Here is a 57671-nt window from a genome sequence, read left to right as displayed (position 1 = left end):
TGGAAATCCATAACAAACCTTCCATAAACTTTTCAAGCTCATCTTCAGGCATCTCTCTCATTAAAAGCATCTTGTGTCGGACTTCTTCAAGGTCAGCACGAACTCCCCTGTAATGCTCCATTATCATATACTCGACACGTGCATCTTCCAGTATTCCAAATATGGTTGCTGCAAGTATCTGGTTCCGTAAAAGTGAGAGCAGGTCAACAAGATCAATATTTTCATCATCTCGTTTATAGCCGGAATTTGCAGGAGGATATTTTTCTATGATATTCTTTTTCAGTTCATTCAACTTTTCCGGTTCAACATCCAGTGAACTGTAGCGTGCATGTCCAACCTCATGCATCACACTGAGCTTGTAGATTTTGAAGTTCTCCTCTATGTTCTCGTAAACTCCCATCTTTGGTGCAAGATAGATTGTATTTCCTGCGATGATAGGATTCATTCCCTTAACTTCGATTTGCAGAGGCAGAGCTGCCATAGAACGTATTATGAAATTGCTGCCTGAAAGACCGAGGGCATAGTATCTCAGGATATTGGCAACTTTTTTAAGAGCTACAGCACCGGTGAATTCTTCCACAAGTTCCCTTGAGCTTTTTGATTCAAGTGAGAAATAGGCTTTTCCAGCAGGCTTCTTCCCGTCTGCGGTTTCCAGTCCATTAAGAGTCCACTCTTCTAGTTCTTCCATGTCCAGTTTTTCAAGAAGGCCGGGTGAATTTGCAAAGAAATCCAGTGCAAGGTTTCTGTCTTTTCTGTAAACTCTGGTTCCTATGTCCGCCCATTTTTCTGCATTTTCAGGTTTGTTTTTCTCTGAAAAGTTCCCGAGATTAGCAAAGAATGCACTGGTAAGAATTCCTTCTTTCTGAAGAAGCCTGTCAGCTATATTGAATATTTCCTCGTGTAGTTGAGGTGGTATTTTTGATAACGATGTAACTGATCTTTCGTAATATTCTCTGGCATCATCCGGGTTTTGTAATGCGATTCCTTCGCCAATTTCTGTCCAGGTGATGAACATATCTTTGCCAAGAACGTTGTAGGCAACTGAAGCATTTTCAAAATAGCTTTCAAGACATTCAGTTTGGATATCTGCCAGATTAATTCCTGAATCTACGATTGCTGATCTTGCCTCAGGAGTTGTATCTTCATACTTTCCAAGTTCAAAGACGGTGGAGACAAAAACACGGAGTGCCTCTTTGTTGTTTCTTAATTCCCTGCTTCCTTTGTTTATCCATTCCAATGCTTCGGAAAGTTCCAGTGTATCAATATGCTGTGAGTATGTTTTTAGAAAATAACCTGCACTTTTTTTGTCTTCATCTGCAAGACTACAGGTGGCATCAATTAGTTTACTCAGCTTTTCATCATCTGTTTTTTTCACAATTGTTCCGGCATTTCGGAATAATGCCATTGTGACAAGTTCGCCGCATTCCAATGTTTCTTTCATTGAAGTTAGAAGCTTCTTTCTTTTTTGAGCTGGAATCTCGGCTAATATCTTTTCAGTGATGTCAATTAGCTCTATACCTGTAAGCCAGTGTATGCTGCTGATTTTATCTACTATCTTGCAGTAGGTTGGAAAGTCGGCTTCATCAATTAGTGAATTGAGCTGTAGCAGATGTTCAAAATAAGCTTCTGCAACTTTTGTGTTGATATTTCCAAGCTCACTTCCATGGGATACCAGTTTCAGGAATCTTTCAGGTTTTGTGGTGACAACAACTTTTCCTGTATATTTGAAATAGGCTATAGCTATCCATTTGTTCTGGGCTGATAGCTCTATTCCTCTCAGGGTCCAGTTTTCGAGAAGTTCAAATCCGCCTTTTTTGATAATATCTATTGATGAATCAAAGAATCCTTCACAACATGAAATGCTAAGTTGAGATACTTTCTTTGCGAGCTCACGCCAATTGTTGAACTCATCTTTTCCAAGAGCTTTGTATACTCCGGGCGCTGCTCCAAGATAAGCAATAAGAACTCTTTGTCCTCGTTTCTGAGCACCTTTTCCTGCATGGATTATAATCTCCAGTGCATTGTCATCAAGATCATCAAATCCCGTTGCAAGCTCAGAAAGCAGTGAACTTTCCAGTGATGGAAAATGTGATGATATAAGTCCTGTAATTTTTTCAATACTCATAGATTCTCTTCTTTCAGAGTTGTCAGTTGGCGTGATGATTTACTCCAGTACCCATTTATCCTGGTATTTATCCCATAATTGCGGCGATAATCTCATCAATACTTTTCTGTAGGTCCGGATTATCAGTAATAGGCTGTGACATTGCTATTTTGCAGGCTTCTTTTGCCTCGATGCCTTCCTGTATGAGCTTACCTGCGTAGATGAGCAAACGAGTACTTACACCTTCTTCGAGTCCGTGGTGCTTGAAGTTCCTGATGCTCTGCCCTATTTCAACGAGTCTGGCTGCTGTTTGCTCGTCTACATGTGTCTCATGAGCAACTATCTGCTTTTCCAGTTCAGCAGGAGGATAATCGAATTCAATTGCAACAAAACGTTGTCTTGTACTCTGTTTCATGTCCTTGACAATGCTCTGGTAGCCGGGGTTGTATGAAACTGAGAGCATGAACTCATCCGGTGCTTTTACGATAACTCCAAGTTTGTCGATTGGGATTATGCGCCTGTCATCAGTGAGCGGGTGAATGACTACTATGGTATCCTTTCTGGCTTCGACAACTTCATCAAGGTAGCAGATTGCTCCGCTTTTTACGGCTTTTGTGAGTGGTCCGTCATTCCATTCAACGTTCTCACCTTTGATGAGGAATCTTCCCACAAGGTCGGTTGCTGTGAGGTCTTCGTGGCAGGCAATTGTTATCAGAGGACGCTGTAATTTCCATGCCATATATTCCATGAATCGTGTTTTTCCACAACCAGTCGGTCCTTTTAGATTTACCGGAAGTTTGTTCCTGTAAGCAGCTATAAAAATCTCCACTTCGTTGCCTACGGGTACGTAATACGGTTCTTCAGTAATCAGGTATTCATCAACCGGCAGTTCCTCGGATAAAGCGCATTTCATTGCCATAGCAATCCTCCTTTTGATAGTAATCTATCCTTTTCTGGTTTAAATGTGCTGTGCAGGAGTTTCTGTGAACTATAGTTTGAGTTTTGGCCAAAACACATTTCAAAGTAGAAGTTCAACCTTCAAGGTACAGAACTATTTAGACGGGATATGTGGTCATTATGGATATTAAAAAAAGCTCTTCAAGAGCTGTGGTTCTATTGCTATTATCTCTAGCATGTGTATCGCTGATGTTGCCTTCTCTGGCACAATCGAATATTGAGTCTGATTACCTGAACATAGATGTCAAAATACACGACGGTTATGCCATAACCACCATTGAGGAGAAACTTGACAACGTAAACAATGCATCTGTAACGGACAAGTTCCAGTTCCTGATTCCTGATGGTGCTTTCATGTCAGCGTTCTCCATGACTATAGATGGTGAGGAGTATCAGGCGGACATACTTGAGAATGAGGAGGCGCAGCAGAAATTTGAAGAAGCTGTATCAAGTGGAAGAACAGCAGGTCTGCTGGAAACAAGAGATACAGAGTTGTTTTCATATTCTCTTAACTTTGAGGCTAACCAGAGTATCATAGTAAAACTCACCTACGAACAGGCTCTTACAAGGACGATGGATGAGTACGAGTATCTTCAATATCTCAGAAGCAACCATGAAGTTGAAGACCTGAGTGTTACTGTTGATATCAGTTCATCAACAGATATCCTGAGCGTTGATACTCCGGGATTTGATGCAGATATTACTTATCCTACAACGGATAGCGCAAAGGTGGAATACACTTCAAAAGGCCTGCCCGGTTCAAACCTGAACATTGTATTCAGTACCGAGAATACCGATGCCGATGGTGAGATGTTGTTCTATGAAATGAACGGGACCGGTTATTTCATGCATGTTTTCTCTCCTACAGCCGATGAGCTGGGGACTTCTCCTCTCAATAAGGATATCATCTTTGTCATAGACAAATCAGGTTCAATGTCAGGTTTCAAGATAGAACAGGTGAAGGTTGCTTTCTCATCTATCATAGATGACCTTCCTGAAGATGATAATTTCAATGTAGTGTTCTTTGATGATGATGTAGATCCACAGAGTAGTGTGATCATGTCTGCAACAGAGACCAATAAGAACAACTCTGCATCGCAGGTGCTTGATACATACGCATCAGGAGGCACTAACATAAACGATGCACTGGTGGAAGCAATCGAAATGTTTGGTGTTGAAAGTGAGAATGTTCCGATAGTGGTCTTCCTGACAGATGGTGAACCTACCGAAGGCATTACTTCAACTGCGCTCATAAGGCGAAATGTGCTTGATGCAAATGATGTTGATGCAGCTATATTCACCATCGCGTTTGGAAGTGAGAATAATTATGATTTCAATTTCCTGCAGGCATTGAGTCTTGAGAACAAAGGTATTGCGGTCTATTTCGAGGAGAACTCCGAAGCATCGGAAGGTATCAGTGATTTCTACGATACGATTTCTACGCCACTTGTTACAGACCTGGTGTTCAGCTACGACGAAGGCACGAATGTAGTTCTTACAGGAAAGGATCACCTTTTCGTTGGCTCCGAGACTATTATCCTTGGTAATTACGATGAGGATGCAACAACTGTCATTGCAATGGCAGATGGTGACACCAGAAATGGAGAGTATGTTTCCGACCATGCTTTCTCTGTTCAAACCTCGGATGAAAATAGCTTCGTTCCACGTCTGTGGGCTTATAACACTATCAGAAACAAGCTTGATATGATGAAAGTTGAAGGTGAAACTGATGAACTTATCTCAGAGGTTACAGCCCTTTCACTTGAATATGGTTTTGTCACTCCTTACACCTCGTTCTTTGTAGAGATTCCACAGGCTGAAGAGCCAGAATATGATTCAGATTCTGTGGAATATGAAGTTGAAGAAGCGATGGAGGTTCCGACAGCATCATATGATGATGCAATGGTCGCGGAAACTGTAGAAGAGGAAGAAATCGTTGACTCAATGCCTGTTGAGGAATCTGTAGATGGCTATGCAGAAGAAGACTCTCCCGGATTTAGTCTGATGCTTGCATTGTCAATGTTTGGACTTGGAATGATTGCTTTCAGACATAGGAAAGAATAGTTATGTTTTAGATAATGGGAGCCTTAAGGCTTCCATTGGATTCTTTTTTGTTTTTTATTCCGATTTAATATGTACTAAGTTAGTTAATTATCAATATCTATCAATTTGATGGAAATTGATAGGTTTTGATAGATAATATTGCTCTAATGTACTGTTGATGCAGTTGCAGCAAATTTAAGAACAGTGTAAATCACTGCGCTTCAATTATTGCCCAGTTTCTAGGAATTACTGCCTTTGCTTCAAATGCCCCGTCAGCCTGGAACTCACCAAGTAGTGTGGCATCTGCTGTTATTTTAATATCTTTTGCAGTAATGGTTGTAATGTGTTTTCCATCTTCCGTGTAAATCTCAAATTTAGTTCCCATTCCCTTTCACTCCCATTCTTTGTTATTTAGTTATATGAACTCGTAGAGATTTTAATTTTGTGTTTCGACTTTGCTTTTATATTACAATGTTGTATGTGATTAATTGTTTGTGTTAACTGGATAGCTGGTTAAATCTGAAACAATCGGTTCTAATCCTAAGTTGATTTTGTTACTATTATCTACGGCTAGTGAATCTTTTTGTTTTTGACCTTGATTGAACAACCAATTGTTGATCCTTGACATCTATTTCAACATCTCCCTTTACTATTGTATGGAGTTGGGTTGGATAATCCTGAATTATGTATTTCTCAATGAAATCATCAATCATCTCATTAGTCAGGATATTGGGAGTAACAGGAAGACGAATATCCATTCCAGTACAATCGCTGAATTCTATATAATGAGGGAATCGGTCACAGTTCTTGCGGTAATGTATTCCCTTATATTGTTCAGCTAAAATTTGACGAGTATTAACAGGTTTGTTATTTTCAAGATCTGCCATTGTTGATCATATGTCCTTAAGATTTTAGTTCATATAAATTGGAGGAAAGTGGTGTGAAAGTATTTCATTTATCGAAGAAAGTGTTGAGGTACTTTATGAGTGGGTAAGTTGGAACGATAAGGGTAGTTATAATTGCTTTGAATCTGAAATAACTTAATTAAAAGAATCATTTATATAAATCAAAGCTTAATCAAAGCTGAAACCTTAAAAGAAGATAGTCCCGCCCGAATTCGAATCGGAGTCTTCGGCTCCAAAGGCCGAAAGGATTGACCGCTACCCTACGGGACTACAATGATTAGCTGAATAAATACATAATAATACTTATTTGTTATGCAGGCAAGGCATTTAAGTTCATCATTTGGCGATGATAAGAGTTAGCAAGTCCTTATCCTCAAGCACATGGTCAAGACCGGCTCTCTGTCCGGGGTGCTTTGCAGAAGTTCCCCATACCTGGGAATATCTGAACTTTCTCCTGAAATCACGGTGCAGGTGGTCACAGATATCACCCACGGTGACGCCATTCCTTACAATCAGAGGCTCTTCCATATCAGCAGGTCCCCCCTGAGGTTTCAGGTAGATACGGATGAAATCAAGGGCGTCATATATCAGGTCTTTCACAGCTTCAAGGTTCTGGCCTTCATTGGCGGAAATGTATGTGGCATCTGGATATTCTTCTTTGCATTTCTTCAGCACAAACTCATCAGCCATATCCACTTTATTCACAACGATTACCGCAGGAATATAAACCCTGTTACCCATAACAGCATCAATAAGCTGATCCACATCGATATGGTCCCTGATAAGTACGTGGGCGTTATGAATCTTATAATCGTTAAGTACGGCCTTGATCAGGTCGTCTGACATTTCCAGGTCAAGGGTGCTGCTAATAGTAATCCCGCCACGGTCCTGTCTTTTGATAACAACATCAGGTGCCTTCTGGTTAAGGCGAATACCTGCATCGTACAATTCCTGTGTAAGGACTTCATGGTGGTAGTTCTGGAAAACATCCAGTACAAAAACAACAAGGTCACAGTTCCTCACAACTGCGATTACTTCTCTTCCACGACCTCTGCCGCTGGCTGCACCTTTCACAAGTCCCGGTACATCAAGAATCTGGATGGTTGCATTATTGTACTCAAGCACACCGGGAATTACATCAAGTGTAGTAAACTCATAGGCACCAACCTCTGAATTTGCGCCGGTGAGCTGGTTAAGCAACGTGGATTTACCAACAGACGGGAAACCTACAAGTGTAACTGTGGCATCTCCTGATTTCCTAACGGAGTATCCTTCACCGCCACCCTTACTTGCGGCCTTCTTCACAACCTCATCACGCAGACGTGCAAGCTTTGCCTTCAGTCTGCCTATGTGGTGTGATGTAGCTTTGTTGTAAGAAGTCTTCTTGATCTCCTCTTCAACTTCCTGTATATCCTCGTGTAATCCCATTTGCAACCTACCATAACGTCAAAATAAAAAAGATTTTCCCGAATTTCAAGTGATGACTTAACGTTAAAAGGAGGATATTATACTACCGGTCATTTCATAAGTACTGATTCCTTCCGGAAGTTTCTTAGAGAACTCCTCAGAACGCAATACAGCAAGGAAATTCTGTATCTCCTCAATTTCCAGGAGGTCTTTTCTTATCACAAAATCAAACTCATCCTCCGCCAGTGGAATGAACTCAAGTCCTGCTTCCTCTGCCGCAGCTCTCAGACCAAATCCAACATCAACTTTGCCACTTTTCACAGCATCACATACTGACCTATGGGTCTTAGAACCGGAATTATATCCCTTAAGGCTCTTAATCATCTCACTTTTAGAGATTCCTTTCCCTTCAGCCAGAAGACCCATCTCCCTGTCAAGAAGTGCCCTTGTACCAGAACCTCTGTTCCTGTTGATAATCTGGAGATTGATTATATCTTCAAGTCCATAGATGTGATTGTCCGGTGTGAATATAAGCCCTTGCTCGCGTCTGTATCCTTTCACAAGTACAACATTGTCAAGGTTCATTCTCTTAAGAACAGATGAATTGTAGTTGCCATCTACATCAACCATGTTGACACATGCAATATCTGCAATACCGCCTGACATTGCTGTAAAACCTGCACTTGATCCCATGTTCAAAGTCCTGAACGTAAGTCCTGTCATCTCTTCAAGCAGGTCAATTCCGGGACACTGTCCGCCAACAAGCATCAGGTCAGGACTCCTGACGTTACCGAACATCGTAACTTCAACTTCTTCACCGGGCTCGATGTACTCAGTATGTGGCCTGATCTCAAATATTCCGTCTGCATCTGACAGTGTGGTGATAGCTCCTGATGTTTTATCCGCAGGATATACTTTTCCACGGACAACGCCCACAGGGAATAGTTCCTCTCTGCCACCGGAACGTATTCCGGTTCCCATAACTGCAGTTATTTTTGTCTTAAATGATGGCTTAACGCCAAGTGAATTGTAAATAATCGGTGCAACAAATTCGTTGAAAATACTGAGAGCAGATGTAGGGTTTCCCGGAAGCCCGATCGTCGGGACATTATTGATCATACCAATGACAACAGGTTTTCCTGGTTTGATGGCAATTCCGTGAGTAAGAGTTTCTCCCTTTCTCTCAATAATCATGTACATGATGTCGCCAGCGCCTGCGGAAGTACTTCCTGATGTGAGCACAATATCACATTCTGAAATAGCCCTGTCAAGAGCTTCTTCCATGAGTTTCTCTTCATCACGCACGATTCCGTATATTCGGGGAGTGCCACCACATTCCTCGATTGCAGCGGCAATAGCGTATGAATTAGCATCATATATCTTGCTGATTCCAAGTTTTTCTCCGGGTCTGATAAGTTCGCTGCCGGTTGAAATGATTCCTACTGCCAGCTTTTTTACAGGAACTTTATCCATTCCGATGGATGCCATAACGCCGATTTCACGGGAACCTATGCGAGTGTTTTTCCTCAGAATTCTCTCGCCTTTCATTATGTCAGTTCCTGCACGCATTATATTCTCATTTATGTGTACCGGCAGGTAGACAAAAAGTGAGTCTCCACTTTGTTTTGTGCTCTCAACCATTACAACAGCATCAACACCCTCGGGAATTGGTGCACCGGTTGAGATTTCGACAGCTTCGCCGTCATCAACAAAAAAGCTATCTTCGCATCCGGCAGGTATAGCTCCTATAACTTTAAGCTCGGTTGGAGCTGGTTCGCTTGCCTGATAAGTATCTTTTGCCCTGACAGCATAGCCGTCTTTTACAGAGCGGTTGAAAGCAGGCACATCGAGCCCTGAAAGTATGTCTTCTGCAATTATGTGTCCTGCGGCTTCCTCAATAGGTAAAACAGTAACTTGTGGTTGAACTTTTATGTTGTCAACCAGTTCTCTTGCATCCTCTACGGATGTCAGCTCTCTGAATTCTTTCCTTTCCATTCTGGTCTGATTACTCTTCGTCTATATACCCAATAAGCTTTTTGTTAAGTCTGAATACTCTTGTAGCTACGTACCAGAGTCCCATAAGATATACGATCCATGTTGCAATGGAGATCCATTTGAGGCTTCCTGTATCATCCAGTGCTTCAAAAGTGATGACAAGGGTAACAGGCATCAAAAGTAATATGGCCAACACTGAATCATTCAGATATTTCAGGTTCTTCAGAACGATTTTATCTATTCTTCCCTTTTCTTCCATTCTTATAACCTCATTAATAAGACTATTATCTCTCAGTCTTTAGTCCATTCGGAATATATATGTAATTATTATTATACTTATATATTACATGGCTTATGCCTAATTAATGTTTTGAAAATTCATAGATGACACGAGCATGCAAAGCTAAGCTCATAGTTGAAAGAGTCAGACATAAAGAAAAAAAGAGTATGAAGAACTATGTCTTCATTTAAGTGAATCTTATTTAGGGATTGATTGGTGTACCGGTTGTGGTTGTTACCTTTTCAAATGCAGCAACCATCTTCTTTGTGACAGGCCCTGGCTTTCCATCACCAATTGGGCGGCCATCAACCTTTACAAGAGGTGCGGCTTCTGCTGCGGTTCCTGTGACAAAAATCTCATCTGCGGTGTAGAGGTCAAACATTCCAAGGTTCTCAACATGGGTCTCGATTCCCATTTCTGCAAGAAGCTCAATAGCTGTTGCTCTGGTGATTCCCTTCAGGTTGTTGATTGTTGGTGGTGTGTAAACCTTACCGTTCTTGATAATGAATATATTGTCTCCTGAACCTTCAGAGAGGTAACCGTTCTGGTCAAAGAAGATTGCTTCATCTCCACCTTTCTCATTTGCTTCTATCTTTGCGAGGATATTGTTCAGGTAGTTGAGTGACTTGATGTTTGGTGACAGTGCATCACAGGAGTTTCTTCTGACTGATACGGTAACACCGGTAAGACCGACTTCATAGAGGTCCCCATACATTGCTCCCCATTCCTGTGAGATGATGTAGATATTTGGTCTTGAACAGTTTCTTGGGTCAAGACCAAGGTCACCGATACCTCTTGAAACGATAGGTCTGATGTATGCATCTGTCAGGTTGTTTTTCCTGAGTGTTTCCAGAATTGCTTCTTCCATCTCTTCTTTGGATATTGGGATTTCAAGAGCTATTGCCCTTGCGGAATCATAGAGCCTGTCAACATGCTCACGTAACTTGAAAACACGTCCGTTGTATGCTCTGATTCCCTCAAAGACACCATCTCCATACAAAAATCCGTGATCATAGACGGAGGTTGTGGCCTGTGATTTTGGGACAAAGTCACCGTTGTAATAAATCAATAATTCACTCATGTGTAAGCCTCAGTATAATAATAGTTGCTAGTGTTCAGGTTAAACTATTATTTATTTGTATTCACATTAACCCCTCAGATTAATTGTAAATGTAAACAAGTCGTGACAAAAGTGTTTTATACTAAAAAACCTATTTCCAATCCCAGTCAATGCTTAGCGGTCCCGTGGCTTAGCCAGGATATAGCATCGGGCTTCTAACCCGAGGGTCAGGGGTTCAAATCCCTTCGGGATCGCTACATATTTTTCAATAGTCCTATTTTGATAAGGCATTTTCTTTTTTATTTAATGCATATAACATACAATGTTGTAGTGGTCAATCAGCTTAATCACATTCTTATTGTGGCTTCATTGAAGCAACAATGATATTCAAATATCTGTGTTATTTTCAAGAGCAAGACGTCTCAATTCAGACCCTTGGACCCTGGAATAGAAATTGTCTAACAACACCAGTAAACCCTCTGTAATAGCTGTTATTTTAGGCAACTTAGTTACAAGTGGTAATTCAAGAGTGTAAAACTCCATAGGATTGAAGTCTTCATCTGGATATCTTGCACTGATTGCATGTGGATCCATTATTATTGATAAACCAAACAAGAGATGATTTATGTATAGGCTGTCTAGAATCAAATTGGCAAACTGATTCCAGGTTTCTTTATCGGTAGCTCCAAACACTCTTTTAAATTCTTCTTCCACAATTTCGGATATATTTTCAGGAATATCAACATCAACTTCTTCTGGGTTTTCAACGTAATACTGAACTCCCTTTTTTATAAATTCAGTTACTTCTTCAATAAATTGTAGCCATTCTTCATCCGTTTTAATGAAGTCTGTTCCTTCTGAAAGTGCATAAATATACTCTTCTTCAATTTCTGAAATATGGGCTAGAATATCAGTCAATTCATTATCTGAAAGCTCAACGTGATCTTGTGTATTTTTGATATAAGTAAGTGTCCAAATGTCTAAGTCTTTCGCGTCATTTTCAACTTCAATAATGTCCATACCCGTCGAATCAACATCAAGCATTTGTGCAAATGCTTCTGTTTTTTGTTTGTTCTTTCTCATCGATTTGAGATTTTCCATCCAGTTTAGATTCAACATTCTGTAGAATGTGACCCCTTTGTGTCCAATCTTATCTGCCGCCTTTTTGAGATTTGTAGTGCCTGTGAATATCGACATCGATTTCACCGCTTTTTCAACCGATTGTTGAAATAGAAAAATGGACTGTGGATAACATTTATTTTCAAATAATAATTGGGATGATTTTAGATCTTGTTTTGCAATATCGAGAAAAATCTGAGGAACTTCAGTGCTTGTCATTTGCCTGAATAGGCAGGCTATGAATATATAACGTTTTCTTTACAACGTTGATCCGTACTGCAGTTCGAACTCTCCACTATGGCTTTACATTAGTTATTTAAAGCCAGACAAAAACATCTATAAATGTGCTGTCGATTTCTTCCTACTGGCACACAGCCACCTCATCAACATGATTTTACCTTTTTTATGGATTGGAAAAGTATAATTTAATTTGAATTGTGTTTCATTTTTAGTATCTAGCATATCTTCTGGCTAACTCCGACAAAAGAATAAAACGATGATCAGTAGCTAATTGTGGACTTGCTTTCTTTATTTCATCTAGGCAAACTTTGAACTCTTTAGGAAGCCACTGAGTTTGATTATCAACAACTAAATTCAAGAAATAAAGGCACTCTTCTGGGAAATTGGTGCAGAGTTTCTTCTTGAACATAAGATCAAATAGATAATATGAATGATTCGGGAGTTTTATCTGGTCTTGCAATTCTTCAAGTGCCAAAGGAAATGCTTCTTCTGCAGCTACACATAATTCTGCAAAGATATCTGGTATATTTGATTCCTTGAAAGCCATATTTCTTGGCCAGATGTTGTGTAAATATGGAATTACACGATTAGTCCAATATTCTTTGCGTTTATCATGTGCCCCTTCAATTGCACGTATTAATGTTCGAGCTGCGTTTTCTAAGCCATTTATTGGTAAGGATCCAACGGCATCAGCTAACTCTTCATTTGTAAAAACATCACCGTGATCAAGTGCAACGAATGTTAAAAATGCAGCATATCGTTCTCCGCAGTTTCCAAGTTCCCCATAATGCATAGCTCCATCTAAAAATGATCTTGTAACATCCGCCATGAAAGGGCGATATAAACGCGGGGACCAAAGGAATCCTTCCCACGCCATGTTAGCTTCTGTTGACGAGTTCCAATCGAACAAAGGGATCAGATGCTCTTTTGCCCAATTCGAATCCACCCGGTATAGCGTTACCGCATGCGATGCCAGTAATACGCGACCATAGACATATTTGTCTATTTTTGTATTACATATACTAGTGAAAATCGGCTTGAGTTCTGCTGGAAGACCTTGGCCATCTTCCAGCTTACGTCTAAACCACCATTGTAACAGTGCTTCTGTCACGATACCCACTGGTCGATTGATAGCAGTATTCAAGGAATCATTAAACTCTATTTCATCGATATATTCCTGTTCAAGAATACGCTGACAAAGGTTTAAGAAAATCTTTTCCTGGCCATTGAAGGATTTAGCAATTACCTGTAGCCATCGACCAATTTCATTAGGCAGTGAACTTATTATTTCATCAGGTGCTTTGTTCAAAACTGGCCCAATGATACTCCATGAGGTATTGTTATTTTTATCTTCAGACCAACCCATAAGAGCCTGCTTCCAACGTTCAACCGGCCATGTGTTTTGTCTAGCCAACGCAAGCAGTGCATGTGATGTAGTATCGAAGTCTTCACGACAGCGTTGCTGCCAATCATCATCCCCCCGACGATCAACTGTTTTCTTTAGCCACATGATGAGCTCAGACATATCCTGGGGGGAATGGGAATATTCATGTAATTCATCACTGTCCATTATTCTAAATGTGAACTCATCTTTTTCATCTTCCTCCAGTTTCCAATCAGGGTATTTTTTATTCAATTCACTTAACCTAGCATTGGCTGTTTCACTCCACTTTCCACCAGCATCACCAAACTTAGTAAGGAGGAGCCATATATCTTTATCCACAATGCGAATCCACTCTTCTTCCTTAAGAGTACCTCTGAACATTTCTCGTAGGGGGCCAGCTAAAATTGCTTTTTCTAATTCAACAATCTCAGGAACATCTAATATTTGAGCTAAATAAACTACTAAACGTATTGCTTCACGTCGTGTCTCACTTGACCATAACCACCAACAATTATCCTCCAGTAACCAGTTAAGAGCTTTCTTTTGTGAAATTATATCACCATATGTAGCTGCAAACATAGCCAATCTTTTGAAAATCGGGTAAGGTTGTAACCACCAATTTTCTGCAGTATTTTTTGCTACGACAGTATTGTCTTGTACAGTTGCTATCCATGAATCTCTAACAAGAGTAATCAAAGCTGTCCAATCATAGAAATCACCATTTTGGGGATGGTCACTGATAGAAGGGCGGTGGATATAGGACAAGTCACTGTGCTCATTGGCACCTTCTAACTCTCGCATCAAATCCATAGCATCCCGCAAAAGCACTGTGGAATCTTGCAAGAGGCTGGGCAAACCTTCCTGAAAAGCCGGGATTTGGGATAAATCATTTAAAACCGAATGCACATAATTACTGTTTAATACAAGTTTCCAATTGACCAAGTCTTTAATTCTCAATGACTGTGATTGGACCTGTATATTCTCAAATAAATTTAAAGAAGATCTCAAAGCTACACACGGTGCTAAATGTTCACGCAATTGCATCCTTAAAGAAGGTGTTAACCCCTCTCTTTTGAGGGAACCAATCCAGTCATATAAACCAAAGCTTTGGGGATTTATGTGGGAGTGTAGTTTGATTTTTCCTGCTATAAAGAGTCTCCAAAGGGTCTTCATTGCTGGGCGTGGAATAGCATTAGGTGCGTTAGCAAGAATAAAATCAATTTTCTCCTTTTCATTATTTGCTACAAAGTGATCTAACTCCTCAAGTCGTCTGAGAATCAAGCCGATGAAACGTTCATGTAAACAATCACCTTGGTTGGCAAGCCAAATAATTAGGTTAGGATCGTTAAGGTGTCGTGTGAGCCAATGTAATAAGTGTAACATTACGCCATCTAGAGAGCTACTTTGGCTTCCATCATCAACAACACGCATCCACGGTGAGCATGTATGTGGAGATGGACGATGAAGGATACTAAATTGTATATCATTGATTTCATTGCACCCAGTTGCAACACCAAACCGCAATAAATCGTCGTATTCAAACTGCTTCTCTGATAGAGGACCCAACCATTCTAGCGGAGGAACAGGATTAAGATTAGCAAAATGTTTCGCGGCTAACTCATCTGTTAGTGCCCATAATACTCTCCCGACAACATAATCAGTTTTTGATGGAGCATTTGGCGGGTTGCTTACGTGCTGTGAGATAATCATTTCTTTACCTTGAACACCATCACGGTATGTAGCGGCCCATTCTCTTAAGGTATCGTGGAGTGCAGAATGATTGCCCTTATCCGCAACAGGTACCTCATAGAGCAGAGGAGTAACGCCTTTCATTTCCCATTCACTCTTCGTCTTTTCTCTTTCCTTTTTGCAATAATCTACAAAAGCAAAAGCTTCTGGTCGGCTTTCGCCAAGCAACTCATCCGCTGCAAGTGCATCCATCATGTAACGCATTACCGGATCGTTGAGGCTGTATCCTACAAAGCAAACTGTATACTGCCTAAATAACTCAGTAACAAAACGAGATGCCCATCGTTCGGCAAGATATGCCAAACCAAAATCTCCACTCGTAATCACAAGCCTATTAAGTGCAATTTCATCTATAGAATCAGGTAGCAATCCGTGAAGATACACAATTCCATCCCAGCGGCTCTTTTTAGGAATGGGTAAAAAAGGAGCAGAATAAGGCGGAATAGGTAAACTATCTTTTGAGATCACTTGTTGGAAAAGTCTGTCAAAATTGGTTGTAACCAGTCTAACTTTATTATCAGTTCGATTAGTAGCTAATTGAATCAGAGATTTGTGTGTCACCATAGCATCTTTATTAACCTGTGAGATGTCGAGGACACTAGCTAATGCTTTTCTGACTGCAAGACGTTTACCAGGATGGCGACGCTCCAATAAATCTAATGTTGTATCATACCGCTTGCTTTCATATGCTTGTTCTTCTACAGATGTCATTGTTAAATGAAGGTCAGCATATATTTGGCCAACTAGGTCCTCAAAGCCAGGAAGGTTTGCTGGATAGGAAATACCTGCACCACAAAAAAAGATAACTTTTCCTCCTTCATGAGCTTCTAAAAGCTTCTCTGGAATATCCGGGCCGTTGATAACGAAAGCAGGCATTATACATTCTCCATTGTTTTGGTTTTATTCAAACAACTCAATTGAATGTACTTACTGAATAAAATCTTTTTTAATTAACTTAATCACTCACATCAACCTATACCACCCTGTAACTCCTCCATATGCTTTTCTTGACACTCTTTTGAACAATAAGGCAGTTCTATCTGGCCGTATTTAATGTAATAGACCGAGAACAGCTCCCTCTTCTGTTTCCGAGTTGTGATTATTTGGTTATCGCAGTCTGGACGACTGCAAATCAATTGTACTAAGTCCGTCATGGCTCACAGCATTGTTGATGTAGGAGTCTGGCTTCATACCGATAACGTTGAATTTAGTAGCAGGGACATCGGCATCTTTTTGTTTCGGAGAAATGCATGAGAAGTTTGCCGTGTAAAGTAAAAGAGATAGTCTCCGCTCTTGGCATTCTGAACGGTATTCGCACTCAGAAGTGCATACTCTTAATTCATTATCTCGTCGGCAAACGAACACGTTCTTAGTATTGTTCTAAAATGATATACTGTTATTGGTTTCGCCCATGTTTCGAATCAATCCGATTGTTCGCTCTATATGTGCTCAATTTTCGATTCGAATACTTAAACAGTGTACCTTGCTAATGTCAGGGTAACCTACGTTTTTAAAATTATGCCGATGCATATTGAATAATGGCTTATAAACTGCATAATTATGTGACATTTTGCGACATTTTACGGCATTTTTGAATTCGAATCGATTCGGTTCTGATTCGAATATTTACGCATTTATGAACCTACAAACGCATAATCATAGAACTTCATCATCCCTGGTATGATCATATCGCTTCAGCATCTTTCTATTATGCTTTCGGATCACCCTTCTCACAGTGTAGACAGATACATCCATGTCATCGGCAATTTCACTGTAACACCGCCTATCAGCATCCTGTAGGATCCTATCTCGTTCACTTGGTGTTAGGTCCTGGATGTTTCTCATGTTTTCACTTCCTCATTAGGACACATTTCATCAAACAGGCCTACATACCGGTGGTATATTGAAGCGCATTTCTCCTGGGTTGTTCTATCCCTGTGATGCACTACAACGGTCCACCACGCAAGAGTGCAGGGTTCCGGAGCCCCATAGAATATGAGCCAGTGTTTCAGATCTGCATTAAGGCACTGGATAAACTCCGTGTCTTTATCCGGCAAATCCTGGCAGGTGTAAAAACCAAGTGGATCTTCTTGTGACACATCTATCTTGTAGAGGAGAAGAGCCTGTTCTTCCAAGCTATGTTCACCATGTAAAACGTGCTGTGCTTTGATCTCCATCATATCAGAGAGTGGAATCTCTTCTGACGACTGATAGAAGCATGCGGATGCCATAGAGAAAACACCAGAATGTTCCTTTTTGGACTCCATTCAACTCACCATCTTGAACTCTGTCTGTGATATTCGTACGAATTCCCCCGATGATTCCATCTTGTCCATGATCTCCCATGGATCCTCTATACCAGCTGCTCGAGAGTTTGCGACAAGTTCTTGCAGATTGTTTGAATGTTTAGAGATTTGTCTAAAGAGATTCATTTTTTCTCCAAGTGAAAAACTGATGTCTGAACCCCGACGAGAACCCGGACAAGAAGTATTCGATTGCAGGAGAGATTGTTCACATTCAATCCGTCTGGGTTCCTGGGTTATTTCTCTATTGTTTATATACGTGTAATTATTTTCACTATCTTTCTTATTTACATTTTGTACTACATTACAATTAGAGGATAAACCCAGACAGTTAGACGGAGATACATCTTGCTCTTGGTTTTTGCCGTCTGGGTTGTTTTCTTTAACCCAGACGGATTGGCCTTTGATTGTGCAGTTCTCCCAAACATACGGCCTGTCACCAGTTGGTTCCCTGCCTGGTACATATCCTAGTTTCTTGAAACGTTTGGCAAATATATTCTCAGCTGCTGGATCTATCCCGTTAGATTTGCACCATTCTACATACTCACTAAACATTGCCTTTTTTGGAGTGTGCTTCTCTGCGAATACCACCACCTCATCTGCAAATGCTGCAATCGGGTCAGAGTTGACCTTGTACATCTTCATGACTTCATCTGTCGTCATATCGTAGCTGTACTCGCCCCTGGCCAACAAAGCTCTCAAAGCCACCACACACCTATTGAACAGCCCCGAAAGCTCCTCTGGAGTCGTCAGTTTATCTATCAGACCCTTGTCGGCTTTCTTCCCTTCAAATGTGTATGGGAACTTCAGCAGGATCCATCTCCGGAAGTATGCAAAGTCATGTCCCGGGACAGGTGGAAGTTCATTTGCACTGAATACCAGCCTGGCCGTGTTCCTGAATTTGAACGGATGCTCATACTTTCTTTGTGCTCTAAGCTCCTTTTCGTTGCCTGTCAACATTTTGAAGGTTGAATTCTCATAGAGTGCTCCGGATGCTAGATCCGGAAAGATGTTGGCCAGCTTTCCGTAGAGTTCTGCAAGAGAGTAAGGATCCTTTTCAAGCATGTGCAGGGATTCAGCTGCCACATTGTGGGATCCCAGGAACTCACCGAACATGTTGAGCATCACTGACTTTCCGTTGGCACCTTTCCCCAGGAACATCACAGACTTCTCGATCCGTGTGTCTGGTATCATGCAGTAACCAAGGATCTCATAGATCACACTTTGGTACTTTTCCTCAAGAACCTCTGAGATGAACTTGTCAACTGCAGGACATGTCGCATCGGGATCGTATGTGATTGGTAGCTGTACAATAGAAATGTAGTCGGGTGAATGTGGATCCAGCTGGCCAGTATTCAAATTATACAGGCCGTTGAGGATATTGATCTTGTTGATGTCATGATTGATCTTTGACCTTGGTGTCAGCGTTTCCAGCTGCACATAATTGATGATCTCAGAAATGTGATGCTTCTTGGATGCATCCCCCAGAGAGGTCTGTACTATCCTTGCAATTGTGTCTTCTCCGCGAGGAACATACACTCCATTTCGATAAACGTAGATGCTCTTTGTATCATCAAAGGTGATGTACCTAGCCAATGACATCACGTACTCACCGAGCTTCTTCACACGAAGCTTACCGCGGACAGTGAAGAAATCCTGGTCGTCTTCTTGGGTGATCTCATCATCATTGAACCTGACAGATTTCAGAATAGTGTTCATGTCCGTCTTGCTCAGGTCGAAGTATTTCCGGACATCATTACGAATGAATATATCTCGAATGGAAGAATCCATCAGTTTCAGATCGTTCAGAATGAATCTCTTTACAGTTCTGGCCTTCTCCACGTTGCCTTCAGGGACATTTTGTGAATTTAGTTTGATCTCCCAGACATTGTTAGACTCCAGCTGCAGGAAGTCTTCTTTGGTGTTCTCCTGCAGGTACTCAGCCAGGTCTATTTTATCCACATCATTTGGCCTTGGAAGCTCTATCAAGCTTACTTGAACCCCCTTGTGCTCAAGGTATTCTGCAGTTGCTATAGCCCCATTCTTTCCCGTTTCGTTGTCTTCGTTGTCGTTACAGATTATGACCTCGGACTTGGTTTTAATGAGATCATAAGCATACTCCTTTTGTTCTTCTTTTATGCGAACAGTTACAGGAGAAATACATGGCAGACCTTCCTGGAGAACCTTTATGCAGTCGGTCACGCCTTCAGTTATTATGACCGAATCTGCTCTTTTAATGGAGTCCTCCCCATAGAACACCGAGTTGTCAATGACCTTGCTGATATGTGGTCTTTGCTCGGAATGCACCAGCTGCTTGAAGTATTTTGGACCGGTGCTGTCTTTGTTCCATTTAGGATCTCTGCCGATGAAATAAACAACCTTCCCACCTTTCCAGTATGGGAAAATAATACAGCCCCGGAAGACATCTCTGAGTTTCCTGTTTCCGGAGACGTGAAATAGACCAGACATTTCCATCACATCGGATGGGAACAGATCTGCCATCTCTCTCTGCAGGCGACTGTTACCAGGGGCCCAACCTATCTGGAGCTCATCAATCATCTTGTCACTGATACCCCATGTGTTATGGATGTAATCACGACATTCATCTGTTAGCTGGCTGTGGTAGTATCCTGCAGCTGCACGGAGAAATGAAAGAATCAGGCCCTTTTCAGTAAGATCTTCTTGGCTCTGGTGTTCCAGGACCACTCCTGCCTTCTCAGCTGCTATCTCGAGTATCTTCGGGAAGTCTGAGTCGATGTCTAGGCCTTCTCGGTAGGATATCCAGTTGAAGATATCTCCACCGTCATCTTCTGCGAAGTTCTTATACATCTGCAATTGTGGATCCACAATGAGAGATGCTCCGGACTTGGAACTTGTAGAGGTTGCACCTCTGTAGCTAGCTCCCTTTTGCTTCAACTGGACAGTTTCACCTACGAGGTCCACGATGTCTATTTTTGATTTGATATCTTCAATGACATCCCTGTTACATGCAGGACTCATTCATTCCCACCACTCACAATCTTCTTGGCAAGATCTACAAACATCAATAGCGTTGGATTAGTTGCTTTGATCAGGTTGTAAATCTCATCGTCCATGGATGCATACTCCTGAATCAATGGATTCTCTTTCAGTGCCTGGAGATCATCGGAGCTAGAGCCACTGCTAATATATGCCATTGTAGTCATAGTAAAAAGTGACCTCCGTTGAGTCGTACGATGGTGGTTATATGTTTGTTCAGGGGGCATCTGCCCCACAAAACTCTTTTTTCACTGTTGGATTCGTTCATATGCGACTTCCCGAAAGCCACACGCTCAAAACAGGATACATTTTGTTATGACATATTGTCATACCAACAGCGTTATTAACAGACAATTAACAATGGTAAATTTAAGGTAATACCATTGGGAACGTCGTCGGCAAAACTTTGTTCTTTGTATTACTGTTCTAAGCTTCAGGGGTGCTCGAACACTCCTGTGGCTTTCTGATTATTGTTTTAATCTATTTCACACCGCGTTAATCAATGTTTTTTAATCGTTAGTGATAACAAACGCATTCTTTGTGTCATCAGTCATCTTTCCCAGGAAATGCGTGATCAACAAGTGCGTAAATCTTCATCCCTTTGCGTTCCGCTTCCTGCCTGATTTTATCATGTGTGGATTTCTTGACAAGTATGTGTTTCCAGTCGTCCATCGCTGTGTCCTCCGTATCAGATATTGTTATTTTTTTATTAATCGTATATAAAGGAAAGTTGAAAAATCATTAAACTATCCCTGGTCATTTCCTCCTCCCTCTGCAGCTCTTACACTGACCACAATGTGGAAGAAGGCGGCCACATCGACCGCACCTTTGTTTCATTTTCATATACCCACCTCGCCCCATGGCCTGATAACATGGATTTTGCCAGTAACGAACATCTTCCAGTAGCGATTCACTGTACCCTCTCCCATCATGCCATATTTGCGTAGATCGGATTTGTTGTACTCAGGGTGTTCCCTGTGGAGATCATAGAGTTGTTTTAGCCAGTTGGTGTTATCCTGTTTGGTTATCTCCCATGATTCCTGTGACTTGTACACTGGTTGATATCCTTTCCATCCGCATTGGCGACATTTCCACCTTCCTTCAATCTGCTTCCAGTCAATTGTCAGAGATCCACAGTTGGGACAATGAGCACGTTTTCTTTCACTCACAGTCCCACCTCCGCACCTGCAGCATTCATCAGATTCTGTTCAACCGTACTCACTAAATCAGGACATGCTTCAGTTGATACTCTGAATACATCATTCAAAATCTGCTTCATATGCCCACCGTCCTTCACGTGGTGGCCATGAAGCTGTTTAGTGATCTGTCCCTCGAGTTCACCGACCTCTGCAGCATCATATACCTGCAGGGATGTGACGTTGATACCCGCTGGGGTCTCTATGACTCTCACCCCGATATCTACATAGAATTCTTCTCCTGTGGTCGGGGATTTGACGAGGACAAACATTATGCTGTCACCTCTAATGGTGCGAGCTGTTCTTGTGGGATCTCTTCTAATGCAGCTGCATTGCAGTGGTTGCATACTACTTCTCTTGTTTCAGGGGCTACACTTGGAAAATAAACAACTTTTCCACAATTCATGCAAATCCATGCTTTCTGGTTCATTTCTAATTCCTCTTAGGTTGTGGAATCCCACGAGGACGAAAATTTATAAAGCCAGAAACCATACATATGAGTGCGAGTCATTATGGTGGGTTTCTGGGGTCCGCCTCGGAGATCCCTTTAATGCATTATCTTTTCTTGATTATTGCTCCTTGATTGGAGTGATAACTATGCTATTCCCATCATCTGTCACGTCAACAGTTGTTCCTTTTTTGAGGTCGTATTTATCCCTGAGGTAAGCAGGGATTGAAACTGAGATTCTGTTTCCTGAGTTCTGATTTATCTTTCTTTTAGACATAACAGTCACCTTTAACCATTTGGTTGTGTTATTGGTTAACCATACATTAGTACAAATGTATATAAAACTTCTGACCCATAATTAAACACATGGCTGACAGAGAAAAAGTAAGTGGCTTCCGGCTGCCACAAGAAACACTCGATAGTCTGGACGAGTTGGTGAATAAAGGGCTCATTAAAAACAGAACTGATGGTGTTATTAAAGCTGTGCAAATGCTTCATGCAATAGAAGCATCTGAGAAGAAAGGACACTATTTCCAAGACATCATCGCTTTAATAACAAAGGATAGGCGGTTTGTTAATGACTGGCCAAGCATCCCCGACGATGTACAAATTCACTATTATGGGGAACCAGGAACAAAGTTTCTCATTACGAAATTAGGACCTGAACACGTTGAGATTGTCAGAGAAGAGGACGATTTGCGTGTTATTGCAACGTATAAAGAAGAGAGATGGGAAGAAGCAGATGAGATATCGGAAGATTCAGAAGACGACGACAAGTCTTCCTCTGACTGAAGACAACGATATCCTTGATGGCAGCGAACTTGATGAAATATCTGTAGATTATTAGTTACGGGTGAAGAAAATGTCTACACTTTATGTCGATTTTTTAGAAAGCTATCCACTATATAGGAAATATAAAGCTGAACCCTCAAACGTTTTTAGTGAATTCAAAGATACTGCACTTTACATACGTTGCAAAGAATGTAAATCAGAACAGGTTTTTGTTCATTATGAGTCCACATATGGAAAAGAAGTCCATGATTTACTCAACCGACCATATATTAAGGGCCATGTGCCTGGGGAAGTATATATTTCAGAGGCAGAGCATTATCGAAAAACATGGGAAGAGATGGACGGATCTGTTTTACATCTGGATTTCTTGTGCAAAGGATGTGGTAAATACCACCAATACGTTTCAATAAAAATTGTAGATAACTTCACATCCTTAATTAAAATTGGCCAATATCCTCCTTATGATATCTCAGTTCCAAAAGACGTTTCCAAAACACTGGGTGAATCAAATACCGAGTTATATCAAAAAGGCTTAATTTGTGAATCACAGAGCTATGGAATTGCAGCATATTCCTATTATCGACGTATTTTAGAATTGATCATTGATCAATTATTAGATGATATTTATCATATAATTCCTGAAAACGACGAAAACAAAGAAGCGTATGAAAAAGCACTAAGCGAAACAAGACACCAACCAGTAGCTAAAGATAAAATCAAGCTTGTAAAAGACATTTTGCCACCTTCTCTAAATGTCGAGGGAACTAACCCAATGGATATATTATATCAAGCTTTAAGTGTAGGGTTACATTCTTCATCAGATGAAGATTGCATTGACATTGCATACTTAATAAGAATGCCATTAATCCACATGATCACCGAAGTCGTCCACAACCAAGAAGCAAAGAAAGAATTCACAGATCATATTAAAGTGCTTTTGAAGAAAGTATCAAAGAAAAATCAAAAACCCTAAAAATAATATCAAGGGGTGGTATCGATGATAGGACCGGCTCCATTATGCATGAAATGTAAGCACCTGATCAATGAGCTTGGGCCAATGAAGTGTATTGCTTATCCTGATGGAATACCGGAGGACATCCTGTTTAATGAGTTTGACACATTGAATCATATGGTGGTGACAACAGGATCCAGTTTGAGCAGCTTGTGTAATTATTTCACCTTAATTCAGTGTGGAAATCTTCAATTTTCCAACCATCCGACTCATTTACCAATTCAATTTTTTTTCTGAATACATACTCTTGACCAATCGCTTTACCAAGTATCTTTGTTAGTCCCATTGTATTCTTATCAGACACAGACTCTTTTTCATATTCAACATCAAGAAAAACAGTATCATTTGTAAATTTCTTGCTACCATCAACTATACCAATGAACTTGTATTCGTACCAGTTGTCCCCATCATCAAGTATGTGGACAGAAAACATTTCAAAAGTGGTATTGTTCTTGTATTTACTGGACATCAGCCCATAACAAGCATTGGTGTCACCTATACTTGCAGAATAGGCAAACGAAGTAACCGTTTCCTCTGGTGTATTTGTAGAAACACATCCTGAGATTAGCATGAATAAAACAAGTAAAATCAATACTCTAATTATTTTCAAACAAACTTCTCCACATAGTTTTACCAGTTTACTAAAAATAGGATGTATTCCTCAGAAAGAGGAATACATTTATGGTGTTGTTCACCATTTTATTTTGTTGACATTTCTAATCCAAGAAACGGCACTGAACCCAAACCATACTAAAAATCCGGGTATGAATATAGCTATTCCAAACCCTGCAAGGGAGTCCATACCTTCTTCTGGAAGGGTGCCCGCAAATATACAGGATGCAATATATGACAGTATTCCGAAGAACATGAGCATTCCTGCAATGTTACCTGGTTGTTTTAATGATATGTTCATCATAACCTCCGTTAAGTGTTTCAACTACTATCGAGTACGATTTATAAAAATCGAGAAAATCCGCAATACTTATATAGTTTTGAGTTCACAACGAAAGTACACAACAAAGACAAGGCAACATCAGGTTGAAAGTGAGGATTCAACGTGGTTTTATTGTTGAGTATGTTTCGTTTTATATCAGCTCCGTTTTTGTCTTCAGATGTAATTCTGAAGAAATTATGGATTTCTTTATATTATTATTAAGTTATATACTTTACTGACGGATTATATTTTTTTAAAATGTAATATAGAATCTGTAATATATTTAAAATTGATATAATAGTTTGAGGTATGAATACAATTGCCTTTTATTCCAAACCTAACAATAACTTCCGAGTTTTTCCAATGCTTCCACATGTTTCAATATAGTGCCAAATCAGGCAGTTCCGCCTTTAAAAATAGCGTGGATATGTAACGTTTCTCGTTTCCCCCCACGACATCAATATTAATTCCAAAAGTGTTTAAAAAGAGAATCGGATAGGGAATTTATTCTCCATTAATTTTCCATTAATTTGTTCCGATGAATAATTATTAAGATCAATTATGTAACCATCTTCTTTCAAACGTTCGATGGCTTCAAATTCGCGTTCAAAATTGTTATCGTGTATTTTGTAGAGGGTTACACTGGATGTATGGTAAAGTGCTTCGTGTGTATCACCATACATGTCATTATATTTGATATGAACAAGGCGAGGCACGGTGAGAGTACGAATTGATAAATTGCCTTTTTGATTGATGTTGATAATTTCATCCAGCAGTCCATTTAACTTAAACACGTTCCCCTGTTCTATTGTGTATCTTTCGCTGAAATTTTCATATGTATAATCATGCCAAATATTTCCAAACCTAAACAATTCATGCTCACCTGGCAATGAAGGATGGCGAGTGTTTCGATAGAATCCCTCCAAAACAAACGACGCAGTTCTTTCCGAATTATCATCATCCGTATAATGCACGTTTAAAAGGACAATTGGTTCACATATTTCTATACTTTCAGTCGGGAAACCGGTATTATGTACTCTTAGCCACTCGAATGAATTAGTAGGATCATTGTATCTTTCGAACTCGAAAACAGGTTGATGATTTATTTTTTCTACTCGTAACTGGCTGCCTGCAATATCGTTCGCACTAATGCCGACAATCACCGACATCAGTGTTAAGGCAACCATGGCCCCTGCTTCTAAGAATATCTTATTTCTTTCAAGCCAATCACGCCAAGATTCCCATGGTAAAGGGCGTGGAGTATCTGCAGGTTTTGCCATATTATGAAATAATTGTAAATTTAGAAAAATATTTCTATTAATTGATTGATAACGTAGGCTGTGAAACTAACTATGGATCTAAAAGAACTCTGGAAATCTCACCCAATTATAACGATTCTATTAATTCCTGTTATAATTTTTATTGCATCTTTTCTTCTGGTTGTGATATACGCTCTTTTAGTGTTGTTCGTGGCTGTTGGATCTTCTCAGTCTGAACCCATTTTCACACATTTTGATCCTGCTAATGAATATTTAGCAGTCACATCTTCAGTCGTTCTTTTGCTGGCCACAATTATCTATGTCGCATTCACAGCACGGATAGCCCGAGAAACATCTGAGAACGTTCGAGTAACAAAAGAGGTGCTGCAGGATGCACAAAAGGAGAGAAGAATCAAATACATTTCAAGTCAATTAGAACAACTCTATTATCCATTACTGGAAGTCATGGACAAATACAAGGAAATCAATTTTTTAAGAGATGGCGTCGCAGCGGGGAGCTCTGAAATAGAAAGTACCTCTATTCCAGGTTATTCTTTTGAAACTAAAACAGATTTTACGGGGATTGAAGGGGCCGATGAATTTACCGAGATAGTAGATTTTTCAGAGTTTCTTCGTAAAAGATATCTGTTCAGGCCAGAGAACACTGGGAAAAAACACTTTGAAACATTCGTTTTCGATGGGCACTGCACTCTAAATATTACCTCACCAAAGTCATATGGCGTATGCAGGAGAGTTAAATCAGCAATCCAGGAAGATATAGAATCGCTCGAGAATGAATTAAATGAACTTGTATCCACCGGGGAATGAAGATCCCGTAAAAAACGAAGGGGATGATTTCAAAAAAATCACACTTCCTTCTGAATATTCGCCAGCATTTCTCTGGCTTTCTCACTCTGCATAATCATTTGCAGGATCTCCGGCAACTTCGCCTCATACTTGCCAATCTCATCTTGTGCCTGATGGTCCAGGACAAGAGAACATTGTGAACAGAACCTATCATTAGGCTTAAGCACACTACTGCACCTGGGGCATTTCTTGAGGGTTATATGGCGTTTATCCTCAGTTTTCAACCCACACTTCTCATAGATCCTATCGTTGATCTCCTGGTCTGTGAAATTAGCATATACCTGGAACATCCGTGTGGATCCTTTTGACCATCCAGCTCTATGTTTGATCTCTTGTTCGTTGTATCCATCAAGAATCCAGTTTGTAACAGCTTTGTGTCTGAACAGGTAAGGATAGAACCTTTTCTTAATGCCTGCCTTTACGGCGATATCCTTGATTGTCTTTCTAAATGTGTTGTAACTCAGTGCGGTTTGGTTCTTGTCCAGAGTAACCCACAGAGGAGCGTAAGGATCATCCTTGAGGGGGTGCACAGCCAACCATTGCTGCAGATATCCGGAGGCCCATGTGAGGGGTATTCCTTTTGGTGGTGTTGTCTTCCTGGCCTTGCTTGTCCTTGGCAGGTAAATGATAGAGCTATACTGGTTTGACTCCACGCTGCCCACTCGGCACGATGCCAAAGCCCCTGGCCTAAATCCTCCGTCGTATAAAGTAGCTACTATTGCCCTATTTCTGGCATTCGTGCAGACCTCAATCATCTTATCAATGTCTTTGCTGTCAGGAAGATCCTGGGGTTGTATGTGGGTCTCTACTTGTCCCAGCTTAAGCTTTCTTACCCATTTAGGGACATCATCATCAGTGAGGAATCGAAAAAACTTTTTAGTGACTTTCTTGTAGTTCCGGATAGTTCCTGGTGAAGCTTCTTCCTCATCTTCAAGGTAGATCAAGAACTCATCGAAGTCATCTTGTTCTAATTCGTCAATATCCTTTGTATATCCGATTTTTTCAAGCTTCTCAATCATCCACCTGAGAAAATTAACATATGTGGTTATCGTGCTTTTCTTCAGGCCTTCCCTTCTGCAGTGGACAATGAACCTGTTGATAAGATCCTTGTTCCTCTGTGAAATGCCTGCGTTCTCTATTCTTTCCTTTGCACGAATAAACCCTGTTTCAAAAGAGTGTACATCGTCTACATTGCGAGTCATCACATTGTAAAAAGTGGTCTAGGATTATATATTTTAGTTCAATAATCCCTTCGGGATCGCTTTTCTTCTTTTTAAGTTCAATTTCAGGTTATTTGTGAATCTTTATTGAGATTTCTCATATCTCGTCTTTCTTTAGCTTTGAAAAGCCCGGAATTTAATGAAAAGTATGGGCGTCGGTGAACCAGTTAGACGCCCGTTCGTACACCAATTCGTTTTTCAAAAATGCTTTAGGAAGGCACCACAGGTGAGTAACATGTTACTCGGAGCATACTAGTTCAGACTCGTATTTAGTTCTAGGCAAAAGAATCTATATAGGCACATGGAATGGTCAATATGGCCTGGAAAAAAGAATTGCTATGGTAAATATTGTTTTCACTTTTTTCTCAAATATTGGAAAAAAAGCTGGAAACAGAGTATAAATGAAAAAATAGGACTTAGTCATTAAGACCAAGAATGTTTCTTTTATCTTTTTTCTTCTCTTCTTTTCTCTCTTTTTTACTGGTCTTTACAAACTCATTAACTTCTTTAAGTCTATGCAAATTTGTTTCATCATTTCCCATGTTTTTATCTCCTGAATATTATCTTCAGTTACATATCTTTTGTATCCTTTTAGGTTTTTTTGTTGCCTTACTAAAAAACAGGACCTCCTTATATTTTCCAGAGGGTTACAATTATATTAGATTGCATATTTTTTGATTATTATATTTTCACAATGTATGTCAATGGTCGCGAGTATAAGATGAAAAAACAAGTAAAATGCTACATTTTATCCTTAATATGCTGCTTAATTATGTTCTTTACTATTATTCCTGTCAATGCAGCAGAGTTAGATTCACAAACAGAACTAAGTTCCAGTGACAACGGATCACAATTATCAATGGCACCTCTAAATCCTGCATTTGTAGAATATCAGGAATCACTGGAACAGAGCCAAAATAAAGTATCAGATTCAGATAATTTGATATCCTTGTCTAGTTTGGTATTACCGGACAGTCAATCAAATTTACTATCTTCAAATGAGAATGAATCATCTGATATATTTACTCATACTACCGGTTTAATTCCGTCACCTGTAGACCTTTCTCATCTTTCCCCTGTAAGCATGGATGCCTTGCTTGCTGATGATACTATTAGGACTTCAGGTCTTGAACTTATGGGATCTGAAGTATCATACCCGGCACGATACGATCTTCGTAATGAAGGTGGTGTTACATCAGTAAGAGATCAGGGTCAGGCTGGAAGTTGCTGGGCACATGCATCAATAGCATCCCTTGAATCTTATCTTCTTTACAACAGATCAGAAACCTGGGATTTTTCCGAGAATAATGTAAAGAATGTTCTTGCATACCCAAATCAGGATGGATTTGACCGAACACACGATGGAGGAGGAAGTCCTTCCATGACAGCTGCCTATCTCACTAGGTGGGATGGACCTGTACTTGAATCTGATGATCCATACAATGACTTATCAGGTATATCTCCATCAGACATCACAGTGGCAAAACACGTTCAAGAAGTACTTATGCTTCCAGAACTAAATCATTCGGATGATACCTTTAGATGGGGTTTAACCAATTATGGTGGAATAGCAATATTCATGGAGTTTTATGACTCTTCGATGAATTTAGAAAACAATAGTTACTACTTCAGTAGTGATCCTGATGAAGTTGATAGTGGAAATCACTTTGTAACTCTTGTGGGCTGGGATGACAACTACAGCAAATATAACTTTACACCCACTGCTCCTGATGATGGCGCTTATATAATCAAGAATTCCTGGGGAGATAGCTGGGGCGAAGATGGATATTTCTATATTTCATATTACGACAATACGCTTCGATATTCCAACACAATTTTTACTGCTGATAATGTAAGCCATTTTGATCATATCTATCAATATGATGAACTTGGCTGGGTCACAAGTTCTGGTTTTTATAATACTATCGGATATGGAGCAAATATTTTTACTGCATCAACAAATGAAACTCTGGAGGCGGTGAGCTTCTACACAACCGATTCAAATTCCTTCTACAATATCTCTGTTTATAAAGATCCCGATTCCGGTCCACTTAACAGTTCAGGTCCTGTATCGGTACAAAACGGAACAATGGCAATTGCCGGATATCACACTATTGACCTTGATACAAATGTTTCACTTAACGCCGGACAGAATTTTTCAGTGGTAGTACAATTCACAACACCTGACTATAACTATCCTCTGCCAGTAGAATATCCAATGTCAGGTTATAGTAGTAATGCACATGCTGAAGCAGGTCAGAGTTATGTAAGTTATAATGGAATTGAATGGGAAGATATAAGCGAATCTGATACTAATATATGCATCAAAGCATTCACTACAGAGAATAAAGTGCCTGAAGCTGCATTTGTTGCAGGTACAAAATATGTTCACATAAATGAGGCTGTAGATTTCCATGATGCAAGTCTCTTCTCACCGGAAAGCTGGGAATGGGATTTTGGAGACAGTTCTACATCATCTGTACAGAATCCGTTGCATTCTTATTCGGATGAAGGTGTTTATAATGTATCACTGAATGCAGCAAACACTTTTGGAAACAATATTTCCACAAGAACTTCTTTTATCCATGTTCTGAATTCAACAATTGTTGTCAACAGCAGTGGCAGTGCTGATTTTACTACTATCAGCGACGCAATTAATGCTGCCTCTGATGGTGATACAATCAGTGTTGAACCTGGCACTTATAATGAGAATCTGCATTTCAAAAATGATAACATCAGTCTGATTTCATCGACAGGCAACCCTGAAGATGTAAGGATAGTTTCCTCGTCCTCCAGTAACGTTGCTATTTACCTAATAGCAGATAACATCACGATTTCAGGCATGAGTGCTGTAGATGGAGCTGCTGGAATAATCATCGATTCATCAAGTGGGTGTAACATAAGTAATTGCTATGTATCCGGAAATACATATGGTATTTATTTCTATGACTCTCAGGATAACAGTGTCTTTAATTGTACTTCTTATGAGAACACATATGGACTGCGTTTACGTGGTTCTGGGAACAATATGTTGAATAATAGTTCTATGTATAACAACACGTTTAATTCATATTTTGATTCAAATGCCAATATTGTAGGAACAGATAATCTGGTAGATGGAAAACCAATATATTATCTTGTGAACAGCTCTGACCTGGTTATAGATGCCATTTCCAATGCCGGACTTGTCTATTTGCTTAATTGTTCTAACATAACAGTAGAAAGTCTGGAAGTTGAGAATAATTATTATGGATTTTATCTCTACGACAGTGACAGTGTAAGCATTGAAAACTGTACGAGCACTGATAATCGATATGGTGTTTATCTCTCTTCTTCAGATAATAACACAATATATAGTTGCAATATCAGTGATATTTACTCTTACGGTCTTTCATTGATAGAATGCAGTGACAATCTGATCTATAATAACTATTTCAACAACAGCAATAATATCCATGTTTCAGGTGGTGGTTTCAACGAATGGAACACCACAAGAACAACAGGCGCTAATATTATTAACGGAAGCTTCCTTGGTGGAAACTTCTGGGCAACACCTGCCGGAACAGGCTGGAGTCAGACAGAATATTCCGTTGGAAATGGTTTCTGTGCTGCATATGAGATTACAGATGATGGAAACAATACTGATTATCTTCCATTAACATTGAATGATGTTCAACCGACTGTTTCAGATGAAAGTTCCAGCAATGATGACGATGGAATTCATGTGAAAATGGCCACACCAACATCATCTACTTCAGATATCGTTGCAACGGACTCAAGCGTACGTTTTGTTGGTAGGGATGCTGAAGTGGAATATGTATTCACAGATGGTTCCACTCCGGTAAACGAGATCAGCTTTGAGTCTGAAATAAATGAGGGTTATGTAATGGCAAGTGTCAGCCTTCTTGATGGTTTGCCGGAAAGCTCTCCTGCACCTTCATCAGCAATGGTTTATCAGGGAATGGAAATTCTCCTTGGAGATGAGGAATTTTCATCTGGTATTAGTGATGCAAAGATATCCTTCTCAGTTTCAAAAGAGTGGCTCGAGTCTAATGGATTTGACGAATCTGACATACTCATGGAACACTTCTCAGAAGATGTCTGGAACATACTCCCAACGGTTGTGACAGGTGAAGATGATGAGTACTTCTACTTTGAAGCAACCACTACAGGTTTCTCTCCATTCATGATTTGTGTTGATGATGCTAATGTTTCTACTGCGAATACTGTTCAATCTACGGACTCTGTAACAGTTGCAAGCAGTTCCGGTTCCACGGTCACAAACGAGGATATTCAGGTTACTAATGTGAACAACAGTTCTGATTCAGGTAATCTGCTATCTATCTTTGTTATATTGTTGATAGTTGGAGCCATAGGTGTCATATACTGGAAGAAGGGGACAAAAGGTGGGATCTGATCCCTCCTTTTTATTTTAAATGAAACAGAACAAAAGTTGGATCTTAATCTCTCATACTTTTTTGCTCTGCATTTTGTATTGATTATTTCAACAGTGAATTTTATATTTTTAAAAAATATATATTGTATTCTTTCGTTTTAAGAAGGTAACTATGATGAAAAATCCATTATTATCAAATCATTTGTTATTTACATATTGTGTCGTATTGATATTAGTATCATCCTGTTGTACTGCAACAGAAAATGATAATGATATAATTTCTGATCAGAATGGCTCCTCCTCTGGTATTTGTACTGCACCTTTGAATCCTGCATTTGTAGAATATCAGCAGGAAACAGAGGAAGAACAAAATTCAGTCGCGGTAAGCTCAAACGATTTAACTTTTTCAAGTCTAACATTGCCTGTTAGTTCAACAAATGATATGCCTTCTGAAACGTTAGACCATCCTACTGGTCTTATTCCGTCACCTGTAGATCTATCTCATCTCTCTCCCGTAAGCATGGATTCCTTGCTTGCCGATGATACCATCAGGACTTCAGGTCTTGAACTTATGGGATCTGAAGTATCATTCCCGGCACAATATGACCTTCGTGATGTCAATGGTGTCACAGCAGTAAGGAATCAGGGCTATGCCGGAAGCTGCTGGGCACATTCTGCAACAGCTTCCCTCGAATCCTTCCTTCTTCACAACAGATCAGAAACATGGGATTTTTCAGAGAATAATTTAAAGAATGTTCTTTCAAGCAGTTATCCGGATGGATATGACCGTACACACGATGATGGTGGATTTGACCTTTACCCGGCTGCTTATTATACCAGATGGAGTGGTCCAGTAAGAGAATCAGATGATCCATATGATGCTTCATCCGGTGTGTCCCCAGATAACCTTCCAGTTGTAAAGCATGTTCAGGAAATATTAATACTTCCTGGGTTTGAGGGCGATGATCCTCTTTACAAATCAATGTTGATGGAGTATGGAGCTATATCAGTAGCAATGTGGTATGGAGATTCTTATTTTGATTATACTAATAATAGTTATTATTACGATGGTCCGGTTGAATATGCGAACCATGCCATAACTCTGGTTGGTTGGGATGATGATTATGCAGCTTCCAACTTCACTCCAAAAGCTCCGGGAAATGGTGCATTTATTATCAAAAATTCCTGGGGAGATAACTGGGGGGAAGACGGGTATTTTTACCTATCCTATTATGACACAGTTATGGGAAACGATGAAGGCATGGATGGAATTGGAACACGGCCATATCTGGGCAATTTCCTGTACACTGCAGAAGACGTCAACAACTACGATCATATCTATCAGTATGACCCTCTCGGATGGGCGTGTTGTATAGGATACAATAACAGCACTGCATACGGAGCAAACGTGTTCACAGCAAGTTCACACGAGACTCTTGAAGCTGTAAGTTTTTATACCGTGGATTCAAACTCATTTTACAACATTTCTATCTATCTTAATCCGGAATCCGGTCCTGTCAACATTTCCGGTCCGTTGTCTGTTCAAAATGGAACAATTCCTATGGCAGGTTATCATACCATTGATCTTGATACAAATGTTTCACTTAGTGCCGGACAAAATTTTTCTGTTGTTGTACAATTCATGACTCCAAATTATGATTACCCTATAGCTGTAGAGTATCCCATTTACGGTTATAGTAATGCAGATGCAGAACCCGGACAGAGCTATATGAGTTCAGATGGAAATGAGTGGGAGGATGTATCCGTATCGGAGAAGAATATTTGTATCAAAGCTTTCACTACCGAGGAAAGGGGGCCGGAATCAAGTTTTTATGTAGGGTCGAATTATGTCTATGTTAATGAAACTGTGGATTTTAAGGATATAAGTCTCTTTTCTCCGAATACATGGGAATGGGATTTTGGAGATGGTTCGACATCATCAGAGCAGAATCCTTCACATGTTTACACAAGTCCGGGATTCTATGATGTATCTCTGAATGTATCCAACTCATTTGGAAGTAATGTTTCAACAAAGAATTCTGTAATCTATGTAAGTAATTCCACTCTTATCGTTAATAGCAGTGATACTTCTGCTTTTTCAACAATAAACGGGGCTGTTGATCTGGCACAAGATGGCGATACCATATTGGTAGAATCAGGAGTATACAATGAAAGGGTAACGATTACAGAAAACAACGTGACTCTTGTTTCATCGACTGGCAATCCTGCAGATGTCAGGATCATATGTAATGAAGATGGTTATGCTGCCCTTGATATTAATGCAGATAATATTACTATTTTAGGTATTACGGCTTCAAATGGTTATTTTGGGATAGCGCTCTCTTCTTCGCAGGGATGTAACATTTCCAACTGTATTATTAGTGAAAATGACATTGGTTTTCAGATGTTATCTTCTTCATTGGATAATATTTTAAAAAATAATTCGATGTTGAATAATACGATCAATTCCCGATTTGGTTCTCATCCCAATGACGTAGACACGAGTAATACGGTTGATGGAAAGCCAATTTATTACCTTGTAGACGTTTCAGATCTTATCGTCGATGCGAGTTCCAATGCTGGTGTTGTGTATCTGTTTAATTGTTCTAATCTCTCAATAAGGGATTTATATGTAGAAAATAATGCATATGGTCTTTATCTTGAGAACAGCAACAATGTTACAATTTCAAATTGCACATCTGACAGTAATAGTGAGGGCATCTCTTTATATTCATCATACAACAATGTGATAGAGGATTGCAACATAAATAATACTCATTTTGGTGGTCTCAGTTTATTATTTTCATTTAATAATACAATAGAGGGTTGTACAATATCTGATAGTTCTCCTGGTATAGATATGTATGATAGTGCTGATAACCTGATTTATAATAATTATTTCAACAACAGTGACAATACTGATATCTTACTCAGCGGTTTTAATCAATGGAATATCACAAGAACATCAGGCACTAATGTCATCAACGGAAGTTACCTTGGAGGGAATTTCTGGGCAAAGCCGGATGGAACCGGCTGGAGCCAGACCGAATACTCCGTTGGAAATGGATTCTGTGATATATATGAAATTACAGAAGACGGAAACAATACTGACTATCTTCCATTGACCTTGAATAGTGTTCAACCAACTGTTTCAGATGAAAGTTCCAGCAATGATAATGGCGATGGAATTCATGTGAAAATAGCCACACCTACATCATCTACTTCAGGTATAGTTGCAACTGATTCCAGTGTATGTTTCGTTGGTAGAGATGCTGAAGTGGAATATGTATTCACAGATGGGTCCACTCCGGTAAACGAGATAAGTTTTGAGTCTGAAATAAATGAGGGTTATGTTATGGCAAGTGTCAGCCTTCTTGATGGTTTGCCGGAAAGTTCTCCTGCGCCTTCATCAGCAACGGTTTATCAGGGAATGGAAATTCTCCTTGGTGATGAGGAGTTTTCATCTGGAATTGGTGATGCAAAAATATCTTTCTCAGTATCAAAAGAGTGGCTTGAGTCTAATGGATTTGATGAATCTGACATATTCATGGAACACTTCTCAGAAGATGTCTGGGACATACTCCCAACTGTTGTAACAGGTGAAGATGATGAGTACTTCTACTTTGAAGCAACCACTACAGGTTTCTCCCCATTCATGATTTGTGTGGATACTTCAGGAGAAAGCCAGGTTACTGCAGGCTCCTCGTTGGAAAACACATGTGGAGATGCAGTTTCAGAGAATATTGTGCCGGATTCTCCACAGGATTCCGGGCAATCCGGGGATAATCCTGTAAACACATTAACGATTATATCTGGTTTGATAGTGGTTACAGTTCTGGGATTAGTCGTCAAAATGAAGAAACCAGAATAAAATTCTGGGCTCTTCTTTTTTCTTCTTTTTATATTTATCTCCTAGCATAAGGCTGGAATATATTAACCAGAATCTGATTTTACAAGTCTAAAAGAGTTCATTCACAGTATTTGATCTCAGCTTCTTCACCAAAAACAGCTCTTACATTAGAAAGAAGCGTCGATTTAGCCATATCAATATCATCTTTAAGATTATAGAGGCGCTTGCTCTCGGAGTCGATGTCGTTGTTCACATCTTTCATACTTTGACTGTATTTCTCCGCTTCCTTCTCGATATCTTCTTTCTCCTGGTAGATACTAAGATTGTTCAGTTCAGCAAGAAGCTCATCTTTCTCTTCAAGATGCTCTTTCCTGTGTTCTACAAGTGATGAAATTACTTTCTTGTCGTTGAGAACATCTATCTGCTTCAGGGCTTTTTCACACATCTGGTCTTTTAGACCAAGTTCTCCGCTTTCAATACGGTTTGTAAGTTCAGCAAGGAATAAATCGATATCCTGTTCAATTGCAGCAGCAGGCTCTTCTTTTATCGATTTTAGTATTGCCCTGTTCTCAGGTGATAATACACATCTTTCATTATCATCCTGCTTTTCCATTCTTGAAATCGCTTTGGAGAGAGGTGTAAATAATCTCCTTGCTTCCGCTTCGATGCCACTGATATCTGATTCAACAGTTTTTATCTCATCTTTCAGTTGCCGTGCTTTTTCAAATTCCGCACAGTTTTCCAGTTCTGCAAGTCTTGAATCTGCTTTGCTAAGTTTCTCTTTTGCAGCGTCATATCTGGAATGCATTTCCTGTATCTTTTTGGCACTGTTGTCCATTTCCTCTTCTATTCCTTTTACCTCCTCAATACCGGATGCAATTTTGTTCAGGTCTTCAATCTTTTTGATTCCCTGCATAATAGAGGAGTAAAGTTCATCAAGAGCATCCTCAAGTTCAGCAAGACCATTATTTATCTTCTGGTGTTCCTGGGGGTAAAGGGCTTTAATGTACATCAGACTACGACTGGTGTTATCAAGAACAGTTTTAAGGACTGATTTTGCATCATTATAGAATTCGGAGGCATTTAATGGAGAAGTATCTTCCGGGACTTTCAGTTTATCGTTAATAATCTTCAGGTTATTGGCAACATTATCCCTGTTGGAGTCACCAAGCTTTTCTCCGCGTTTGCTGACATTCTCAATGGGTTCAGCAGCCAGCAACTCTTCCTTCAGTTTTTCAAGTTCCTCTAATGCTGTCTTTATTGAAACATAATTGCCATCTACAGCAGGCTTGAGTTTCTCTATCTGTTTTCCAGATTCCTCTGCCACGATTGTAGCAAGTTCCCTGAACTCAAAAACAGCTGAGTGAGATTCTTCTTTTTCCTGCTTTTTTCCAAAAAGCCTTTCAATGAATTTCATCTCTTCATACAGAAAAGGTGATGTAACTTTAAAAGTTTATTGGGCATTCAATTGGAGTAAGAATCAACTCTTTTCTCGTAATATGTATATAGTAATCACATATTATTCTACTAATATTCCATTACAATTGTAAATAATATTATATGTATGTTTGATGGTAAAAATGTTCCAAAAAAAGCAGATGACTAATAATCCCTCCCGACGTGACAATGTACGAAGGGCTCGATTATTTTTTTCCACTATATTCAGGACATTGTTAATAGTTGCAGCCGTGAGTTCTTTACTCAGGGATGATCTGCTTAATCTTTCATTATCTCTCTTTGCACTGATTCTGACATTTTTGCCAACTTTGATTCAAAAGAGATGGGAGATACATTTCCCTTCGTTGTTTGAGATCATGATACTGATTTTCATCTATCTTTCAGTATTCCCTGAGATCATGGGTCCCGTAGTAATGAATCTATGGTGGGGCGATTTCGCATTAAATGCCCTCTCAACAGTAGTTATTGGAGCTATAGCTTTCTCACTCGTATATGTGCTCTTCTGGGAGAAGAAATCACATACGGTTATGACACCTGCCATAATTGCAATGTTCTCTTTATGTCTTTCATTTACAATTGCAACAGTGATGGAAATATCCATTGTAGCACTTGTGAACCTTTTCGGATTTGATGCTCCCCGATATGACATGGGGATTACAGCTCCAAATATGACATCAAATCTTTTTATTGACCTTCTGGTTTCTTTTTTGGTTTCACTTGCAGGATATGTTTATATCCGTCATCAAAAAGGAAATTTGCTTGACAAAATGGTAACCAGTTTTATTGAAAGAAACCCATACTTCTTCAATCAGGCCGATGATACTACAAATCCTTCAAATAAGTTACTGGAACTGATTGCCAGAGGCGAAGGTAACTCCCTGGAGTTCAAATCCACAATGAGGATAAACCTGCATACTTCAAAACCTGACAAACGTATTGAACATGCAGTAGCCAAGACCATAGTGGCCTATCTGAACTCTGATGGTGGCTGCCTGCTTGTGGGAATTTCAGATGATGGCAGCATTCTTGGAATTGAAGCTGATAATTTCCAGAACAATGATAAATTCAACCAGCACTTTTCCAATATAATCGGTCATAATATCGGCAACGAGTACCTTCCATACATAAACTCCGATCTAATCTGGGTCGATGACAAATTCGTGCTGAAGGTTGATTGTACTCCAAGTGACAAGCCAGTCTTCCTGAAAGACGATGGCAAAGAGGAGTTCTATATACGTTCATCTGCAGCAAGTCTGGAAATATCGGGAAGCAAGCTTATAGAGTACATTGACAGCAGGTTCAAAAATAACAATCAATAATATCAGAAAAGGACAATCCTGTCTCTTTCAATACGAACAAGACATCTGTCATCTTCTTTCAGGTTGAGATTCTCAAAGAACTGGTCAGATATCTCAGCTATCATAAGATTGCCGTGTTCTTTTATCTCAAGGGCAAGGGTTTTAGTTGATCCTTTGTTCACTATGCTCTTTACACATGCATTGAACGTATTCTCATTTATGGTAGTTTCATCTGTCTCAGGCAGGATGCGCAGGTTCTCAGGTCTTATGCCCCATGATATCATTTCTTTAACCTGGCATTCAGGTCTTTTTGCAGTTACCTTCAGATTTTCACAACAAATAGTGAGTGTTCCTGCCATCTCATCATCTTTGACTACCGAGGACTCCTCAAATATGTTTGTCACACCCACAAGTTCGGCAACATGACAGTTCTTCGGATGATAGAACACCTCTTCTGGAGTTCCTATTTGCTGAACCTTGCCATCATAGAATACAACAATCTTGTCTGCGATTGTGAAAGCTTCCACATGGTTGTGGGTAATGAAAAGTATGGGAATCTTCAGTTCTCTCTGTATCTCCTTGATCTTCTCCCTGAGTTTCATACGGACAATTCTGTCAAGAGCAGAGAATGGTTCATCCAGTAAAAGTATGTCCGGTTTTGGAGCCAGTGCTCGTGCCAGCGCAACCCTTTGTTTCTGGCCACCTGAAAGTTGAGATGGATAATTGTTCTGCAGTCCCTTGATGTCAAGCATCCGGAGCATCTCATCAACCCTGCTTTCCTTGTCTTTTTCATTCCATCCTTTCAGCCCATAGGCTATGTTCTTTTTCACATCCATATGAGGAAAGAGTGCGTAGTTCTGGAATACGTAACCAAGGCTTCGCTGTTGTACGGGCAGGTTGACTCTTTTGTGACAATCAAAATAGACATTTCCGTTGACAATTATTTTGCCACCATTTGGTTCCAGCAGTCCTGAGATACACTGGAGAGCTGTTGTTTTTCCTGAACCCGAGCGTCCGAAAAACACTGCCAGTTCATCACCAACCTCAAACTGGGCATCAAGTGTGAAAGCGGCTTCGATGCCTTTTCTTTTATCACTTTTTTTACGATAATACCTTTTTCTGAAATCCGCTTTAATGCCCATGATGTCACCTCATATCTTCCAGCTGTTTACAACCTTTGCAGTTATGGCCATTGAAAGCAGGGACATTACTATCAGTATGATAACCAGCATATTGGCAAGCTCATTATTTCCTGCCTGGAATGCGCTGTATATTGAAATTGACATTGTGTTAGTTCTTCCGGGAATGTTTCCGGCAAACATAAGTGTTGCACCGAATTCACCCACTGCCCTTGCAAAACTGAGGACAATTCCTGCAAGTATTCCTTTCTTTGCAAGTGGAAGTGTGATGAAAAGCGCAGTATCAAGTTCTTTTCTTCCAAGGGTGAAAGCCGCATATTCATATTCCCTGTCCACTGCTTCAATGGCTGCAGTGGTGGTTTTGACCATTAGCGGCAGGGACACAACAAAAGCTGCAATTACCGCTGCCTGCCAGGTGAATACTATACTCCATCCTGTTAAATCGTAAAGTATGCTCCCAAGTACTCCCTTTTTCCCAAGCAACACTACCAGAAGGTAACCTGTTACTGTAGGTGGGAGTACAAGGGGCAAGGTTACAAGAATGTCGGCCAGCCATTTCCCGCGAAAATCACGTCTTGCAAGTATGTATGATATCACCATTCCTATGATTGCCACAATTAATGTGGACAGGCCGGCGATTTTAAGTGTGATCAACAGGGGAAATCCAATCTGGTCGAACATTATCTATTTTCCTTTTAAGCTGTGAATCCGTAGGACTCGAGGATTGACATTCCTTCTTCAGATGTGACAAAGTCAACAAAGGTCTGTGCTTGCGTTTCGTGCTCAGATCCTGCAACTACTGCAATCGGATAGCTGATAGGGGTTACAGTTGGAATGGTTGCCTTTACTTCAATTGTTCCTTCATCTGCTGTTGCTGCATCTGTGCTGTAGACAAATCCGGCATCAACCTCTCCTCTTTCAACATATACGAGCACCTGCTTTACATCATCTGCAAGCAATGTTTTGGATTCAAGTTCATCCCAGAGACCTGCTTCTTCAAGTGCTTCGACTGTGTATTTTCCAACAGGGGCTGTTTCCGGGTTTCCAATACTTATTGTCTCAACATCATCTGAAAGGAGGTCTTCAGCTTCTGTTATTTCCAGTTCACTGTCAACCGGTGTTATCAGTACAACTGTGTTTGCTGCGAAGTCCTTTCTTGAGTCTTCAACTATTAAGGACTGGTTGCTTAATATATTCATATGGCTCTGTGATGCTGATGCAAACACGTCAATTGGTGCTCCACCTTCGATCTGCATCCTGAGTGTTCCTGAACCTGCAAAGTTATAGTTTACATCGATATCAGGATTCTCTTCTTCAAAAACGGTTTCAAGTTCTGTGAATGCTTCTGTAAGACTCGCTGCTGCAGATACCGTAATGGTTGTTACTTCACCTGAACCACTATCGGTATTTACGTCAGTCTCTACATCTTCACCTGTTGTACTGGTATCAGTACAGCCGCTTACAAATACCACAAGCGCAAGTATGGCTGCAATAGCCAGAATTAGTTTTTTGTTAAATGTCATAATTACTACCTTCCTGAATGCAGTCAGCGGACTTAACGTAAAATATGCATTAAATATGCGTTATGTTCTTGACCACATAACGCTAACTTCCTCATTCTGATATAAGTAATTTTCCTGATAGTGATACTGTTAAGTTAAGGAGTATTTCAAATGGATATAAGGATTTGGTTATAGAATGGTGAATTTTGTATCATTAATTAAACATTATAAAAAAAGATGGCAACTAAGATAAGCTAAAAGAAATTATTAAATCAAATTATGGGATATATTTTGTTATGTCTACTTCTAAAGAGCATGGGTCAGTTCAAGGTTTTGAGTCATCCAATGACGTTTTAGATAAGGCAAAATATGATTTTAAAAGACATTGTGAAGATAATGAGATATATAGTTTCATGGATTGCTTATTATCTTTAAACGCACTACCCGATTGGATTGCAAAAGATGCCAGTATATCTACTGAATCAAAGGCTGAGAACAAGAAAATTAAAGAATATATAGAGAATGACAACACCATAGGTACGATTTCATCAATTGAAGAGAAAATGCGCCTTGTTCGTCTTATATGCAATCACTCAAAACACGGTGCAAAAAAATGTTTTCCAAAAGTAAAATGTATTAATGGTTCATCGTTTCCAATGAATTTTCCTATCATTTTTGGAACATTTGTAGCACTTGGAGATGATGAAAAAGATATGCGACCAATTGTATCTGATATTATTGATTTTTTTGAGTCGCTATTTTGTAATTAATTAGTGATAAAACGGCAAGGGAGGGATTCGAACCCCCCCTAGTATCCAAAGAACATATTTTCTGATTGCATCATTAAACCAACAACACTGGAAAGTTATTTTTTCCATGCTTGCCCTGAGGATACTTTCCAATGTTATGCTTGTCACCATTCTTGTTCTTAGTTTAATCGAAACTTCTAACTTCATTTTTATCACCATTACCATTGACAAGCAAATAGCAACCGAAGTAATAACTGAAGTTGTCGGGTTCAATAATGCAATCATTACTAAACATGCCATTATGTTAGAAAATGAATGATTCTAATCACATATATTTTTAATCCAGCATTCAATTTTTTAATCATCTAAGTCATCGAACTTGGTCAATCCTTTAACAGCATCCAATTTCTCACGCAGCTTATTTTCCCATTCTGCATACTCTAAAATACCCTTTTCTTCCAACAATTCAACAAGGGATGTTATCATCTTATCCAAGGTGGTAAATTTATCATCTGTTCTACGTTAATTTTGATACACGAAGCATTAGTTAAATCAAAAGGACTGGAAACCTTTCTTTACACTTTCCAGTCCTTTTTGATTTAATCTATGAATAATTTCCAAGTTCGCTTTCTATAACTTAACCATGTAGATTAAAAATGTATCTTAAAAAAGAGAGTAGCAGCACAAAAGCTGCCAAAACAAAATAATTATTCTTCCACAACAGTGACTTTGTTCATCTTGTCTCTTGCCTTGATCTTGTTGACGACATCCTGACCTTCGATTACCTGACCGAAGACGGTGTGTACGCCATCAAGGTGTGGCTGTGGAGAGTGTGTGATGAAGAACTGGCTTCCACCGGTGTCCTTACCTGCGTGTGCCATTGAAAGTGCACCGGTTCCGTGTTTTCGTGGGTTGCCCTTTGTTTCACACTTAATTGAGTATCCTGGTCCGCCGGTTCCATCTCCTCTTGGGCACCCTCCCTGAATAACGAAGTTTGGAATCACTCTGTGGAAAGCAAGTCCGTCATAGAATCCTTCCTTAATGAGTTTCTCAAAGTTTGCAACGGTCTTTGGTGCGTCCTTCTCGAACAATTCAAGGACAATATTTCCTTTATCGGTCTCGATGATTGCTTTCTTCATGAATTTCACCTTATGGGATTTCTTAATGGTCGGGGTTGATTTAAGGATTTCTATGCAGCTAACTTTCACTTAATTCAACATCACTTCAAGCTCGTTAAGCGTGATGTGCAGATAATTGAGGATTGCTCCTCCAGAGTCATAATCCAGAGTATATGTGGAATCATCGAATTCAATTTTATCGTTGCCTTTTTGGACCACTGAGCACTTAATAGTACCGTCCTGAGCAATGAGTCTCAGATAATGCTGAGTAATGTTATTCAGTGACTGAGTACTGTTTGCGTTACCATATGATATATTTATGTTCGGTGCCGGTGAAAGTGAGCTCCCAGAACCCCAGGAAGAGGCTGTTTCAATGCTGTCGTAATCCATCAGGTAAGAATCATTGAGGAAATCTATCGTAGTATTTGCATTTTTTATATTACCATCCTTGAATGAATTAACTATAAAAATACAGGTGGAATTAGTTTCCCATACTTCACTTAATCCGGCCGAGCTATCAGTATATTCTATCGCATAAGAAGTATCAACATTATTGTTTTTATCCAGTATTACATTATCACCATCCTTATTGAAGCTATATACAAGGGTTTTCGTTCCTGATGTAACTGTCAGCTTTAGCCCCGAGCTCTTAAAGAAGTCGGCACTATCATCAGTATACAAATAAAACGAAAAATTATAGAATGGTTCGGGGTTGGAATAGTTCACAGCTGGAATCTCAAAATCCATCATGGGAAACGTTCCCATTTCTGGTTCCGTATCCATTTCAATAATTGTGGTGTTATTCTCATGATCCAGAGTTGCAGTAGTGGACGTAAGGGTTTCTGCATATTTTGCCCATCCATCATAAAAATCACTATTGATATATATCAGGATTTTATTAGCAACAATAGGATTTATGAAATTCGCATTCGTGCTGGTATTGGGGTAGAGTATGACAGGTGTATTTGAAGATTTTATAGCTATATCAACATTAGAGCTTCCTGTAACGGAGTCATTACCGATCACTTTCACAATAGGCAGGGTCAAAGTTTCACCATTATAGTGGAATTCCGGAGGTGAAGTCATAATCGTACCTCCATCTGGATATCTTGACCAAACACCCCCTCCTTCATATGCTATCACTCTGTCATCCAGATAGTATCTCACTGATCCCATGGAAGCATTCAATCCTGCGAAATCGGAATAGTTATTCTCATAGTTCTCCCATGCGCCCCACACTTCATGTTCTGAGTAGAAATTAGTGTACCAGGGTGAGCTGGAGTTCAAAAACACGATCTCCATCCTGCTCTCATTATAGGAATCATTGTTGCCATATACTTCTATATTTTCTCCCATAAGGGAAACTGAGGTTGTCTGAAGGGGAGATTCACCAAGTGATGCTTTACTAGTTCTTGAATCAAGCACGGTAAATGCCTGCTCAATCTTCTGGGTTTTGGCCATATCTTGTGTTTCACTTATAATAGGAGCAGTGTACAGTATCATTAGACCTATAGACAACAAAGTAATAGTAAGTATTATTGAAATACCGATGACCGATGACACCGCCATATTACTTTTCCATATATTTTTCAAGACCTTCACCTTCTCTGACCTACTAGTCTATTGTAATTTTCATGGGTGAATAAATTACATAGACATCAACATTGGGATGGTAAATTTTACTACAGTTCACAGTTCGATTGTTACTATCTTCCATAATGATTGGCATCTGCAGGGTTTCATTAAGGTATCGACCCCATGCTTCATAGTAATCGCTTGTGACAGATAGGTTAATCATTGAGACATTTTCATATTTGTATACATTTTTACTGGTTGCGTCTGCAGTCACTCTTACAAGGCCGGAGCCGGATAGCGAATCACTTCCATATATAGAAGAAATGGGTATTACCATGACATTGTTTGCGTAGGTGATACGTGGCTCAGATATCATCACTGCTCCACCATCTTCATATTTTGCCCATACGCCAGTATTTTCATAAGAAATGCTTGTATCTCGATAACTGTTCTCTATCCTTTTTATTTTATATGCATCTGTAGGCTCCATTTCAGTAGCATTTGAGGTAGAATTCCACACCTGTAGATCAATGATTATTTCATTATCGCCTGAGATAGATAGCTCTCCTCCATACATTTTCAGCTCAACGGATTGGGAAGGAGCGTTTCCGAACACCACTTTGTTCATGTTCAGTGCAAGAACCTGAAAACTCTGTTCCATGTTCTCTGTATGCTGTGTTTCCTGCATATGTTTTAGCATAGGTACGCCAGCTACAGTAATGATGGCGGTTGCAAGAAGTATGATTCCCAGGATGATGCTATAGTCCACCATTTCGGAAACAGCACCATCATCTTTCGTTATACTATGTTTCATGCAACTCTCCTTTAATATACTTCAATCATGTTAGATGCAGGATCATAATGCAATACAAAATCATTTGAGCCACTGAACAATTTTACAGATGTAACTTCTATTTCATGTACTTGATATGGCACTTTCACGCGTGTAGCGTCTTTCCCATGTGATTCAAATATGATCTCTTTTGTTTGATTTGATATTTCCATAGAATATTGCTGGCCTGCGATTTCAGTGGGAAGCAGCAGTTTGAAATCAAAACTTCCAACCTCTCCGCCTGCACTCTTGGTGATCTGCACCGCAGTGTCAATATTGGATAACTGTAAAGCTATATCGTTCCCATGTATCTCGAACTCATCTCTCATGATGGTCTGCTCTGCCCTGTCCATCATGGTATAGAACGAACTGATGACAACCATCATTGTTATCAAGGTTATTGAAAGGGTCAATATGAAGCCTACAGATATGGACACAGCTCTTTCATCATCTTTGAAAGGAAGCATTATACATGCCCCCTGGGAAGAATGATTGGTATTGTCACATTGATTTCAAGATGATCATTCTTATTCAGCTTTATTGTACTGTTGACAACTTCCACTCTTTCAATATAGAATGGGTCACCGTTCGTAAGATTCCCTTTCAGACAGAAGGTTCCCATAGCTTGGCTTCCGTTTATAAAAGTGATTGAATATTTCTGTCCTGTTACATTGTCTGGGAAACAGAATGGAGTGACGGGCAAGCCATCAATCTGATTGCCAGTTATATTTATAAATCCAGTACTATTACTACTAGTATAATTCCCAATGATTGTTGACTGATTAGAAACATTGAGAGCTATAGTTCCATTTGAATTGAATACACTGGCTGACCAGATTGTTCCTGACTGGTTATTGACTTCAATTACAAACTTGTTTGACTTGTTTCCTAAAATCGATTTATTTAGTTTGTCTAGTAAGAAAGAATCAGTGTTATTCACTCTTTCAATGACAATCCAGTCATCATTTCCATCAGCAAGTCCGTTTTCAGTAAAATAAGCATCCTGCATCGGGCCAGTATCCAGAGTGAATATGAATCCAGAAAGCGAATAACTTTTCACCATTCTTTCCGAGTAATCTGCCATATAGGCATTGAATGCAGTATCATTGTATGGTTGGCCTGAATTTGCATAGGCTTTCTCATAGGCTTCAATGGTAGTATCAACAACATTTGAGTAATCAAAGACATTTGTTTCTATGCTGGACTCTGATGCAGTGTTACTGGCATAGATAATGTTGTTGAGCATTACGGTAAGAACCACTATCCCTATGCCTATTATAAAACCAGCGATCAATATCATCTGCCCGTGTTCATCCAGTCTTTTCATTTGATCGCCTCTTACATTCTCCATAGTGTCATTTTCACATCTATGAGATTATAGAAATCGGTACTTGTATCTGCATCCTGTATGCCTGTAGTTGATTGGAATACAGAACTATCTGACATGTCTGAATTTGATAATAGAACTCTTCTGGAGATTGTTACTGCATTATCAGAAGGTTCACCGCTGTAGATATATGCAAGAGTTACTACGGATTCGGAATCACTGATGTATGTAAATTCAACATTATGTGCGATACCTTTTGGTACGATAACAGATCCCAGAATCTCAGCAGTATTGCTATTTAGTGTATTGTTCTGTTCTGAGCAATAGGCTGTTGAATTCCAGGTATATTCCTCTCTGTTCCAGTTCAATATATCCTCTTTAAGGCTTGAGTTCTGTCCCTGAGAAGTATGGTCAAGCACAGTCAGTATATCCTGTCCAATTGTCTGTAGCTGTGCTTCTATGTGTGCATTTGCAGTTGATGATGTAAGGGGAGTAAGGGATGTTGCCTGAACTGTGAAGATGATTACTCCCGTTATAATTATAACTACTATCAGGGCTTCAAGTGTATGCAACTGTGCAGAAATCTCTGCTCTAAGCGATCTGTTAATTCTGCGACTTATTTTACCACACCCTCACAGCTAGTATTCCAAGGGTTTCATCCCCTGTATCATCATTCCGGACAATAACTATCCTTTTAGTCTGTCCTACATTTCCCTGTACTGGCAGGGTCTTGCCAGTAGAATAGTCAAGTGACATTGGCCCTGTGCCAATATTCTCTAACGTTACATTGAGTTCATAACGCAGGTATGAACTATTCATTCCATGGTAGTCGATTATACTCTCATAATCTCCACTATTATTAAAAAAATCATCAACTTTTGTACTGCTAAGCATATTTGGTGTACGTATGCTTTCAGCACTCATATTCTGTTCAATGAGATTCGTCGCTATTCTGTCAGCTATTAGTGTCACTTCATCCGAATTCGACTGGAAAGGGGTGAAAAGCCCTGCAGTGTATGAAAACACAAAAATTATACTTGTCAGGAAAATAGCGATGCCTATTAGGTAATCTATGTGCATCTGCCCATGATCGTCTCTCATAATTCCACAGAATATATAAGCCATTTATTATATAAAAGGATGATTGTAAATTGGTTGCATCCTGTTTTTAGTTCAATGTTGCAGTAAGGTCATTGCGGGTTACGTGCAGATATGTGATGACAGCTCCTCCTCCATCATATGTTAGGGTGTAGCTGGATCCCTCAACATCAAGTTTCGTATTCTTCTTTTGGCTCCAGGTACATCTGACACTTCCATCTTCTGCCATGAGTTTGAAGTAGTGTTGGGTTATGTTGTTCAGTGACTGTATATCCCCATCGTTGATTACGATATCCGGTGGCATTGTTGTGGAACCTGTCACATTCCAGGAAAACTCCGTTCCGTCATGATCATTATATTCCAGAAGATAGGTATTACTGAGAAGGTCAAAGGTACTATTAGCCTCTTTTTTCTTGGAAGGATCTATATTTATAGGGAATGAACTATTGGAGTCTCCTGATATACTGACCCAGGTTTCTTCATCAGTACCAACGGAAGAGTCTGTGTACTTTATGTGTTCGATGACATTCTTCTTGATTTCATATTCAAGGTATTTCGTTCCTGAAGATGCGGTGACATAAGTTTCAACCGCATTGAAATTTGATGCATCATGTGATATTGCTTCAAAGTAATATGCGAAATCAGTTATTGGTTCAGCATTGGACTCATTCAGCTGCACAATTCGGAAATTAGAGTCCAGTGTTTGTGTTCCCATGTCAGGTAATGTATCTAGTTCCACAATCGCTGTTTTGTTTGCATGGTCCAAGGCAATATTTGTTGAAACCAGTGTTTCTGCATAGTCTGCCCATGCATCGTAGAACTCGCTTTTTATGTAGATAAGCACTTTATCCACTTCCACGGGATTGATTCTATTGGGGTCTGCTGCAGGGTCCGGATATAATACCACTGGCATATTACTGGAACTTATCGTCACGTCTACATCGGTTGTTCCGCTGGAAGTTTCAGTTCCTGTTATCGTCATGATGGGCAGTGTGACTGTTTCTCCGTTATAATGGAACTCTGGAGGGGATATCATAATGGCATTTCCAGTGGGGTACTTTGACCATATACCTCCACCTTCATAACCAATGATACGTTCATCTTTGGTGTATGTGATACTGCCCATGGATGCATTGAACTCGCTCATTCCTGATTTTCCAAGATGAGGTGCCCATGCTTCCCACGTATACATATTCGTTTCAAAATCATCGAACCATGTAGCATTTGTGTCAGCACAGATAACAACTATCCTGCTGTCATTGTATGAATCATTGCCTCCGTTTACTTCCATACTTCCATCACTGATGGAAAACGATGTTGTCTGGCTTGGTGATTCTCCCAGAGCTACCTTGCTTGTTCTTGAATCAAAAACTGTAAATGCCTGCTCCACACCCTGGGCGTTTGCCATATCCTGCATGTCATCAAGGGTAGGCATTGCGTAAAGTAGTATCACACTTATGGATGTAATGGTGAGTGCAAGGACAATGATCATTCCGACCACTGCAGAAACGGCATTTTCTGATTCAAGCAGCTTTTTCATAGTTCATCACATCTTTTTATTCTAATGTTGCAGTAATGGGTGAAATGGAAATAAGGACCTCAATGTTCGGATTGTAGGTTCTGCTTGCAGTGAATGTGTTGTTGGTTGTATCAACATCTGTTATCTGCATTCCTATCGATTCGTTAAGGAAGCTTTCCCATCCTGTATAATAATCACTTTTCATGGTAATGTTTACCTGTGACACGTTCTCGAACCTTTCAAGTGACAATTGTCCGCTTTCAGATATTACTCTGATAAGACCTGATCCCGAAATCCCTTCGGTGCCTGTAATAGGGACTATTGGTATCAAAAGTGTGTTCTGATTATAGCTGATGTCAGGTTTTGAGATGGCTACAGCATTTCCCTGAGGGTATTTTACCCATGCTCCGGTATTCTCATAGGCTATGGAGGTCTCTTCATATTCGTTCTCTATCATCCTCAGATTGTTCTCAACAGATACGGTTTCTATTGACGATGAGGATTCATTCCATGCCTGCATGCTGACGATAATATAACTATCACCTGTAATCGCAACTCGTCCGCCGTACATTTTCAGTTCCACTGATTGCGAAGGTGCTTTGCCGTATACTACTTTGTTCATATTCGGTTTAAGGACAGAGAAACTTTGTTCGATATTTTGGAGGTGTCCGCTTTCCTGCATATGCTCAAGCATCGGATAACCTGCAATTCCAATGACTGCCAGAGCTAAAAGCATCACTCCAAGGGTAATTACAAAATCGACCACCTCGGTAAGTGCTTCCTCGGATGAACCGATACCTTTGTTTCTGTTCTCTCTGGCTGTCATATCTATCATTTATATTATCGCTTTCAGGACATCTCAATGGTATTTGTGTCCGGGTCGTAAGTTATCAGGAATTCGCCCTTTGGGCTGTACAGGGTTGTCGAAAGGACTGTTGTATCGTCAGTCGAAAAAGGTATTTTGACACGTGTCTCATCCCTTTCTTCCGAGGAAATGATTATTTCTTTAGTTGTATTGTCGATCTCAATAGCATAATGTTTTCCTGCTATCTTTTCAGGAAGGGATACTTCGTAGCTGATCTCTCCAACAGTTGCACCGGAATCCATCGCAGCTCCTGCTATTGTATCGATGGTCGTTATCTTCACTGCAAGATCACTGCCATGTATCTCGAACTCATCACGCATGACTCTCTGTTCAGCCTGGTCCATCATAGAATAGAAAGATGTCAGGATGGTCACAAGTATCAGTACTGTTATCGAGAATGTAAGGATGAATCCTATTGATATGGAGACTGCACTTTCATCCTCTGTCAGTTTTCTCATAGGACTCCTCCCGGAAGTGTGATTGGAACGGTCCGGTTGATGGTCATCTCTCTTGAAGACAGGGTTATCGTGGGGTTCACTACCCAGTACCGTGCCTGAATAAAAGTCTGACCTGTGGACAGATTTCCTGATATCGAATAGGTTCCAACTGCCTGACTTCCGTTTATGATACTAATGGAATATTCCTGGCCCAGGGTGAGGTCCGAGAAGTGAAAATCAGAAGAACCGCTTGCTCCATTATCTATTCGGTTATCTGTGATGTTGATCTCTCTATCTCCCTGGAAATTCTCAATGGTCGATGATTGGTTTGAGACAGTGATATTGATCTTTCCACTGCTGGAATTATAGAATTCCATTGACCACAACATGGTTCCTGATGTGCTTGTAGCTTTTATCATGACCTTGTTGGATTCATTTCCAAGCAATGATGTATCATTAATGGACAGTGCGAATGAGTCTGTGGTATTGATGTTCTCCACTACCGTCCAGTCATCCTCTCCATCTGCAAGTCCGCTGTGGGTGAAGTGTGCCGTTGATGTATTGTAGTTCTGGCAGGAGAACGTAAGTCCTGCTATTCCAAAGTTCTGTGACACTTTGTCAGTATAATTTTCCATGTACTGTTCGAAAGCATCATTATCTATACTACTGTGTGACCCGTTTGTTATGGAGTACTGGTATGCATCCTCACATGCTTCGGTGGTCATCTGGACGGCGTTTGCCATGTCGTAGCGTGAAGTATCGATACTGGATTCTGAGGCTATATTGCTGGCGTATATGACATTGTTAAGCATGATGGTGATAACCACTATGCCTACACCCACTGCAAAACCTGCGATCAATAATAACTGTGCGGAATCATCGAACCTTCTCATATTGTTCACTTCTCCGGTTTTACATTCTCCATAGTGTCATTCTCACGTCAACGACATTGTAAAAATCGGTGACCTCATCTGCATCCGGGATGGTGGTATTTGCATAGAATATCGATGTATTACCTATGTCATTATCGGACAGCAGGACCTTCTTTGAGATTATAACGGCATTGTCCGATGGTTCACCGTTGTAGATGTATCGTCTGTCCCTTAGAATGCCGTTCTCATCCACCCATCCAAAATGCACATTATGGGCGATACCTCTGGGGACAGCAACCATTAGCAGAACGTCTGCTAGTGAACTGTTCTGAAGGGTTTCATTCTCGGAGTCGAATATCTGGTAGGCACTGCCGTTCCAGACATATTCATTTCCATCCCAGTTCTCTATGTCCTCTTTAAGTTGTGAATCCTCTCCGTATGATGAATATGAAAGTGTGTTGAGCATATCCTGGCCCATTGACTGAAGCTGCGCTTCTATGTGAGCATTGGCTGTTGAGGATGTGAGTGGAGTGAGGGATGTTGCCTGCACCGCGAAAATTATTATGCCCACCATTATCATCGCTGCAATGATAGCTTCCAGGGTGTGCATCTGGGCTGAGGTACTTGTTCTGATATCAGGTAATAGTTTTCCATTCACATTACCACACCCTGAATGACATTACAAGGGTCTCGGTATTTCCCGAGCTCTCATCCTTTAGCAGGATAATGCGCTTTGTCTGGCCTACGTTCACACCAACCGGTATTACTTCCCCTGCTGAATCTATCACTGCTGTACTGTTCTCAAGCGTAACGTTGAGGTCATATCGCAGGTAACTACCGTTCATTCCAAGGGAGTCGATGATGTCATCGTAGTTAGTTCCATTGAGCTCTGTAAAGAAATTATCAACTTCTGTTTCGCTGACAAGATTGGGTGTGCTCTCATCTCCGATACTTAACCTGTTTTCTACCAGTGTAGTAGAGACACGGTCAGCAATCAGTGTTACCTCGTCAGAGTTGGACTGGAAAGGTGTAAAAATACCTGAGGTATAGTTGAATACAAATACTACTGTAAACAGGAAGATAGTGATACTGATAAGATAATCTATAGTGATTTGCCCTTTCTCATCCATGGTGCCCGGTGTATTATTATGCATCTATTATATAAAAAACAACTGTAATAATATTCGTATACAATTGCCAGTGATATGCATATCCTTCTATTCCTACCAAAGAATTAAAAATCACAAAAACATATTATAGTTCCTGATGGATGAGATACGAATTATCCACACAGGGGATACACATCTTGGATACCGGCAATATCACAGCGATGTACGCCGCAAGGATTTTCTCAATGCTTTTTCTGCTGTGGTGGATGATGCTATTGATATGAGTGTGGATGCTGTAATACACGCAGGCGATCTGTTTGACTCACGCAATCCAACACTTGACGATATTCTTGATGCAATGGGGCTTTTTTCAAGACTCAAAAGTGCCGGAATCCCACTGCTTGCGATAGTTGGAAACCATGAGAGCAAACAGAATACACAATGGCTTGACCTTTACAGTAGTCTGGGACTTGTGACCAGACTCAGCAATGAGCCTTACAGGCTTGGGGATGTGGCTATATACGGCATTGACAGTGTAGCCAAGACAAAGATTCCTCTCTTTGATTATTCCATATTCGATGGTAAAGAAACTGATGCACGTTATAACTTGCTTGTGATGCACCAGCTTGTTAAGCCTTTCTCGTTCGGTGACTGGGACATAAAGGAGGTCATCGATTCAATTCCCTTTGATATACACGCAGTGCTTCTTGGTGATAATCACAAATATGAGGTCACCAAGGTTGATGATACATGGGTTACCTATCCTGGTAGTACTGAAAGGAATAGTACATCAGAACGCGAGCCGCGGTCATACAATATAGTTACAATAAAGGACAGTGGTATTGAGATTAGTAAAAGGATCATTCCAACCCGTGAGTTCCTGTTCATCCCTGTGAATGTGAATGAAGAACCAAATGCCATTGAAGATGTTTTTAATGCTATTATGGAGCACGACATTCATGACAAGGTCGTGTTCGTTGAGCTTTCAGGTGATGTGAAAGCCCGGCTTGATTTCAGCGAGATCGAGAAGTTCCTTTTGTCAAGAGGTGCTCTGGTTCCCGGAATAAAGGACCAGAGAGCAGGAGTCGATACTCTGAATGACCCTACTCTGAAAGTGGTTTTTTCAGACCCTGACGATGTTATCAAAGAAGAGATAAGGAAGATGAATCTCACTTCCGGGGGTCTGCTTCTTGATGATCTGATAAGGGATTCCCAGATAGCCAAGACCAGAATGGGAGATGAGGCAGAACTTAAATTGGGAGAGCTTCTGGAAAAGATCGATTTTACAAATCCTGTTCAGGTTTCTGCTCCTGTTGATGAACTGGTTCCTGAAAACTCTGGTGAACAGGGGTTACAGCCTGCTGATGAAAATTCTCCTGAAGGCCATGTTTCCTATTCTGAACCTGAATCCTCTTCCGAAGTTTCTTCTCTGACTGTGGAAGAAGAAAAAATAGTTTATGAAAGCGGCTATGAAATACCTCTTACGTCAGATAAAGAGGATGTTGATATACCAAAGGAAGCTGAAAAGAAGTCTTCCTCCGAAAAAAAGAAGAACGAAGATACACCAAAGCCCCGACAGTACAATCTGGGTGATTACCTGTGATGCTAAAACGCCTGAAAGTTGAGAATATCAGAAGCTACAAAGAGCTTGACCTTTCTTTCAAGGATGGAGTGACTGTAGTTTCAGGTGTAAATGGGAGCGGGAAGTCCAGTCTTCTTGAGGCATGTTTTACAGGACTTTTCGGGAGTAAGACGCTGGATAAGGAATTTGTTCTTTCCGATATTATTACAAAAGGTGCTTCTAAGGCATTAATACTGCTTGAATTTGAGCAGAATGGCCATGCTTATTCTATAGAGCAGTCTTTCAGGAACGATCCTGAAAAAGGTCGTGCTTCCAATACCAAATCTGTTTTCAAGAGGGATGGAGAGATCATATTTGATCAGGCTTCCCGCACCTATGAGGCAGTGACTTCTCTTCTCAATATGAATGAGGAGGCGTACAGGAACTGTGTTTACATCAGGCAGGGCGAGATTGATGTTCTTATTAATTCCAGGCCAAAAGACCGCCAGAAAATGATTGATGACCTGCTGCAACTAGGGAAGCTGGAAGAATACCGGGAGAGAGCTTCAAGTGCAAGGGTTGGTGTGGGAAGACATCAGCGGGACAATGAAAGGCGGGTCAAGGAACTGAATGCGGATATTCAGCTTCTTGAGGATTCTGACCCAAGTGGTAGACTGGCAACCTTGAGAACGAGGTCTTTGCAGATAGATGAGGAAGTTTCATCCCTGAATGAGAAGAGGGATCAGGCACGCAGTCTTATCGATGAGGTTGCAAAGAAGTTATCCGAATTAAGTGAGCTTTCATCTAAGAAAGAAGCTGTGCAGCAGCAGATTAAGGAACTTACAGACCGTAAATCCCGTTCATTTACATCCATTGATACGCTTTCAAAGGACATTCGCTCACGCAGGGAAGTTCTTGAATTGAAAAAATCACGGGTTTCTGAGATCGAATCAAAACTTTCTGTTGATTCAAAGGAATCAGATTTCTTCGTTGCTAAAATGGATGAGGAAGAACGTTCTGTTCGTGACAGGCTGGCTGAGGTGAAGAGCAGGAAGGCGGTTGCTGAAAAAGACATTCTCAACACGGGGCAGTCGATAAAGGATGCTGAAAAGCAGGTAAAGGCTCTTGAGGATGGGATGAAAGATATTGAATCCCGAATAGAATCTGTTCATACTGAAACTAAAGAGCATAAACTTAAGATCGCTGAACGTGAGAACACACGTAAGGAAATCGTTTCTAAAGTATCCTCTCTGGGATTCAGTCTTGAGAAATTAGAGAATATCGATGATGTGCTTGATCTTGTAAATGATCAGCAGAAAAGGTTCCATGGTCTGGAATCTGAACTGAAGGTGAAAATATCAGAATTGAAATTCCGGCTTGAAAACTCAAAAAAGCTGCTGGAAGCCGGAAAATGTCCTACATGTGGTCAGGAGTTGAAAGGTTCCTGTGTGGAGCAGTCTACTATTGAGGATGATGAGGCACTGGTAAAGCTGGAATCTGAACTTTCAGAGTTGCAGGTCAAGCAGACTGAAACTGAGGCCAGGGTTGAGAAAATAAAGTCTGCAAGAAGCTGTAAGTCAGATATTGATGCTGTTCTCCGTGATATTGGGTCTGAAAAGGAAGCAATTGAGCGTGATGAGAAAAGAGTAGAGGAGTATGGGCTTCGCATTAATGATTATAAGAGCAGGATACACGAATTACTGGATAGCAAGGAGTTGCTGGAGAAAGCTCTTGAAGGGACCAAAGCAGGAATCCAGCAGATAAAGCAGAATGAGGATTCTGTACAGAAAGAACATGCTGTGGTGCTTGAAAAACTTGGTTTACTCAGGGAAATGCAGAAAGCTCTAGTTGAATCAGATAAGATTAATTCTGAGATTATGCAGATGAATGATAAAATAAAAGGCATTCAGGAAATGGTCTCTTTATTTGATGCCCAGATTGGTGAAAAGAAAGAGCTGCTTGCAGAGATCGATAAGAGTATTGGTGAGTTCGATAAGAAGGAACTGGAAGTTCTGAGTAAGAAATACAATACTGCTTTTGGGAATATCAATTCCATGATCGACAAACTGAAGCTTGAAAAGGATGAGGTTATGAAGAAGGCCGGTATGGCTGAAAATGACCGAAAGCGGCTTTCTGATATGAAGAAAGGTCTTACTGTGCTTCAGAATAAAGGTGATTTCCTGCGGGCTGTGTACTCAGATGCGGAAAACCTTGAGAGTATGTATATGCGTATCCGTGCTCAGTTGCGCTCAAGTAACATCCAGACCCTTGATACTCTTATTAATGAGATATTCACATTCATGTATTCCAATAATGCATATTCTCATGTGACGTTAGATGCTGATTACAACCTGACTGTTTTTGAGAAGGACGGAACTGCTCTTGAACCCAAACTTCTCAGTGGTGGCGAGAGGGCGCTCTTTAATCTGGTTCTTCGTTGTGCTATCTATCGCCTGCTTTCACTTGGAAGTTCAACACATGCAGGGGAAGGTCTTCCACCACTCATTATGGATGAGCCGACGGTTTTCCTTGATAGGGGGCATGTGCACCAGCTCATCAAACTTGTTGACATGATGAGGGAGATAGGAGTTGCTCAGATACTCATTGTATCCCATGATGAGTCGCTGATAGATTCTGCAGACCACGTGTTTGCAGTTGAAAAAGATCCTATTAC

General features: G+C 40.2%; 52 protein-coding genes and 2 tRNA genes (2 of these 54 cut by a window edge). 12 read left to right on the top strand and 42 right to left on the bottom strand.

The annotated features are described in order from the left end of the window. Both FKV42_RS14055 and FKV42_RS01055 read right to left on the bottom strand, forming a co-directional pair. Nucleotides 1–2125 carry the 5' portion of a nitric oxide reductase activation protein NorD gene (locus tag FKV42_RS14055; RefSeq protein ID WP_230375377.1) on the bottom strand. It extends 1298 nt beyond the left edge of the window, so only the first 2125 of its 3423 coding nucleotides appear in the window; the start codon lies at nucleotides 2123–2125; its stop codon lies off the left edge, out of view. 67 nt (nucleotides 2126–2192) lie between these two features. Continuing rightward, nucleotides 2193–3023 (bottom strand): CbbQ/NirQ/NorQ/GpvN family protein, encoded by an 831-nt coding sequence (locus FKV42_RS01055; protein ID WP_154808390.1) that lies wholly within the window; start codon nucleotides 3021–3023, stop codon nucleotides 2193–2195. 158 nt (nucleotides 3024–3181) lie between these two features. Here FKV42_RS01055 and FKV42_RS01050 point away from each other — a divergent pair, with 158 nt between their 5' ends. After that, entirely contained in the window at nucleotides 3182–5125 is a 1944-nt protein-coding gene (locus FKV42_RS01050) for a VIT and vWA domain-containing protein (RefSeq protein WP_154808389.1), read from the top strand. A gap of 190 nt (nucleotides 5126–5315) precedes the next feature. Here FKV42_RS01050 and FKV42_RS01045 read toward each other — a convergent pair whose 3' ends face one another. From FKV42_RS01045 to ilvE, 7 genes are all read right to left on the bottom strand, one after another. After that, nucleotides 5316–5489 carry a hypothetical protein gene (locus tag FKV42_RS01045; RefSeq protein WP_154808388.1) on the bottom strand — a complete coding sequence of 58 codons (174 nt, stop codon included), beginning with the start codon at nucleotides 5487–5489 and terminating at the stop codon, nucleotides 5316–5318. 175 nt (nucleotides 5490–5664) lie between these two features. Beyond that, nucleotides 5665–5991 carry a hypothetical protein gene (locus tag FKV42_RS01040; RefSeq protein ID WP_154808387.1) on the bottom strand — a complete coding sequence of 109 codons (327 nt, stop codon included), beginning with the start codon at nucleotides 5989–5991 and terminating at the stop codon, nucleotides 5665–5667. A 215-nt stretch (nucleotides 5992–6206) separates the two neighbouring features. Continuing rightward, a tRNA-Gln gene (locus FKV42_RS01035) sits at nucleotides 6207–6279 on the bottom strand. Between the two features lie 66 nt (nucleotides 6280–6345). Then, entirely contained in the window at nucleotides 6346–7437 is a 1092-nt protein-coding gene (locus tag FKV42_RS01030; protein ID WP_154808386.1) for an OBG GTPase family GTP-binding protein, read from the bottom strand. Between the two features lie 63 nt (nucleotides 7438–7500). Continuing rightward, nucleotides 7501–9411: a molybdopterin biosynthesis protein gene (locus tag FKV42_RS01025; protein ID WP_154808385.1), complete on the bottom strand. Its 1911-nt coding sequence runs from the start codon at nucleotides 9409–9411 to the stop codon at nucleotides 7501–7503. Between the two features lie 10 nt (nucleotides 9412–9421). Further along, nucleotides 9422–9670, bottom strand: a complete 249-nt coding sequence (locus FKV42_RS01020; RefSeq protein WP_154808384.1) for a sodium:proton antiporter — start codon at nucleotides 9668–9670, stop codon at nucleotides 9422–9424. A 223-nt stretch (nucleotides 9671–9893) separates the two neighbouring features. Then, complete coding sequence (ilvE, locus tag FKV42_RS01015; protein WP_154808383.1) at nucleotides 9894–10772, bottom strand: branched-chain-amino-acid transaminase; 879 nt, start codon at nucleotides 10770–10772, stop codon at nucleotides 9894–9896. Nucleotides 10773–10930: 158 nt separating this feature from the next. Here ilvE and FKV42_RS01010 point away from each other — a divergent pair. Continuing rightward, a tRNA-Arg gene (locus FKV42_RS01010) sits at nucleotides 10931–11005 on the top strand. A gap of 133 nt (nucleotides 11006–11138) precedes the next feature. On the opposite strand, the gene FKV42_RS01005 is transcribed toward FKV42_RS01010, so the two are convergent. The 10 genes from FKV42_RS01005 to FKV42_RS00965 form a co-directional block, all read right to left on the bottom strand. Next, the gene (locus FKV42_RS01005) at nucleotides 11139–12089 is read right to left on the bottom strand and encodes a HEPN domain-containing protein (RefSeq protein ID WP_154808382.1); all 951 of its coding nucleotides are present in this window, start codon (nucleotides 12087–12089) and stop codon (nucleotides 11139–11141) included. Nucleotides 12090–12318: 229 nt separating this feature from the next. Next, nucleotides 12319–16119, bottom strand: a complete 3801-nt coding sequence (dsr1, locus tag FKV42_RS01000) for an anti-phage defense-associated sirtuin Dsr1 (protein WP_154808381.1) — start codon at nucleotides 16117–16119, stop codon at nucleotides 12319–12321. A gap of 965 nt (nucleotides 16120–17084) precedes the next feature. Continuing rightward, nucleotides 17085–17510 carry a hypothetical protein gene (locus tag FKV42_RS00995; protein ID WP_154808380.1) on the bottom strand — a complete coding sequence of 142 codons (426 nt, stop codon included), beginning with the start codon at nucleotides 17508–17510 and terminating at the stop codon, nucleotides 17085–17087. After that, nucleotides 17511–20546, bottom strand: a complete 3036-nt coding sequence (locus tag FKV42_RS00990) for a phage/plasmid primase, P4 family (protein WP_154808379.1) — start codon at nucleotides 20544–20546, stop codon at nucleotides 17511–17513. Next, nucleotides 20543–20731: a hypothetical protein gene (locus tag FKV42_RS00985; RefSeq protein WP_154808378.1), complete on the bottom strand. Its 189-nt coding sequence runs from the start codon at nucleotides 20729–20731 to the stop codon at nucleotides 20543–20545. The genes FKV42_RS00990 and FKV42_RS00985 overlap by 4 nt, the downstream gene beginning before the upstream one ends. 379 nt (nucleotides 20732–21110) lie before the next feature. Then, nucleotides 21111–21236 carry a hypothetical protein gene (locus FKV42_RS14180; protein WP_268865960.1) on the bottom strand — a complete coding sequence of 42 codons (126 nt, stop codon included), beginning with the start codon at nucleotides 21234–21236 and terminating at the stop codon, nucleotides 21111–21113. Nucleotides 21237–21403: 167 nt separating this feature from the next. Then, nucleotides 21404–21733 (bottom strand): hypothetical protein, encoded by a 330-nt coding sequence (locus FKV42_RS00980; RefSeq protein ID WP_154808377.1) that lies wholly within the window; start codon nucleotides 21731–21733, stop codon nucleotides 21404–21406. Then, nucleotides 21730–21975 carry a hypothetical protein gene (locus tag FKV42_RS00975; RefSeq protein ID WP_154808376.1) on the bottom strand — a complete coding sequence of 82 codons (246 nt, stop codon included), beginning with the start codon at nucleotides 21973–21975 and terminating at the stop codon, nucleotides 21730–21732. Before FKV42_RS00975 ends, FKV42_RS00980 begins: the two co-directional genes overlap by 4 nt. A gap of 56 nt (nucleotides 21976–22031) precedes the next feature. Further along, nucleotides 22032–22190 (bottom strand): hypothetical protein, encoded by a 159-nt coding sequence (locus tag FKV42_RS00970; RefSeq protein WP_154808375.1) that lies wholly within the window; start codon nucleotides 22188–22190, stop codon nucleotides 22032–22034. A 139-nt stretch (nucleotides 22191–22329) separates the two neighbouring features. Beyond that, the gene (locus tag FKV42_RS00965) at nucleotides 22330–22485 is read right to left on the bottom strand and encodes an AbrB/MazE/SpoVT family DNA-binding domain-containing protein (protein ID WP_154808374.1); all 156 of its coding nucleotides are present in this window, start codon (nucleotides 22483–22485) and stop codon (nucleotides 22330–22332) included. 89 nt (nucleotides 22486–22574) lie between these two features. On the opposite strand from FKV42_RS00965, the gene FKV42_RS00960 reads away from it, so the two are divergent. Both FKV42_RS00960 and FKV42_RS00955 read left to right on the top strand, forming a co-directional pair. Beyond that, nucleotides 22575–23000 carry a hypothetical protein gene (locus tag FKV42_RS00960; protein ID WP_154808373.1) on the top strand — a complete coding sequence of 142 codons (426 nt, stop codon included), beginning with the start codon at nucleotides 22575–22577 and terminating at the stop codon, nucleotides 22998–23000. A 70-nt stretch (nucleotides 23001–23070) separates the two neighbouring features. Next, nucleotides 23071–23973 (top strand): hypothetical protein, encoded by a 903-nt coding sequence (locus FKV42_RS00955; RefSeq protein WP_154808372.1) that lies wholly within the window; start codon nucleotides 23071–23073, stop codon nucleotides 23971–23973. Nucleotides 23974–24175: 202 nt separating this feature from the next. Here the strand turns inward: FKV42_RS00955 and FKV42_RS00950 are convergent, their stop codons facing one another. The 3 genes from FKV42_RS00950 to FKV42_RS00940 form a co-directional block, all read right to left on the bottom strand. Beyond that, the gene (locus tag FKV42_RS00950; RefSeq protein WP_154808371.1) at nucleotides 24176–24622 is read right to left on the bottom strand and encodes a hypothetical protein; all 447 of its coding nucleotides are present in this window, start codon (nucleotides 24620–24622) and stop codon (nucleotides 24176–24178) included. A gap of 81 nt (nucleotides 24623–24703) precedes the next feature. After that, nucleotides 24704–24928, bottom strand: coding sequence for a hypothetical protein (locus tag FKV42_RS00945; RefSeq protein WP_154808370.1), 225 nt, complete (start codon nucleotides 24926–24928; stop codon nucleotides 24704–24706). Nucleotides 24929–25425: 497 nt separating this feature from the next. Further along, the gene (locus FKV42_RS00940) at nucleotides 25426–26226 is read right to left on the bottom strand and encodes a hypothetical protein (protein ID WP_154808369.1); all 801 of its coding nucleotides are present in this window, start codon (nucleotides 26224–26226) and stop codon (nucleotides 25426–25428) included. A gap of 72 nt (nucleotides 26227–26298) precedes the next feature. Here FKV42_RS00940 and FKV42_RS00935 point away from each other — a divergent pair, with 72 nt between their 5' ends. Then, nucleotides 26299–27033 (top strand): hypothetical protein, encoded by a 735-nt coding sequence (locus FKV42_RS00935; protein WP_154808368.1) that lies wholly within the window; start codon nucleotides 26299–26301, stop codon nucleotides 27031–27033. A 38-nt stretch (nucleotides 27034–27071) separates the two neighbouring features. On the opposite strand, the gene FKV42_RS00930 is transcribed toward FKV42_RS00935, so the two are convergent. Next, nucleotides 27072–28274 (bottom strand): tyrosine-type recombinase/integrase, encoded by a 1203-nt coding sequence (locus tag FKV42_RS00930; RefSeq protein WP_154808367.1) that lies wholly within the window; start codon nucleotides 28272–28274, stop codon nucleotides 27072–27074. A 434-nt stretch (nucleotides 28275–28708) separates the two neighbouring features. Then, nucleotides 28709–28834: a hypothetical protein gene (locus tag FKV42_RS14175; protein ID WP_268865959.1), complete on the bottom strand. Its 126-nt coding sequence runs from the start codon at nucleotides 28832–28834 to the stop codon at nucleotides 28709–28711. Between the two features lie 230 nt (nucleotides 28835–29064). On the opposite strand from FKV42_RS14175, the gene FKV42_RS00925 reads away from it, so the two are divergent. After that, nucleotides 29065–32709 carry a lectin like domain-containing protein gene (locus FKV42_RS00925; RefSeq protein WP_196214003.1) on the top strand — a complete coding sequence of 1215 codons (3645 nt, stop codon included), beginning with the start codon at nucleotides 29065–29067 and terminating at the stop codon, nucleotides 32707–32709. A gap of 151 nt (nucleotides 32710–32860) precedes the next feature. Continuing rightward, complete coding sequence (locus FKV42_RS00920) at nucleotides 32861–36559, top strand: lectin like domain-containing protein (protein ID WP_154808365.1); 3699 nt, start codon at nucleotides 32861–32863, stop codon at nucleotides 36557–36559. A 97-nt stretch (nucleotides 36560–36656) separates the two neighbouring features. Here FKV42_RS00920 and FKV42_RS00915 read toward each other — a convergent pair whose 3' ends face one another. Beyond that, entirely contained in the window at nucleotides 36657–37955 is a 1299-nt protein-coding gene (locus tag FKV42_RS00915) for a hypothetical protein (RefSeq protein WP_154808364.1), read from the bottom strand. A gap of 163 nt (nucleotides 37956–38118) precedes the next feature. Here FKV42_RS00915 and FKV42_RS00910 point away from each other — a divergent pair, with 163 nt between their 5' ends. Continuing rightward, nucleotides 38119–39315 carry an AlbA family DNA-binding domain-containing protein gene (locus tag FKV42_RS00910; protein WP_196214002.1) on the top strand — a complete coding sequence of 399 codons (1197 nt, stop codon included), beginning with the start codon at nucleotides 38119–38121 and terminating at the stop codon, nucleotides 39313–39315. Between the two features lie 2 nt (nucleotides 39316–39317). Here FKV42_RS00910 and FKV42_RS00905 read toward each other — a convergent pair whose 3' ends face one another. The 3 genes from FKV42_RS00905 to modA are packed head-to-tail and all read right to left on the bottom strand — an operon-like array spanning nucleotide 39318 to nucleotide 41956. After that, a complete protein-coding gene (locus FKV42_RS00905; RefSeq protein WP_154808362.1) occupies nucleotides 39318–40436 on the bottom strand; it encodes an ABC transporter ATP-binding protein in 1119 nt (372 codons plus the stop codon). 9 nt (nucleotides 40437–40445) lie between these two features. Beyond that, nucleotides 40446–41114, bottom strand: coding sequence for a molybdate ABC transporter permease subunit (gene modB, locus FKV42_RS00900; protein WP_154808361.1), 669 nt, complete (start codon nucleotides 41112–41114; stop codon nucleotides 40446–40448). A gap of 14 nt (nucleotides 41115–41128) precedes the next feature. Then, complete coding sequence (gene modA, locus FKV42_RS00895; protein ID WP_154808360.1) at nucleotides 41129–41956, bottom strand: molybdate ABC transporter substrate-binding protein; 828 nt, start codon at nucleotides 41954–41956, stop codon at nucleotides 41129–41131. Nucleotides 41957–42231: 275 nt separating this feature from the next. Between modA and FKV42_RS00890 the strand changes: the two genes are divergently transcribed. After that, a complete protein-coding gene (locus tag FKV42_RS00890) occupies nucleotides 42232–42705 on the top strand; it encodes a hypothetical protein (protein ID WP_154808359.1) in 474 nt (157 codons plus the stop codon). A 106-nt stretch (nucleotides 42706–42811) separates the two neighbouring features. Then, nucleotides 42812–43003: a hypothetical protein gene (locus FKV42_RS00885; protein ID WP_154808358.1), complete on the top strand. Its 192-nt coding sequence runs from the start codon at nucleotides 42812–42814 to the stop codon at nucleotides 43001–43003. A 38-nt stretch (nucleotides 43004–43041) separates the two neighbouring features. Here FKV42_RS00885 and FKV42_RS00880 read toward each other — a convergent pair whose 3' ends face one another. The 14 genes from FKV42_RS00880 to FKV42_RS00815 all read right to left on the bottom strand — a co-directional run bounded on the left by FKV42_RS00880 (nucleotide 43042) and on the right by FKV42_RS00815 (nucleotide 53457). Beyond that, nucleotides 43042–43179 (bottom strand): hypothetical protein, encoded by a 138-nt coding sequence (locus FKV42_RS00880; protein ID WP_154808357.1) that lies wholly within the window; start codon nucleotides 43177–43179, stop codon nucleotides 43042–43044. A 212-nt stretch (nucleotides 43180–43391) separates the two neighbouring features. After that, on the bottom strand, nucleotides 43392–43823 hold the full coding sequence (locus FKV42_RS00875; RefSeq protein WP_154808356.1) for a peptidylprolyl isomerase: 432 nt from the start codon (nucleotides 43821–43823) through the stop codon (nucleotides 43392–43394). A 69-nt stretch (nucleotides 43824–43892) separates the two neighbouring features. Further along, entirely contained in the window at nucleotides 43893–45395 is a 1503-nt protein-coding gene (locus FKV42_RS00870) for a DUF7289 family protein (protein WP_154808355.1), read from the bottom strand. A 22-nt stretch (nucleotides 45396–45417) separates the two neighbouring features. Next, a complete protein-coding gene (locus tag FKV42_RS00865) occupies nucleotides 45418–46191 on the bottom strand; it encodes a DUF7289 family protein (RefSeq protein WP_154808354.1) in 774 nt (257 codons plus the stop codon). Between the two features lie 11 nt (nucleotides 46192–46202). Then, on the bottom strand, nucleotides 46203–46676 hold the full coding sequence (locus FKV42_RS00860) for a DUF7266 family protein (RefSeq protein WP_154808353.1): 474 nt from the start codon (nucleotides 46674–46676) through the stop codon (nucleotides 46203–46205). Continuing rightward, nucleotides 46676–47536: a hypothetical protein gene (locus tag FKV42_RS00855; RefSeq protein WP_154808352.1), complete on the bottom strand. Its 861-nt coding sequence runs from the start codon at nucleotides 47534–47536 to the stop codon at nucleotides 46676–46678. Before FKV42_RS00855 ends, FKV42_RS00860 begins: the two co-directional genes overlap by 1 nt. 11 nt (nucleotides 47537–47547) lie before the next feature. Beyond that, a complete protein-coding gene (locus FKV42_RS00850) occupies nucleotides 47548–48108 on the bottom strand; it encodes a DUF7288 family protein (protein ID WP_230375373.1) in 561 nt (186 codons plus the stop codon). Between the two features lie 49 nt (nucleotides 48109–48157). After that, on the bottom strand, nucleotides 48158–48637 hold the full coding sequence (locus tag FKV42_RS00845; RefSeq protein WP_154808350.1) for a DUF7287 family protein: 480 nt from the start codon (nucleotides 48635–48637) through the stop codon (nucleotides 48158–48160). A gap of 67 nt (nucleotides 48638–48704) precedes the next feature. Then, complete coding sequence (locus FKV42_RS00840; RefSeq protein WP_154808349.1) at nucleotides 48705–50174, bottom strand: DUF7289 family protein; 1470 nt, start codon at nucleotides 50172–50174, stop codon at nucleotides 48705–48707. Nucleotides 50175–50190: 16 nt separating this feature from the next. Then, nucleotides 50191–50988, bottom strand: a complete 798-nt coding sequence (locus FKV42_RS00835) for a DUF7289 family protein (protein ID WP_230375371.1) — start codon at nucleotides 50986–50988, stop codon at nucleotides 50191–50193. Nucleotides 50989–51002: 14 nt separating this feature from the next. After that, complete coding sequence (locus FKV42_RS00830) at nucleotides 51003–51476, bottom strand: DUF7266 family protein (RefSeq protein ID WP_154808348.1); 474 nt, start codon at nucleotides 51474–51476, stop codon at nucleotides 51003–51005. Further along, a complete protein-coding gene (locus tag FKV42_RS00825; protein WP_154808347.1) occupies nucleotides 51473–52348 on the bottom strand; it encodes a hypothetical protein in 876 nt (291 codons plus the stop codon). Before FKV42_RS00825 ends, FKV42_RS00830 begins: the two co-directional genes overlap by 4 nt. A gap of 19 nt (nucleotides 52349–52367) precedes the next feature. Next, complete coding sequence (locus FKV42_RS00820) at nucleotides 52368–52985, bottom strand: DUF7288 family protein (protein ID WP_230375368.1); 618 nt, start codon at nucleotides 52983–52985, stop codon at nucleotides 52368–52370. Between the two features lies 1 nt (nucleotide 52986). Continuing rightward, nucleotides 52987–53457 (bottom strand): DUF7287 family protein, encoded by a 471-nt coding sequence (locus FKV42_RS00815; RefSeq protein WP_154808346.1) that lies wholly within the window; start codon nucleotides 53455–53457, stop codon nucleotides 52987–52989. Between the two features lie 136 nt (nucleotides 53458–53593). On the opposite strand from FKV42_RS00815, the gene FKV42_RS00810 reads away from it, so the two are divergent. After that, entirely contained in the window at nucleotides 53594–55039 is a 1446-nt protein-coding gene (locus FKV42_RS00810; protein WP_154808345.1) for a metallophosphoesterase family protein, read from the top strand. After that, nucleotides 55039–57671: the 5' portion of an AAA family ATPase gene (locus tag FKV42_RS00805; RefSeq protein WP_230375408.1), read on the top strand. The gene runs 28 nt beyond the window's last position; 2633 of the gene's 2661 nt are visible here — the first part of the coding sequence; the start codon lies at nucleotides 55039–55041; its stop codon lies off the right edge, out of view. Before FKV42_RS00810 ends, FKV42_RS00805 begins: the two co-directional genes overlap by 1 nt.

Origin of the sequence: Methanolobus vulcani (genome assembly GCF_006546655.1) — an archaeon.
Taxonomy (GTDB): domain Archaea; phylum Halobacteriota; class Methanosarcinia; order Methanosarcinales; family Methanosarcinaceae; genus Methanolobus; species Methanolobus vulcani_A.
Note: the sequence above shows the minus strand (reverse complement) of the source record. Positions and strands in the feature narration are given on the sequence as shown.

Coding starts and splice junctions, on each gene's coding strand:
- FKV42_RS01055 (WP_154808390.1), bottom strand. CDS start 3,023: ATGGCAATGAAATGCGCTTTATCCGAGGAACTGCCGGTTGATGAATAC.
- FKV42_RS01050 (WP_154808389.1), top strand. CDS start 3,182: ATGGATATTAAAAAAAGCTCTTCAAGAGCTGTGGTTCTATTGCTATTA.
- FKV42_RS01045 (WP_154808388.1), bottom strand. CDS start 5,489: ATGGGAACTAAATTTGAGATTTACACGGAAGATGGAAAACACATTACA.
- FKV42_RS01040 (WP_154808387.1), bottom strand. CDS start 5,991: ATGGCAGATCTTGAAAATAACAAACCTGTTAATACTCGTCAAATTTTA.
- FKV42_RS01030 (WP_154808386.1), bottom strand. CDS start 7,437: ATGGGATTACACGAGGATATACAGGAAGTTGAAGAGGAGATCAAGAAG.
- FKV42_RS01025 (WP_154808385.1), bottom strand. CDS start 9,411: ATGGAAAGGAAAGAATTCAGAGAGCTGACATCCGTAGAGGATGCAAGA.
- FKV42_RS01020 (WP_154808384.1), bottom strand. CDS start 9,670: ATGGAAGAAAAGGGAAGAATAGATAAAATCGTTCTGAAGAACCTGAAA.
- ilvE (WP_154808383.1), bottom strand. CDS start 10,772: ATGAGTGAATTATTGATTTATTACAACGGTGACTTTGTCCCAAAATCA.
- FKV42_RS01005 (WP_154808382.1), bottom strand. CDS start 12,089: ATGACAAGCACTGAAGTTCCTCAGATTTTTCTCGATATTGCAAAACAA.
- dsr1 (WP_154808381.1), bottom strand. CDS start 16,119: ATGCCTGCTTTCGTTATCAACGGCCCGGATATTCCAGAGAAGCTTTTA.
- FKV42_RS00995 (WP_154808380.1), bottom strand. CDS start 17,510: ATGGAGTCCAAAAAGGAACATTCTGGTGTTTTCTCTATGGCATCCGCA.
- FKV42_RS00990 (WP_154808379.1), bottom strand. CDS start 20,546: ATGAGTCCTGCATGTAACAGGGATGTCATTGAAGATATCAAATCAAAA.
- FKV42_RS00985 (WP_154808378.1), bottom strand. CDS start 20,731: ATGACTACAATGGCATATATTAGCAGTGGCTCTAGCTCCGATGATCTC.
- FKV42_RS14180 (WP_268865960.1), bottom strand. CDS start 21,236: ATGGACGACTGGAAACACATACTTGTCAAGAAATCCACACATGATAAA.
- FKV42_RS00970 (WP_154808375.1), bottom strand. CDS start 22,190: ATGAACCAGAAAGCATGGATTTGCATGAATTGTGGAAAAGTTGTTTAT.
- FKV42_RS00965 (WP_154808374.1), bottom strand. CDS start 22,485: ATGTCTAAAAGAAAGATAAATCAGAACTCAGGAAACAGAATCTCAGTT.
- FKV42_RS00960 (WP_154808373.1), top strand. CDS start 22,575: ATGGCTGACAGAGAAAAAGTAAGTGGCTTCCGGCTGCCACAAGAAACA.
- FKV42_RS00955 (WP_154808372.1), top strand. CDS start 23,071: ATGTCTACACTTTATGTCGATTTTTTAGAAAGCTATCCACTATATAGG.
- FKV42_RS00945 (WP_154808370.1), bottom strand. CDS start 24,928: ATGATGAACATATCATTAAAACAACCAGGTAACATTGCAGGAATGCTC.
- FKV42_RS00940 (WP_154808369.1), bottom strand. CDS start 26,226: ATGGCAAAACCTGCAGATACTCCACGCCCTTTACCATGGGAATCTTGG.
- FKV42_RS00935 (WP_154808368.1), top strand. CDS start 26,299: ATGGATCTAAAAGAACTCTGGAAATCTCACCCAATTATAACGATTCTA.
- FKV42_RS00930 (WP_154808367.1), bottom strand. CDS start 28,274: ATGACTCGCAATGTAGACGATGTACACTCTTTTGAAACAGGGTTTATT.
- FKV42_RS14175 (WP_268865959.1), bottom strand. CDS start 28,834: ATGGGAAATGATGAAACAAATTTGCATAGACTTAAAGAAGTTAATGAG.
- FKV42_RS00925 (WP_196214003.1), top strand. CDS start 29,065: ATGTTCTTTACTATTATTCCTGTCAATGCAGCAGAGTTAGATTCACAA.
- FKV42_RS00920 (WP_154808365.1), top strand. CDS start 32,861: ATGATGAAAAATCCATTATTATCAAATCATTTGTTATTTACATATTGT.
- FKV42_RS00915 (WP_154808364.1), bottom strand. CDS start 37,955: ATGAAATTCATTGAAAGGCTTTTTGGAAAAAAGCAGGAAAAAGAAGAA.
- FKV42_RS00910 (WP_196214002.1), top strand. CDS start 38,119: ATGTTCCAAAAAAAGCAGATGACTAATAATCCCTCCCGACGTGACAAT.
- FKV42_RS00905 (WP_154808362.1), bottom strand. CDS start 40,436: ATGGGCATTAAAGCGGATTTCAGAAAAAGGTATTATCGTAAAAAAAGT.
- modB (WP_154808361.1), bottom strand. CDS start 41,114: ATGTTCGACCAGATTGGATTTCCCCTGTTGATCACACTTAAAATCGCC.
- modA (WP_154808360.1), bottom strand. CDS start 41,956: ATGACATTTAACAAAAAACTAATTCTGGCTATTGCAGCCATACTTGCG.
- FKV42_RS00890 (WP_154808359.1), top strand. CDS start 42,232: ATGTCTACTTCTAAAGAGCATGGGTCAGTTCAAGGTTTTGAGTCATCC.
- FKV42_RS00885 (WP_154808358.1), top strand. CDS start 42,812: ATGCTTGCCCTGAGGATACTTTCCAATGTTATGCTTGTCACCATTCTT.
- FKV42_RS00875 (WP_154808356.1), bottom strand. CDS start 43,823: ATGAAGAAAGCAATCATCGAGACCGATAAAGGAAATATTGTCCTTGAA.
- FKV42_RS00865 (WP_154808354.1), bottom strand. CDS start 46,191: ATGAAACATAGTATAACGAAAGATGATGGTGCTGTTTCCGAAATGGTG.
- FKV42_RS00860 (WP_154808353.1), bottom strand. CDS start 46,676: ATGCTTCCTTTCAAAGATGATGAAAGAGCTGTGTCCATATCTGTAGGC.
- FKV42_RS00855 (WP_154808352.1), bottom strand. CDS start 47,536: ATGAAAAGACTGGATGAACACGGGCAGATGATATTGATCGCTGGTTTT.
- FKV42_RS00845 (WP_154808350.1), bottom strand. CDS start 48,637: ATGAGAGACGATCATGGGCAGATGCACATAGATTACCTAATAGGCATC.
- FKV42_RS00840 (WP_154808349.1), bottom strand. CDS start 50,174: ATGAAAAAGCTGCTTGAATCAGAAAATGCCGTTTCTGCAGTGGTCGGA.
- FKV42_RS00835 (WP_230375371.1), bottom strand. CDS start 50,988: ATGATAGATATGACAGCCAGAGAGAACAGAAACAAAGGTATCGGTTCA.
- FKV42_RS00830 (WP_154808348.1), bottom strand. CDS start 51,476: ATGAGAAAACTGACAGAGGATGAAAGTGCAGTCTCCATATCAATAGGA.
- FKV42_RS00825 (WP_154808347.1), bottom strand. CDS start 52,348: ATGAGAAGGTTCGATGATTCCGCACAGTTATTATTGATCGCAGGTTTT.
- FKV42_RS00815 (WP_154808346.1), bottom strand. CDS start 53,457: ATGGATGAGAAAGGGCAAATCACTATAGATTATCTTATCAGTATCACT.
- FKV42_RS00810 (WP_154808345.1), top strand. CDS start 53,594: ATGGATGAGATACGAATTATCCACACAGGGGATACACATCTTGGATAC.